This window comes from Lysinibacillus sp. GW823-FHT02G10 (assembly GCF_058797135.1).
This window is the reverse complement of record NZ_JBXAJI010000001.1, coordinates 922,745-976,055: the sequence shown is the minus strand read 5'-3', so window position 1 is coordinate 976,055 and position 53,311 is coordinate 922,745. Positions and strand designations below refer to the sequence as shown.

The following is a 53,311-nucleotide window of genomic DNA, read 5'->3' as shown; positions in this document are numbered from 1 at the left end:
GTGTTACCTGGAAAATCCATTACTACATGCGTACCAACACTTAAAATGTTTTGGACATGCTTTTTCAACATCGGCTTGAGCTGTGCTGATAATTTTAGATAGTCCTCAAATGATGTGATCTGATTGGGATAAAGAGAGGAAAGCCATTCATCCTCAGATAAAAGTACCGCATTTTTTTCTTTAGCCAATTGTTTTGATTTTGTTGATTTTCCCGCTCCCATTTTTCCACAGAAAAAGTATAGAGTCCCCACTTGTTTCATGTTTTTCTTCCCCCGAGCTTTTTTTATTGGTTTTAGTTGTTACCCTATCCTTGTAAAACGAACAACAAAAACGGATTCTACAAGCAAAATCCGTTCTTCGTCATTTCTTATAGTAACTCTAACACAATATTTGAGAATACATTAGCTGATATGTTATTGCTAAGATCCTATTCCAAGTGTTTTGGCGTCATCAAAAGCGTTCCATCGTTAAATCAGTATTTACTGAAACAGCAGCTTTATTACCTTTGGCAGCTGAAATCATTAAAGTGGAAGGTTTAGATCTTTCGGTTTCCCCTGCAATATATACATTTTTTTGAGTTGTTCTACCAACACCATCTGTTATGACTTTTCCATCTTCGTCAATATCACAGCCAAGCTTCTCAGCAAACTGATTGGGGCGATAATAAGAGGGGGCCACAAATCCACCCGACCTTATAATGGTGGCTCCGGATTCAAACTCTATTTTTTGCAAGTACCCATCATTACCTATGAAGTCTTTTACCTTTTCTGATATTATTTTGATATTGTGTTTTTGTAACTCCATTTCACCTTCTTTAGATAAGTGAGCTCCATTCGTTAAGACAACCAAATCCTGTGACCAATTATAAATCAACTTAGTCAAATGGAGTACATGCTCTTCTTTTTCTGCCATCACCACTAATGGCTTATCCTTTTGCTCCCAGCCATCACAATACGGACAACTAAATAGACTTTTTCCATAAAACTTTCTTATACTTGGTATAGTAAATATTTCTTGAACACCGGTGGCGAGTATTATTTTTTCTGAAACTAATTCCTGACTCGTAGATGTTTTGACAGTAAATCGCTCATTACCTATATCCTTTATAATTTCAGTAACTGTCGCATTAAGATAAGAGACGGACGGGTAATTCACCAACTCTTTTAAAGCTATTTCTTTAAATGCTTGTGGTTTTATTCCATCACGCGTAATAAATCCATGTGACGCCTGTGTCACTCTATTCCTATTTGTCCCATCATCCATTAATGCAATATTTCTCCTAGCTCTTCCTAAAGTTAAGCCAGCACTTAACCCAGAAGGACCTCCGCCTATAATGATACAATCAAGAACAGTCATTTTTACCTCCACAATGATTTGCTTTCTTTTGAATTGTAATTTGCATTCGAGAACTACATTATTTCCTACATCATGGATTTCCATTCTTTACACACTAATAACGCGCAGTTTTTGTTTATTTCGTATTAAAAAAGACGCATTCCTTTTTAAAGAAATGCGCACAATTGTGGAGGATTTTTTTAAGATAAATTTGATAATAGTTGTTCAATAGCTTCTGAGTCTTTCGGGTATGTATGAATAAATTTTGAAATTTCATTGGTATTCTTCCAAGCAATTTCTTCATCTGGATCTTGGTATTATCCCCACCTGTTATTTCACATAAAAAATATTGTGTTGTTAGTTTATGTTTTGATAATACGAGAGCTGTTCCTTATTGCAAAATCTCGCCCGAATCTTGAACAATTTAAAACCGTTGATTTCTGTTTCAGACGTACGCATTCTGGAGGGGTTGTGTCGCTCCTCCCATAGTCGCTGTTTTCCACTCCAATCAACTTTGAATCTGCTTCTTCATTTTATTGGATATTCATATTCTTTTGGTTGTCTGCAAGACTTCTTTAACATGGGCAATACTGCCCCAAAACTTTGATAATTTTTTCTTGCTTCAGTCAATGTTAAGCCATGGTTTTGGTCACTTGCCTCAACATTACTTTGAATAAACAAATCTATCTCCCAAAAACATACGGGGCAAATATAAGCAAGGGCATCGCCATTGTTCGGAATTGTAATAAACTCGCAGCAAGGGCATGGTGAATTTCCAACTACTATATCAGATTCAATGTCATGTTCGCAGTTAGTTGTATCATCGTAGTTTATGTTTGGCACGTATTGATTTGTCTTATTTTCTTCGTTTTTCATTTGTGAGAAACCTCCTGGTAAAGTCCTTCAAATTCTCTTTACCTAAGTTCTGGAACAACAATCTTTCTCTTTTCATTTTGATAAAATACTATGAGTTTAAAATTGTAATCTCCTTATTACTGAGCATTCAGTTAGCCATCAACGAAGGTCAAAATTAGCATGTCTCCATAGACAATGAAAGATGATTAAGTCCCTTCATGGGAGTTTAGTTTCGTTATTTGCGAGTTAAAGGTGTTTCTGGTCTATTTGAGCAATATTTGCAAGTAGGGTCACTACATTTTGATTCAGTCCAACTATTACAATTAGGACAAAAATAAGAATCAAAATCATCGTAATATACTAAATTATATTTGCATTTAGAACATTTATCTTGTTTAATTTCACCATAAAATTCAAAATCATCTATCATCACTTTGCCGTAGCCTTCGGTTATTTTCATAAACAACCTCCTTGAAACTATTTAATTGATAATTGTGTAATTAATAACCATTATAACATATATTATCCATACATTTTTTTAAGTATATTACATTTATTTCAACACTCTACTTCGTTATGTGAATAAAAAAATGTGCAAAAATTTTTGAATTATTGATAAAATTAAACCATTAATCTATTGGAGGACATAATGAACACGAAACAATTAAATGAGCAATTTTATGCGAAGAGAGAACTTGTTGGTACTGTCGATCATTGCCTATGTGAGGATTGTATTTTTTATGCAGAGCAAATTATGAAAAATAATACGCTTGTCGAGTTTTTACATACTAAAGGCCTTGATCCACGAAAAGCTAATGAAGTTTGGTGTTACATGGAGAAAGATGGATATAAACATTACACGATTGATTTTTTTGAAGTGTATGCAGATAAAGAAGAAACACATACTTTTGGCAACGCAAAAATCACATTTTATGTCAACATCTACGCTGAAAAAGAGCAGCTTCCATATGTATGCACAATAGATGCTGTTTTTAAAATGTAGTGTAACTTTAAAAATCTCCAAAGCATCGTTTTCGAACCTTTCGTTAAAGAATGTTATTCAGCAATCTGGCCCCGTTTGTTGAACGCAAGTCAAACAAAGCTCTTCAAACTAAACTACCTCGTTAGTATGATAAGAAAAAGAGCTAGATAAAAAGCTTATTGGTCTTCAAGTAAAGACTCTGTTAGTTGAAGCGTATTCAAGACATGGAATTACTTTATTAATTTTCTCCTGTTAAAATTTCATAGAGATTTTCTGAATCTTGCTTTGTTAATTTCACATATTTATCACTATCCGTAACAATTTCTAAATTTTCACCATTTTGGCTAACCCAAAGCGAATAAGAGGCTATTTTGTTTTCGCTACTGTTCTTAAATGGAAATTGAAATTGGTAGTCAGCATAGCGTACCATTTCTATTTTTTATTTATCCAATTAGCATTTTTCACTATATCAATCGCTTTTTCCACTTGTTTTTTTTGATTGACTTCTTTAAAGTTTTCAAAAATATTTTCTTCACCAGTTCGTTTCTGTACAGTTATTTTTTGCCCACCCATTTCATTCATTTTTTTCAACATGTGACCTCCTTATATATTACTTTCTTATAGTACTAAACTACTCCGTTAGTTTAATAAAGAAAAAAAGAGCTGCATTTGCAACTCAATAATTGTTAATTAATGCGCCCATTACATAATCGCTAGTAGCGATGTAAACTTTCTATAAAGGCCTCTGATTCCTCAGCTATTCGCTCATAGTCAATACTATGAATATAGTGAGATGAATCTAACTCTATCAATTTACCTTTATCAATCCTATTAATAAAGTCATTTTGAATTCCATTCCACTTTTGATTGTCAAAACCAGTCCCCTCACCATTCGATGAAAACAAAAGTATAGGCATGTTCGGGATTCCAGCTTTTTTGACTTTTTGCGCATTTACTTTTATATAATCTATTTCATTAACCATATCTTTAGTCAATGTTCTTCGATAAAAAATTACTTTATACAACTCTTTCTCTTCATCTGTTAAATTCCCATATTTTATTGCATCACTTTCCGATAGATTTGGAATCCATCTGGTCAAACCAGTCTTAGCAGTAAAAGCACCTAATCGAACGAGGAACATATTGATAGATAATTCTTCATATACAGCAGGAACAGCCATATCTAATCCAATAATAGCTTTTATTTCATCAGGGTAATCTTGCGCCCATTTCAAGGCTTCAATGCCAGACATCGAATGTGGGAGTAAAATATATGGACCTTCAATTTCTGATTTAAAAAGTGCCTCTTTTGTTTCAGCTAGAATTGTATCAATATCTCGGTTAATATCTGTGACTTCGCTAAATCCATAACCTGCCTTTTCAACAACAACAATTTTATATTTATCGCTTAACAAAGTATAAAGTGATTTAAAATCTAATGCAGGTGAGCTCGTACCACCCCCAGACATAAAAACAAGGGTATCTTCTCCTTTTCCTTCTGTATAAACGTGCATTTGATGACCATTAACTTCTACAAGTTGCCCAGTTGGAACAAATCGTACCTCTTCTTTTGATAATTGTATTTTATGATTAATAAAGCTCAAAGTAAGAATCAACACAAATAATGAAATAATTGTAAATATTATTAACATAATGCGTTTAAATCCTCTTTTCATATATCTCACCTATATCCTGCATTTTATACACAATCAAGTTTCGGTCATTTTACACACGTAATATTTCATAACTGCCTGAATGCTTAAAATGAAACTAATCAAAGTCGATAATAAAAGCTCCATTGCTTCATGTTGATTCCATATCAGCCCATATCGCATGAACAAATAAAAGCAGCTTGCCAATGCATGGCAGGTAAATAGACTTCCCCAGATCACTGCCTTTGACCTTTTATAAGCATTACTACCCCTTAAATATTTCATATAGTAGAAACAAACAGCACCTATTCCTATAATGAACATTGAGGTCTGAACAAAAGATGTTGTCACAATCATCGGTTCTTCGTGCGGCATATCCACATAGAGAAGGTTTCCAAGGTGAATTATGTTAAAGCTCAATAGACAAATTACCACATATAAAAACAATAGCCATTCGGCAGTTATCATGAACCATTTCATTATTGTCTCTACCATCCTCGTCTAATAACCTAGTATTTTCTTTATTTGCTAAATATCTACAAAAGGGACAATAATGATCTCTCGCTCTGAAGATCGCACGGTACATTTCGGACCAAGGAATGGTATCTTCACAGCTATCACATTCTACATAAAGATCAGGTAATAAACCCTTATCTAACAAAACATCCCACTGTGTGTTGGTTAATCAGGTCCATTTTTTATACTATCTATAATGATTGCCAATACTTCCCATCATAAATTCGATTTGACTTCACTAATTCTGTTAAATAAGCCATACATTCGGTTGGTTCACTTATGATTTTTTGCTTTAGTTTTTCCCGTAGCATGTAACGCCCGCTTTCTTTTCTAACTTTGCTTGCAAATCTAACATCACTCTCTAATTATGTAAAAAAATAAAAATTAAGTAAATGAAAAACCTTCTTCTATAAAAATAATTTACAAGTATGTTTTCAGCATTTTTTAGAACCATAGGGTAAATACCATTTCTCCTTTCTGCCAGCATACATATTATAGGTTGTAGAAAGGAGGGATTTTCAGTGGGATACAATGGAAACGTAGGTAACATGAACAACAGCTGCTATTACGGCGGCGACTCTGGCGGTGGCGGCTATTACGGTTCAACATTCGTATTAATCGTCGTTCTATTCATTCTTTTAATTATTGTTGGCGCTTCTTTCTTGTACTAATTATCCCAATTAGCACCTAACCCTTTTACAGACTTTAGGAGTCTGTAAGGTCAAGGGTCACTTTACCAGCCTAGTGACCCTTTTCCTTTTCAGATAATCGTGCGATAATCAAATTTGAAATGGTAAATTTGAGGTGAATTTTACATGTTGCGAGTAATTAAAGCATTGCTAGGCATCGCATTGATTATGGTTGGCCCTATGTTGATTGTCATTACGGTTGACGATACTGTATTTCTCAAAAATATATTATTAAGAATCATTGGTGGTCTGTGCGTTTTACTTGGCGTTCATTTATTACATAGACTGTTTCATCCGAATTCATACACAAGTAAACCCACGAGCTCCAATTAAAGAGCACTTGGGTTTACTTAAATATTTAGAAAAATATTATTCCTTGGCAAAATATTTTGGGTCTATTTGAAGAAGAATTGTATTCATATCATAAAAATTTCCTGATTTAAATTTTTCCTCATGAGTAAACCCTTGTTGTTGTTGAATAAATGCTAACCATTCCTTTTCTAACTCACTACTACTCTTTCCGTAAACTTCCTCTAATTTTTGCGCTAGTTCTTTCTCGTTATATATATGTTCAAACTTTTCGAGTCCGTAAGTATCAATTAAATATGTAACAAATGATGCCGCGTGCGTGTAGCTCATCTTCATCATGACTCGATTCTGTTCTTCACTTGAAAGTGCTGGGCGAAAATAGACATCATCTTGATTTGGATCAATTAACTTACTAATAGGAATTAACTTATCTGAATCCAAATAATGCTTCATGTATTTTTCAAAGTATAATTTATTTTTTCCATATTGATCCTCCATATAACTCGCAAAACCCTCTTGTGTAAAATAGCCATGATCTGATTCGAAATTGTTGCCATAGCCAAGTAAAGAATGGGTCATTTCATGGACTAGTGGATAGATATCTTCATTAACACCAGTTAGTTCGATTTTCGATGCAAACCCCCAGGATAGACCGTCTTCCTTAAACCATACGTTGATATGCTCAGATGGCGTGTAGGAAGTATGTATAGAATTCTTTATGTGGTCGTATACTGTCACAATTTCATCCTTTATAGCCTCTACTTTTTCTTGTGGAACACCAATCTCATTCTTAATTTCAAAGGTTATTTTGCCATCCTTTGTGACCACAATATTTTCATCGTTTTTCTCTTCCTGTATTTGTTCTTTAGGTTGAACGGTTTCTGCTGTACAGGCTGTTAATAGCAATGTGCAAAGAAGGATTGTGCCTCTCCATTTAGCCATAATTACCTCCTAAAAAAGTATTTTCCAGTTTATACGAAACTTAAAATCCAAAAGTTTCATTTTTAAAAGAAAAATAGGGAAAATTAGACAAAATTATTTATAATGTTAGTAGACATGGCAAAAAGGAGGTCGCAATGAACAAAAGTACATGTATTCATTACAATCCACGCTATGGCTGGGATTTAAATAGTGATGCAAATTTAGAAATGCGGTTATTTGCCAAAGCACAACGTAGACAAGTAACTATTCTCAGCTATGGATGTGACTTAGATCATCACACCATTAAAAAAATTGCTCGGCACTACCTCACTAGGAAAAAAACTGACGAAGCCGAAGAAACATTAGAAATAAGATATGATACATATGATGCTAATTCATGTAAACATGAAGAAAGTCAATACTATTGGAAAACCTCTTTCATTAGTGAAAGAACATTAGCTGCTTTCCTACAAGCGCTATATCGATTACCTGGTACACATATTCACTGTGAATTTAATGTGCGGGGACATTTTGAAGTAAGGATAAATGGTGTGGAATTTTCTACACGTGTATTAAAAGCCCTTGATTCTCCATCTATGTATAAGGAAGATTTAATCGGACGCTATCTTTTATTTATTGATACAGAATCACCTGACAATGAAATGATACGCCATAAAATTCACTTGCTCCCCAAAGAGCTGCAAAGTCTCTCTCTTCCCTTAGACAGTTCACAGCTCCAATGGCAACTATTAGTAAAGGACTGGATAACAGCTATTCTTCGCTACGATGTGTAAATTTCAGCATATTCAAGATGATGGTCTATAAAACCAAGTAATCTTATCATATAAATAGAAGTAGTGTTAAGCGAATTCGTTTAACATGGCACCTCCCGATTTGTTACTAAGGGGCACTTCCATCTGTGCCCCTTCTATTTTTTGCCTATTGCACACTTCATGCCATCCCATACATATAATACTTTCGTTATGATGGGACGTAGATTTATGTTAGAGGTTATTTTAAATTTTTTATCGAATACCTATGTTGGTCAAAATATAGCAAGGCTCCGTCAAAATGATTGGTTCCACACCATTTATTATGATGAACCGTATCGCAGCTTATTTTTTTCCAATCGTCATGTCAGAAAATATCTTCAATTATTTGTATAACCTATACTCGAACACCTTTACTTCGATCATACATACTTCATTCCATAAAGGTAACAATACAATGCATTAGGGAAAGATCACAAAGAGGTGTAGAAGAAAATGAAAAAGATGTTACTCGTCTTTATATTCCCCCTTGTACTAGTTCCTTCATTTCAAACAATATCCGCTTCAACAGCTGAACCAACACAGGATTCTAACGAACTGAGATTGCAGGATATGCTCATGCTTTTGCTTACTCCTTATATTGAAGAAGATTTGACCAATTATTATTCAAAGATTAGAAAGGATGTTTCCCCTCATATTACGCCTTGGAAAATTGAAGTAATTGATACAAAAAGAAATCATTTCCGAGGCTTTCAAATGCAAATTACATTTGAAATTGAACCTACGGATGGCGGACAATGGATTCCTATTGGAAAGGATCGAATGACCTATGAAATTTCTTCAGGACCTGATGTTAAATTGATTCATCACACACATCTCAAAACGTATAAATATCCGCCTGAATAATACCTTCCCATTAAAATTGTAAGCTTGTCCCTTTATTGAATGTCATGCGATTTTTTTATCTGTGAATCATAAAAGCACCCCATCAAAGCTTGTCTTACTTTGATGGGGTATTTCATCGTTATACTAAACTCCGCTGTTCGTAGACAACCTATTTATTTTCTATCTCTTATTTCTTCTAGTATTTCTATTATGCGATTGTTTTGCCTTTCAATCGATTTTAACTTTCTCTCTATTATGCTTGAAGAGAAAAACACAATTAGTACAATTGCTATTCCAATTAGTAAATCCATTTTACTTCCCCCACTGTTTATTTATGTAATTTCACTTCATCCTACATAGATTTCAAAAGAAAAAGATGGCTCTATACGGAGGCCATCTTTAAGTAAAGAATCCATGGTTGCGTACTAATTAATGCTAAACAACGATGAATTAACGAATTCGAGCCTTGCGGAAGCCGTCGAATATACTGATTGCCGCTGATACAACAAATATAATGATTATGCCGCCAATTAGCCATATTTCAAATTGATTAGTAGAGGTGGTAAATAAATTACTCATGTACGCGATACTTTCTTGGTTCATTAAATTCGGATTACTTACTATCACAATGAATACTCCGGTTGCGAAAAGCTCCACAATTGTATTAAAGATTGCCACCTTTTTCGTCCATTGCCCTTTTAGTAGTTTGTAGAGGGCTAACCCAATTTCGAGAGCAATGACAACGATCACAATGGGCCAATAATGAAGTAAAACATCCTGATTTAAAGCTGGCATTACGAATTCGAGACCCTCTCCACCATCTTCATATATACCTAAAAGATGATTTGCATAAAAATAAAAAGTTGCCCAAATGGCTGTCCACATTAAATAGCCAAATACTTCAAGCTTGGTAATTGCCTTTTTCTTAGGAATATAAATGACGGTTTTCAGATCTTCGGGAGTCCATTTTTTAAGACTTGCTGATAATGGATGCTGCTCTTTTCCTTTATCAGTACGTTCCAAAATGACGAATACGACCGTTAGCCAGAAAAAGACATGTATGCCTACTTCAATGATTCTCCATATTCCTTCACCCATCATATTGAGGACAGCATTCATAACCGCTTCTTCCCCACCAAAACTAATAAAATATTCAGCAATCATTGAGATTACCGCAATGACAGCGGCAATGGGAATAATCATTTTTAGTAACGAGAGGTATACATCAAAATAGCGAGGGCCGATTAAATGCATTGGTTGATCACGATAACCGCTCGCTAACGCCGCTGGATTCCCTAACTTTTCCAGCACTTCCTTTACATCATGCTCATGGTAATCATCAGGTAACATATCCTCAATGGTTGATCGTAACTCAAGTGCGATATCCTCACGATTTTTTTCAGGCAGCCTCCGCGTGACTTCTTGAATATAAATTTCAGTCAGATTCATCTTTATCCTCATCTCCTTTTAGTAGCTCATAAAGTTCTTTTGAATTATTAATCCATTCTCGTTTCAATTGCAAAAAGACGTCTAATCCAAATTCACTTAATACATAATACTTGCGGGGTCTACTCTCAGAGGTTTCCCAGCTACTTGTCACTAACTCTTGTTTTTCTAAACGGCGAAGCAATGGATATAAGGTACTTTGATCAATGTTAATGCCCGAATCTTCCAATAATTGAACAAGTGAATATCCATACTGCGGTGTTCGTAATTGACTTAAAACGGCTAATGTCAGTGTTCCTCTCCTAAGTTCTGTCATTAATGAATTCAGTAACGTACTCATTCACTCACCTCAATTTCACTTACTATATGACATACACTGTATAACTTATACTATGTATCGTACACTATTGTTGTTACAACAACAAGCAATTTTATTGTCCTTTATAGAAAAATTAGCTGTTTTCAGGAGTCTTAGTCCTTTTTCAGCTGCTTGGTTTCTACCAATTAAAACGGAATGGCAAAATTTATAGCAACAACCTTCTGCTAATTAAAGGTCCAATCACTGTATTATCGTCAAATTTCCAATACATAACATTTCAGACATTAGTCTGAAGACAATCATTGATGTTAGACGTTATATTGTATTTATACTTTTTAACGATAAAAGTATGAGGAAAAATCCTAGACAACCATTACGTATAGAAAAAAATTACTACTAAAACGTTCAAGTATCTTAATTTATAAAACTATACGTAATGTGTTTGTTAGATTTGTACTTGAAAAATTACCAACAGGTAGAACATCTTGTACAACGTAGCGTACAGTGATGTTTTTTTTATGCGTTTTGCTATGAGCAAAAACTGTATGTTCAGACCGATTAACTATTTATTAATAAGGAAATACAAATGTGTCGAGGTGACTTCTATGAAAGAGAAAATGCATTTTACAATTTTAAGTAACGATTCAACTGACGGAGATGGAGGTTACGGAGTAGGTACCCTTGATCTAAATAATGTAACGTCAATTATTATAGATTGTGAAAAAGAGCACGTGTTTATAGATTTAGAAGCCTTACACGGACGAAGTAAAATTGAAAAAAAAGTTCGTTTTTCACCTGATCTAGCTCATGCTAGTAGCGATTATTATCGTTATTGGATAGTTTGGGTAGCGATTCAGGTTAATCAAAATGGCCCCTATTATGCGGGATGTACCGCAAGTGAAGTACGGGTATCAAAAGAAGAACGTCGTATTAAGCTTGGCTATAAATCTTTGCCAGAGCAGGTAAATTATTTAGATAAGGCGCTGAAAGGGAAATTTCTCTTGCAGCATATGGATCGTCATTCTAAAAAGCTACTTTTTCAGTTTTTATCTGAATTTAATGAAGCGTATTGGAAACACTCACCCGAAGAATTAAAACACCAGTTGTCTGTATAGGAGGATTTATAATGGCATTTGTAATTACAGAATTATGCAGGGATGAAAAAGCGGCTGTCTGTTTGGATGTCTGTCCAGTAAATTGCATTGTTATGACAGATACCCAATATGTAATTGATCCAGATCTTTGCATTGATTGTGGAGCTTGTGAATTAGTTTGTCCAGTAGAAGCGATTTATTTTGAGGATGATTTGCCTTCTGAATATCAGTCAGCAACCCTTCTAGCACGAAATCATTTTCGAAATTAGCATTGTCTTTATCCATATAGATTGAATAGAAGCGAGAACAAGTCGATTTCCTATACAATAAGAAATCGACTTTTTCGTATGGCTTATTTGATAATGACGAATTTAGCCTAACTGGCGTTTAAATTGTTTAATGGCGAAAAAATATGCGATGACCATGATGCCGATGCACCACATAAGAGCGGGCCAGATATCATTACTAACAGAGCCTTCATATAAGAGGGTGCGAATTGCATTGACGATTGAGGTAACGGGCTGGTTCTCAGCAAACGCACGGATAATTTTAGGCATGGTTTCCGTGGGAACAAAGGCCGAACTGATAAAGGGTAGGAAAATCAGCGGGTACGAATAGGCTGTTGCCCCCTCCATAGACCCTGCTGCTAATCCAGGAATGACTGCCAACCATGTCAGTGCTAGCGTAAACAGCCCTAGTATGCCAGCTACCGCAAACCAATCCAAGAGATCCGTACTAGAACGGAAACCCATCAAGAACGCAACAAGGATAACGACTACAACAGTAAGCGCGTTGGAAATAAGCGAGGCCAACACGTGAGCCCACAATACAGCCGAGCGCTTGATGGGCATGGTGATAAAACGTGCCATCAGCCCACTCTTTCTATCTGTAAACAGCCGTGCGGAAGTGTAAGCGCAGCCCGATGCAATGGCCATCAATAAGATTCCTGGCAATAAATAATTAACGTAGTTGGCTGTACCTGTCTCTATTGCACCACCAAATACGTAGACAAATAGTAGCATCATCATAATTGGCGTAATCGCCACCGTAATTATTGTATCTGGGCTGCGCATAATGTTACGCATTAAACGCCCTAGCAATACCCATGTTTTACTCTTCATTTAAATCCTCCTTTTTACCAATGATGGCGAGGAAAATGTCCTCAAGTGTTGGCTGCTTCTCAATGTACTCTACTTTCGCAGGTGGGAACATCTCTTTAAGTTCTAGAAGTGTGCCTGTCGTTATAATTTTTCCTTCATGTAGGATGGCAATACGATCCGCCAGTTGTTCGGCTTCCTCCAGGTACTGGGTCGTTAGCAGGATGGTCGTGCCACCATCCGCAAGCTCCTTGACTGTTTCCCAGACTTCCATTCGTGCTTCAGGATCAAGCCCTGTCGTTGGTTCGTCTAGAAAAATAACCGCTGGCGACCCAATCATGCTCATGGCAATATCAAGTCGGCGCCGCATCCCGCCAGAAAAATTGTCTGCCCGACGATTGCCCGCATCTGTCAGGCTGAATCTTGCGAGTAGATTGTCTGCTGTTTGAGCGGGATTGGAAACCCCTCGCAACTTGGCAATCATGATCAGGTTTTCCCGCCCTGTTAGCATACCGTCTAAAGTGGCGAACTGCCCTGTTAGGCTGATGCTCTGACGAACATGATCTGGTTGGTGCTGGACATCAAAACCGCAAATCCCTACTTTGCCACAATCAGATCTCATCAATGTGGAGAGAATATTGATTATCGTCGTTTTCCCTGCTCCATTTGAGCCTAACAATGCGAAAATTTCGCCACGCCGCACCTCAAAATCCACGCCCTTTAAAACTTCCTTTTCTTTAAAAGATTTTTTTAACCCTTTTACAGAAATCGTATCTTTGCTCATCCTTTTTCCTCCCTTTTTAAAAATCTATTTGCAGAGTTAGATTACCCTTCCTTAACTACTTAGTCTGACTGATAATCTGTATAACTTAGTACCGTTTAAAATTAAAACTGAATAGCGAAGGCAACAATGAACAAGTAGCTATTCAGTCGGTATTACTGACCCATTTATTTTTTTCCTAATCGATTCAAAATGCTTTGATTTAAATCTTCACGATACTTGGCGATATAGGTTTTTGCGTTTGCCACTAGCTCATCAGCAAAAGACGCTACATCTTCGCCAGTGATTTCCAGCACTTTCCTGCCTTCTGCTGCCCCAGCCTCGAACAACTCGATCAATTCATATTGCATGTGCAGCATATCCATCCCATTACCCACTGTGAAATTCCACATGTAGTTTTGAATTTTTTTAAACACAAATTGGTAATCCTCTGGTAGTTGTTCGACCCGTGCCATCATCATCTTGTACTCTTTTTTATCACCCATCATTTTTTTGAACAATTCAATCACGTTATTTTCCTCCTTTGTATTATCAAGCTAAAGTTCAGACGCATTATCATATGAAACTAAAAAGACTTTAGAGCATTGATTTTTGACGAGATAAAATCCCACTTTTCCCAAAATAATTTTAGTTCGTCACGTCCAGCCTCATTAAGTGAGTAAAACTTGCGGGGCGGTCCCATATCTGATGGTTTCTTTTGAATATTCACCAGTTTTTTTTTCTCTAAACGCACGAGGATGGTGTAGACCGTCCCTTCCACGACCTCAGTGAACCCTAACTCGTTCAGGCGTCGGGTAATTTCGTATCCATAGGTTTCATGACGGCTAATGATTTCCAGTACGCAGCCTTCCAGAGACCCCTTCAGCATCTCCGTTAAATTTTCCATATGCAGAACCACCTCTATTTGCTTTACTATTCTGTACAACTTAGTACTTAGGTAAAATTTTTTCGCTTTCGAGAAGCTATTAAGTATTACTTATTACAACTACATAGTAACACCGAGTAGTTTGGGTGTCAATTACTTTTCTTATAAATTTTTTTGATGCCACTATTCAAGAAAGAAAAAAGAGCTGCCTACGCAACTCGCAACTCCATGTTCCTTCATTAAGTTTTCACATTCTTATGAAGCGACTGTACTTATCCATATCAGGTGAGCCATTTATTTACGTTCAATATCCTATCCCATGTGAGGGTAGATTTAAGGAATTTAACTGTCTTAACCTTTTTAACTATTTACCTTCCTCATAGGCAAAGATGGTGTGAAATCTAGGACACCATCTTCTGTTTTTCATGCTACTTAACGATTGCTAAAATATCCTTTGGGTCATAAAAAACGTAATCTGCCTCCTCAAAGCCAATGGTGGATTTAGCTCCCCAATGGGCAAGAGCAAATTTGGCGCCTGCTTGCTTTGCGCATTGGAAATCATAGATAGAATCACCAATATAGATGGCCTCTTCTGGTGCTACCTGTAATGCATCCAGACATTTTAACAGCGGCTCTGGGTGTGGTTTATGCTTTTCCGTATCACTGGCACTTACAATATGCTGGAAATACTCACTTAACCCAAACGGCTCAAACTCATCCACTACCTCTTGCGCTGTTTTAGAAGTGACAATCCCTAATTGTAGTGGCTTTGTTGCAAGGTGCTGAATAACTTCCTCTAGACTTTCGAAAACAGCCACTTCATGTGAAAAATCCAGCACAGCCGCAGACCATTTCTGATGCACAGCCTCTACGTCATCCACGTTAAGCCTCTGCAATGCATCTTTTCCTGGGATGCCTAAAGCAAATCGTAATGCCTCAAAGGGATAGTCCTGTTTTGTTTCTTCTCGTAAGGTTCTTTGCAAAGACTGTAAAATCGCTTGCTCCGTATCCAAAATCGTTCCATCTACATCAAATATAATCGCTCTTAACATGTATAACCCTCCTAGTTAAAGCACGTTATTTATATATGTGCATAATTGCTGATACAATTCCCCTTCATAATCCTTCTGACCTCTTATAAATTTCTCCTTTAAATTATAAAAACATATTTCAAGATATTCCTGATTATGATGCTGTTGAAAGGGTCTCCTATCCTTTACTGGGCCCAAACCCTTAAAGTAGTTATTCTTTTTTTCGTAGGTTCGAATTTGATAACCCCGCTTCTTCATTTCATCCATGACTTTTTCTGTATACAAATACAAATCTTCTTTTGGGTATTCGTATATATAATTAATCAGTATATGCTGATCCTCTTTCGCAAATATGCTATTTAGCTCTCTCCACTGCGACAGTAGTTGTCCTTTTGGTAGATACGCAATTAAATCTATATGCCATAACCTCATGTGCCTTCTCCTTTCTATTAATCAACCATTAATGTAAAATATTACTTACTATGATACTAAACTGACGGAGGGATAGTATGAAAATAAAAACTGCAACGCTCGATGAAATTCCACAAATTGAGCGTTTATACCAAGAGCTTTTTTTAGAGATGTCGATTCTTCAACCTAAATATATCAAACCTGCCAAACAAGATGCCAACTTTATCAGGTTTACGATCATTGAGGATGATTCAGATATTTTAATCGCAACATTCGAGAACGAAGTAGTAGGCTTTTTACTTATTAAAGAAACGACGACCCCACCCTATACTTGCTTGGTTGAACACAAATATGCTTTTATTGTGGATGTGATTGTTGGCAAGCATTACCAAAACAAAGGAATTGGGTCTGCTTTATTAGATGAAGCGAAAAAATGGGCAGCCTATCGTCACTTGGACTATCTGGAGTTAAATGTATTGACTGAAAATAAAGGTGGTAAATCCTTATATGAAAAACACGGGTTCAAGGATACGAACCAAACGATGCGCTTAGAATTTTAAGTATGTGATGGGAAAGAAGGGACTTCAATGGAAGAAATGAAAACCGTACACAAGAAAGCCAACCTCATAGTGCCTGTCTTTATTGGCATGGGGTTAGGTGCGTTTATCGGTTTACTTGCCTATGTAAAAGACTGGCTATAAAAAAAAGAGACAAAGCCCCTCAAACTGCTTTGTCTCTTTTTCAACACTATATTAGTTTACTTTCTTTCAGTAAATCATAAATGATTGTATCCTTTGTTTTATGAATACCCAATTTACCGATTTGCTTTAAGATAAATGGTGCATCAATATCTGTTAGTTTTTTACCATCCAGCAAACGAGCCGTTGATGCTAATAATGTGCGAACATCAAAGGCAGACGCAAACACCTCTGGCACACCTCGGTCAATCGTTAATAGTTGATAGACTGCCTCCATCGCCGTTCTTACGGAATATTCAGTAGTAAAGACTGTATCTCTTGCGGTTTCGCTGAAGTTGCCAATAAAGGCTAAATTAGCTGATCCTTCTGGCACAACAAGTGGACGATCACCCATTGCTCTTGGCATGAAATAAGAAGTGATGTAAGGCATATAGCATGGAATCGTATTGCAAGAATTTTGTGCAATGTCTGGAATTTCATCCACTGGTACACCCATATGGTATAACCACTCTTGTGCAATCTCAATACCTGTACATTCCGTAATACTTTTTTTAATAAAATCACCTGGCTTGTTTGATAGTAAGCCATAAATCCAAACAACTAATTGGTCCTTTGATTGATTTTTAAAGTGAGGTTGTCGGTTCAATGTATAGCTTAGCATCCAATTAGAATCGGTAGCTGTGACAATCCCTCCTGTTACGACCTTACCAGCGTATGGGTCCCTTTTACTGATTTTTTCAATATATGGAGCCACACGATCATCTAATGTTGTAAGGGTAGCTGAAACAAACCAGCTTTCCTCTGGCAGATTATCGCATAACTTTTCTGGTCGACCAAACTCTTCACCTTGGGCAGCGATATTTTTCCACAGGGACCAGCTGCCACCTAAATCTTTATTCATAGGGGCTGGCGTATTATTATCCCCGTATGTTGTACTTTCTGTAATACTACCATTTGTCACAAACACTAACTCATTTTCTGTTAGTTCAATATTCTTTTTCACACCATCTTTTCGTAACACCAATGTATGAGCTACTTTTTTGTCTCCTACCTTATCAACTAAAACATTTTCTACAACCGTATTATATTGGAAATCAACATCATGACTTTCTAAGTATTTAATCATTGGCAGCACGAGCGATTCATACTGATTATACTTTGTAAATTTTAAGGCCGATAAATCTGGTAATCCGCCAATATGATGAATGAAACGCATAATATAACGACGCATTTCCATCGCAGAATGCCATTTTTCAAACGCAAACATTGTAGACCAATAGAGCCAAAAATTCGATTCAAAAAATTCATCTGAGAAGACATCTGTGATTTTTTTATCCTCTAATTTTTCCTCAGGCGTAAAGAATAATTTAATCATTTCTTCTGAGGATTTGTCTGATAAAGTGAACTTGCCATCATCCTCAAGTCTTTGGCCTCTATCCTTCATTAATCGACATTTTGAATAATTAGGATCCTCTTTATTAAGCCAATAAAATTCATCTAAAACGGAAGCATTTTCTACTTCTAACGAAGGAATGGAACGGAATAAATCCCATAAGCATTCAAAATGATCTTCCATTTCTCGTCCACCGCGAATAATAAACCCTCTCGTCGGATTAAGTATGCCATCTAGACTTCCTCCTGAAATATCTAACTCTTCAAGAATATGAATGTTCTCACCTTTCATTTGGCCATCACGAATTAAAAAACATGCTGCTGACAGTGAGGCTAGTCCCGAGCCAATCAGATAAGCAGACTTTTTATCGACTCCCTCAGGTTTTTTAGGACGTGCGAAAGCTTCATAGTTACCATTGCTGTAATACATATTACCGCCTCCTAATTTATTATTCTAATATAGAATAACACAGGTTATCGACAAAATGGTAAAATGAGCTAATAATTAACAAAAAATTCAAATCCGCTAATTGTGCGTTAATTTATCTTCCCTTCTCATTGGACAAAGCAAGTGCTTGTATTTTTATAAAAGAGAACCATACAGTAAATAATCGTAATAACCCCCTTAACGCCTGCCTTAAAAAGGAAAAACCAATTCAATAAGTTAATATTAGCTTTGCATAATTATTATCTCAATAAATCTTTTTTAACCTTCATTCCCTTTTTGAGGTTTAGCCAATTTCTCGTTACCTCGTTTAAAATTACCCGTAATTTTAGCTAACAATAGCTGGACTTCCTTTATCTGCCCCTCCACCTGCTTAATTTTTGCTAGTAGACGCTCAGCCTCTTTCTCCTTGACGATTTTAATTTGCTTGCCTTCATAATAAATAACGACAGTCCCCTTTTTTGTCGTTTGATATGAGAATGGTTCCTTGTTTAGTCTATTACGTTTATCGATTTCACTCACAGCTTCATCCCCGATTTCTTAATAATTAGATTCAATAATAAATGAATCTTAGCTTACAACTTTTTCTAATATGTTATTATTAACATATATTATATAAATATGGTATTTCTAGTAACACTTCCAGCATAGTGATAAGGAGAGAGGTATTTATATGGAATGGACGAATGTTCAAACACTAATTTGGTTGTTTCCTATTTTATTTATTATTCATGATTTTGAAGAAATTATTATGGTAGAGAAATGGTTACATCATAATCGTCATAAGCTGTATGAAAGATTACCCCAAAAAATAGCCGATAAAGTGGTGAAACAATTTTCAATGAGCACCGCACAATTTGCGGTTGCTGTCTTATTTATCTTCTTGTTTGTCAGTCTCTCTACCATTCTGGCTAACTACTATTTTCTAAATGGAGTCACTTTTACTATCTATTTTTTCACAGCTGTTACACTTGTTTTCTTTATCCATGCTTTTACCCATATTGGACAATCGCTCTTATTTCGTTCTGTTACACCAGGAGCTATAACATCAGCCATCATCATTATTCCCTATAGCATTATTTTATTTAAATCTTTGTTTACTAGTGGCATCCTTACTTGGCATATCGTTTTGATAAGCCTGCCTTTTGGCATACTATTTTTTCCCATTGTCTTTACTGCGCATTGGATAGGTAAAAGAGTGATATAGATATATGTTCATGAAAAGATAGAAAGGAGGCAGGAGAATGGCAAAAACTCCGATTTATTTAAAATTAATGATTGGTATTGGGATGGTTATTATCCTAGCTTCGTTATACTTTTTAAAAGACCAGCCTTATTATTTATGGGTTAGGTGGACAGGTAATATTTTATTGATCGTAGGCATTGTATGGATGCCGTTCACTAAAGAAACCAATAAAAAACATGTAAATTCTTAGCAGGAGTAAATCTTCTGCTTTTTTTGCGGTAAATTTACCTACGATTATAATAAAAGTGATAAAATCAGATAAAAAAAGAAGGTCTTTGTATGTTAGAAAAACTAAATGTATTTCTCCAAAAATACATTGCGATCCTGACACCATTAAGTTTAATTGTAGGTGTATTCTTAGAAAGTATTGGACATCATTTATTATTCCTCGTCTCCTGGCTATTTGCCTTCATGACATTCTCAGGAAGCTTACATATGAAATTTAAAGATGTAAAAATTTTCATGAAGCATCCAGTTCTCATTTTATTCTCCATCCTTTTTCTTCATCTCTTGATGCCTTTATGGGCTTATTTCTTATCCACTGTTTTGTTTGATGACCATTTGTTGACTGTTGGTTTTGTCTTAGCAGTTGCACTTCCAACAGGTGTAACGAGTGTTATTTGGATCAATATTTGCAAAGGGAACTTACCGTTAGGCTTATCAATTATTTTAATTGATACGCTCCTTTCACCCATCATCCTCCCCTTCATCCTCTATATCGTTTCGGGTGAAAAAATTGAGTTGGATGTGGCATCCCTGATTCTGAATTTACTATGGATGATTGTCTTACCCACGATTTTAGGTATCTTAGTGAATGAACTTTCGAAAGGAGCCATCCCCCAAAAAATCGGTAAGAAACTTGCTCCTTTTTCAAAGCTATGTTTATTTGCTGTCATACTGATTAATAGCAGTGCCATTGCTCCCTACTTAAAGGATATCAACATGCATCTCTTCTTCGTGGTGCTTTTAGTGTTCTTGCTTGCAGTATCAGGCTACCTATTTGCTTACCTCATTGGTCGATATCTGTTAAAAGACGGTCCACAAATGGCAACCTTTGTTTTTACTAGTGGCATGAGAAATATTGCAGTCGGTGTCATCGTGGCCACAACGTACTTTCCAGGTAAAGTCGCCATGCCTGTTGTGTTCGGTATGCTGTTTCAACAGGTACTAGCCTCCGTTTTTAGTAAGATGGTGAATCCTTTGTATAAACCAGATAAGAGCACCGTATAGACGGTGTTCTTATTTTAGGTTTGCACTTATACTAAATAGGAGAAGCTTTTATTTATATTTGAAGGGTGTGCTAATATGTCATACAATTTCCAACTTATATCACCAAAAATATCCCCGAATCTTGACAAAGCAAATTTTCAGGATATTTTTTATGAGGAGGAACCCTATTTAACAAATTGCAAGATTACGGATACGGTCATTGCTCACGAGGATATTGAACGATTAATCGTCTCTAATGTTATCTTTAAAAATGTCACATTCATCGATTGTACCTTTCAAAAAATTGATTTAACGGACGTCATTTTTGAAAACTGTGATTTATCTAACACTAACTTAAGTGAAGGCATCATTCATAGAGTGGCCTTCAAAAACTGTAAATTATTAGGGTTGAATTTATCTGAAGCAAACCTCGGCAATGTTTCATTTGAAAATTGCCTTGCAAACTTATGTAATTTCCCCGAAGTGCGCTTTAAACAAGTGCTATTTGATAGCACCTCCCTGCAAGGTGCGAATTTTTATGATTGTTTACTTAATAAGGTGGCGTTTCAAGAAAGTGATCTAAATGATGTTGATTTCTCCCAAACTTCCTTAAAAGGAATAGACATCAGTACATGTAAATTTAAAAGACTTCAAGTAACTCCAGAAAGTTTAAATGGGTGTGAAGTCTCTACTGAACAAGCCATAGGTTTTGCTTCATTACTAGGGTTGAAGGTTAAATACTAGTTTAAGGGCTTAAAAGTTCAAGAAAAAAATAAAGCGCTTATCCTTATGCTCGGATAGCGCTCAATTTTTACAATTTGTTAATCTGCTATTTTATCATCTTATAGTATTTTATCCGCTCTTTACAGGCTATCCTCCTAATTTGCGGGGCTATCCCTCACTTTAAGCGTTCTATCCGCTACTTTTTCAGTTTTATCCTCCACTTTTAGAATTCTATCCTGCTATTTGAGGGTTATCCTCCACTTTAAGCGTTCTATCCGCTACTTTTTTAGTTTTATCCTCCACTTTTAGAATTCTATCCTGCTATTTGAGGGTTATCCTCCACTTTAAGCGTTCTATCCGCTACTTTTTCAGTTTTATCCTCCACTTTTAGAATTCTATCCTGCTATTTGAGGGCTATCCTCCACTTTAAGCGTTCTATCCGCTACTTTTTCAGTTTTATCCTCCACTTTTAGAATTCTATCCTGCTATTTGAAGGCTATCTCTCATTTTAAACGCAAGGTGTCTGATAATTACAGCCTTTTATATAGCATTTCTATATGTTCTATTCCATCTTCTAAATAAACTTCTGATGTCTTTTCAAATCCGAAGCCCTCATAGAATTTTAGCAAATATGCCTGCGCAGAAATGCGGATTGCGTCTTCTCCAATATCATCTAGAATATAATCAATTGCTCTTTTAACCATTTCCAGAGACAATCCCTTTTTCCTGTAGGTTTGCTTTGTTAACACTCTTCCGATTGCTGCTTCTTGATATGCTATTCCTTTGGGTAGAATTCTTAAATACCCAACTACCTCTCCTTGGTCTTCACAAAATAAATGATAAGCATTTTCGTCTTTTGAATCTAGATCCTGATAGACACATTCTTGCTCTACAACAAAAACTTCCGCACGAACCTTCAGTATCTCATATAGTTCTTTTACTGTTAATTCATCAAATTTTTTTATCTTCCAATCCACTTTTATAGCCTCCTATACTATTCAATTTCATAAAGTATAGCAAAAGTAGAATAAAAGTGGATCAGCCCCCTTAAAAGATTAAACTACATATCTATCTAGAAATTTACTTACTTCACTATTAAACTTCCATAGGATTCCGAATTCTAAATGATATGTTCTACATCTCTTCTATGAGCAGTTTTCGTTTGGCTAATATCACCATATCATCCATCTCAGACCGTTAAATCATTTTCTAATTTTATATTCGTCACTTCTTGTAGAAGCCGCTGGAGGACAGCCGCAAAAATGGCGATAACTAGTGAAACAAAAATGATGAGGAGTCCCACTATTCCAAAAGGAGGATCCATTTTGTTTGTTATAAAATGAAAAAGTGGTGAAGCTAATAGGTGCAAGCCACTGATTATTATCGCACACCACTTTATGTACTTTAATGCTTTTACAGATAATTCCGAGAAAGCTGTATTCGCTTCAATGTACCGTAAAAGATTAAAAGCCTGATAGAGAGCAATGTAAAAAGGTACAGCCGATCCATACATCACAATGAAAATGAGATCGTTCATTGGGTAAAAATTCGGATACAAACTCGATGCGAAATGAGCCATAGGAGGTACAAAAAATATACATAGGGCAAGAATGGCCATCCCAGCCAGAAGAATTATTACCTTTAAAAAAGATGTTAAACCTGGTTTAACATTCATTGAAAGCACCTCACTTATTTAATGACACCATAAATTTAACACAAAATTTATTGATTAACAATAAATAATAATTGTTTTTAATTATAATATTATTGTTATTTATATATTTAACATTCATTGAAATATTCACAAGAGCCTTACTACATTAGATTGTAGTAAGGTTATTTAAAAAGCATTTGACTTTCCCCTGCACAGGAAACTGTATACTTGCATTAAGTTATTAGATTGGAGGTGATATTTTGTTTAAAATCAGTGAATTTTCTAGGCTAAGCAAAGTATCCTTAAAAACATTGCGCTATTATGATCAGATTGGCATATTAAAGCCGAGAAAGGTGGACCATGATACTTGCTACCGATACTATTCAGCAGACCAGCTACTAGAGCTCAATCGGATCTTTCTCTATAAGGAATTGGGGTTTACCTTGCCACAAATTATACGTTTGCTCCAAGAAGATATTTCGTTAAAAGATATACAAGGGATGTTTAAGCTGAAAAAAAGTGAGATTCAACATATTATCCAGACGGAACAGGCCAAGCTTGCACGAATTGAAGAACGTATGCAACTTTTAGAACGAGAGGGTCAGGTGGAATCAGATCAAGAAATCCGCATCAAGGCAGTGGATGCTCAGCAATTTCTTTCTTTGAAAGCACGCGGGAGAGAAGAAGATATTCCAGATCTGTTTTGTACATTTAATCAATTACTAACAAAGGAAATGCGCCAATTAGCTCAAAGTCCTCAGGTTGTTTTATGGAAAGAAATAGAGGAGAAAGAAGACGAGTTTGAATTTGAAGTCGGTTATTTTTTAACCAAGGAGCTTTCATCACTCCCTGATACATTTCAACTACGGACTCTTCCTCCTGAGCCAATGATGGCCACAATGACCTTTCGTTCAGATTCTAACTTTGCTTGTACAGCCTGTGTTGATTTAGCTAACTGGATTGTAGAAAATAACTATCAAGTCAAGGAAAACGAACCAGGTAGAGAAATCTATTTACCATTATCTACAACCCAAAACGTCCAATTAATGGAGATACAAATACCTATTATAAATAGCTGAAAGAAGCGTGAATTGAGTTGAAAAATAAGCTGATTATCTATGTTTTATCACTCATTGTTTTCCTAATCGGAACCGTTGAGTACATTATTACAGGCGTTATTGAAATGATTGCCGTCGACTTTGGAGTAACGATTTCAGAAGCTGGGTTATTAGTGACTTTATTTGCCCTAGCAGCAGCCATTTTCGCTCCAATTCTCATTGCGCTCACGATCAATGTGGATCGCAAAAAGTTGCTTATGGCTACCGTTAGTGTGTTCATTATTAGTAACGGATTCATGTTTATCAGCTCTTCTTTTGAGTACGCACTAGGGATACGAATTATTCAAGGGGTTAGCGGAGGAATTGCTACAGTGGTAGCCATGGCAGTAGCTACTCGATTAGTTGAAAAAGAACGAAGAGGCCGTGCTATCGGCATCATTTTGATGGGACTAAGTAGTTCGCTCGTGCTGGGTGTTCCAATTGGCACATTTTTTAGCGAAATATTTGGATGGAGAGTTTTATTTATGTTGATCGGTTTATTAACCATTCTTCCACTGCTTATCATCTATAAAAAAATTCCAGTTATCAAGGAGGAAGAAGCTGTTACACTCAGGTCGCAGCTTTCGATTTTAAAAGATTCAAAAATTCTAACTGCCCTGGCGATTACTTTATTTTATGTCGGTGGCTACGCTACCCTATTTACTTATATTACGCCTTTCTTGCAAGCCACATCCCCTCTTTCTATGACTGAAATTAGTGGCATTCTATTTTTAGCTGGCATCTGTAGCTTTCTTGGCTCAAGAGTGGGCGGGCAATTGGCTGATGCAAAGGGTTCGCGTTTTACCATTTGTTTTGGATTGCTGTTACAAGCAGTAACGCTCCTCTTATTCGCACTAGCTGGTATCAATCTCTTTGTATTGATCTTGATTTTAATGATTTTTATGGTAGCAACTTGGAGTATTTCTCCTGCCCAGCAGCTCCTTCTTGTTACACTAGTACCTCGAAATCCAGACATTGCCCTAAGCATAAATACCTCCTTTATCCAATTCGGTTTTGCACTGGGGTCTGCATTAGGTGGGTTTGTCATCAGTCATACCTCTGTCCTAAATTTGAATTGGGTCGGTTTTGGTACTGTAAGCATGGCTTTATTCCTTGCTATCTGGCTATTCCAAAAATTGAATAGTAGAGTTGAAACCCCTATTATTACTAAAGTCAAATATTAATTTTTTTATCCTACCTTTATATTGAAAATGGCATATTCAATATAAAGGTAGCTTTTCTAAATATGTACTCTTGATTAAAAACATTTATATTTAAAAAATAACAGGTAAAAGCCCCGTTGGATATACCTGTGGCAGCTTCCACATCAATGCCATAGAGTGAGCAAAAGTTTCGGCTCTCTGCTATTCCTTCCTTTGTATCAGGCATAAACGCATGAAATCCGCCTTTATTATGCAGCCTAGCATACTCCGTTATGGCATCAAAATCAGGCTTTAAAGCATACAGATTATTGTAGGGTTCCATCCCAAAGACCTGCGTAGTAGTTTTTGAAGAGGCTTGATAAACGTGCATAATCATCAAATGTTTTTCCTAGCTTAGGTTGATCGTTTAAACAATAAAAATCATTTAATATTCCTTTCTATAACGAAAAGGACTCGCACTTTTACTGACACAAAAGTACGAATCCTTTTTGATGAAAGCTAATACCAGCCTCTATTTTGTATTGATTAAGATTGTTGCGTGAGCACGCCATCTTCCATACGATATACATGGTCACAGAACTGTAGCATTCGTTCATCATGGGTTACCATTATGGCAGCTTTGTTACGTTCTTTTGCTTCTTTGGCAAGAAGCTTTACGACTTCAAGTGCCCGTTTAGAGTCAAGGCTAGCAGTTGGTTCATCGGCTAAAATCACTTTTGAGTTATTCATGAATGCGCGCGCAATCGCAACACGTTGACGCTCACCACCTGATAATTCATTCGGCATTTTTTTACATTTATCACTTAAGCCAAGCTCTGTAAGTAGTTGCTTTGCAAACTCTTTATCATCTTTTGTCACTTTACCACCCATTTTTTTCACCAGTAGTAATTGATCAAGTACATTTAAGTAAGGTACTAAGTTAGATGTTTGTAAAATGAAACCAAGCTCTTTTAAACGGAAACTTGCTAATTGTTTTGCTGAAAGATGAACAATATTCCTGCCGTTAATTTCTACAGTACCCTCTGACATCTGTAATAGAGCGCCTGCAATTGAAAGTAGTGTACTTTTACCCGAACCTGATGGACCGATAATGGCTACTAGCTCCCCAGCTTCTACTTCAAGTGTTGCTTGCTTTAATGCTTGGACAGTGCTAGCGCCTTCTTTATAGCTTTTAGAAACATTTTGTAATGATAATAGCGCCATTTATTCCACTCTCCCTAATGCTGTTAATGGATCGATTTTAACGATTTGACGTACAGAAACAATTGAACTTAATAATGCAATAATTAATAAAACAATCGCATAGGTAATGATTAAGGTCGGTTCTAAGTCAAATGGCATACCCTCTGGTAAAATTTTAGCCGTTAAGTATGTGAAGACGATACCAATAACGATACCTAATACTGATAGAATCGCTACTTGTGCAACAATTGCTTTACCGATGAAACCATTGCTAGCGCCAATTGCTTTCATGACACCAAATTGTTGTGTCTTTTGCATTGTAATGACGTAGAAGAATACAGCAATAATAAATGCAGAGATAACGATACAAAAAGCAAGCATCATCATAATAGTGCCGTTTTCTTCTTTATAACCAGGCATACCGTTGATTGCTGTTTTCTTTGTAACCGTTTCAACATCTTTTACGGCTTTATCGATAGTAGATGGATCTTCTAAGTTAGGAGCCTTTAGGAAGAAAGCTTGTACAGCCTTGTCCGTATCATTATCAGAGCCAGGAGCTGCATATTGATAATCACGCCAGTTTTCCAGTACTGTGAAAATAGCAGGTAAGTGATTATAGGTTTCTCCTTTCACATAACCTACCACTTCTAATTTCATGTCAGAGTTTGCTACTAGTAAAATATCACCAATCTTGTAGCCTGCTTCTTTTAACGTATCGTTAATAACAACACCTTTTTTGTTGTCGTATGATAATTTTTCACCCTCGATTACCTCTGGCATAAAAAATGCGTCTGGCTCAACGCCTAAAAATGCGACATCTTCCTTCGAATCGGCATCTTTTGACTTTGTTTTGCCGACTGCTATTGTAGAAGCGCCAAACGCAGCGACTTTATCTACATTTTTTTGTTTTTCTAAATCATCTTGCAGATTTTCTGACAGGATCGATTTTGCGAATGTAGCCCCTGCTGTTTCTTCATAGACAACGTATTCTGCGTCGATATTTTTCAGTGTAGCGGCACTCAAAGTCGCTAAACCGTTGCCAAGTCCCGATAAAATGAACACGAGCCATGCGATTAAAATGATAATTGTGGTCATCATTACATAGCGGAACTTCGCATATTTTAATTCTTTTAGTGCTAAAAACATGATGTAGCCTCCATATTAGAAATAGAATTTATATGAGCAAAGATTGAATCCTGCTAAATATGAATTCTTTTTCATTATACACAAAAGTTACACATGTGTAACTAAAATAAGTGACATACTTGTTACTTATTTTGAAATACCATGTAAAATAAGCAATTTGATCTCCTTTAAAAAGCTTTCTATAGGCATATTGAGATGGTTTGGCATGTCAATCAATTGAAAAATGAAGCTAAGCAAAATAAAGTTGTTACGATCTTCTGCAATTATCCCCTCTTCCTTACCCTGCTTAATTACTTGTTGAAGTGGTATGTAAAGTCCACCATGCATGTTATTTAATACTTCCTTTTTTTGCTTCACAACTAGCGATACGTCATTAATTTGTGAGGCGAATCCTAAAATTTGATGTAGGTCGCGCATATCAAACATACGAACAAGTAAGTCCTCAAGCTGTTGTTCAAATGATTGCGAAAAATTAACATTTGAAAGGTTCTCGATGCTTTTTTCCATTTGCCAAACCATAAATTGAATAATAAGTTCTTCTTTATTTGGATATTGTTTATAAATTGCGGCCCTTGATACGCCAATACTTTGTGCAAGCAAGCTCATTGTAAACCCTTGATATCCAACAGATAGCAAAAGCTGATGCGTATGATGCCAAAGGTCTTGTTCAGAAAATTTTTTATCTCGTCCCATATGATACCTCCAATATTCTACAATGCTAACATTGAGACAAAAAAAAAGCGAGTAACCTTTAAACATGCATGATGTTTGAGTAAATTGCGTTTTTGTTAGAGGTAATAACCATTCTATAGAAGGTGACGACTATTTCATTTTCCAATCCCAAAATTCTCCTTAGGTACTTATAACGTAAGAAAGATAAAAGGAATGACTTTCTTTCACTAATCAACAATTTTAATAATAATCTTGGTCTTCAAGAATTTTTTAGGCAATGGATCGCAAACTTTTCTAAAAAATTCCATTCAAAATCATCTGTGGTAAAAATAGAAATATACTGGTATATTATAGGTTATATTCTATTTATTTCATGAAGGATGGTGCGTTGATGGATAAAACACTGGAAGATTTACAAAAGGAAATGATCGTTGAAGTAAAAAAGGGATTTCCCATTTTACTTTCTGGTGCGGTTGTCTTTTTACTTTTTACTCTAATGCCCTTAGTTTTGCCAATCGAAGCAGTTCGTTTAAGTTGGATATTTGGCTTAGGTGCCATTTTCCCTATCGGTTTAGGTATTAGTAAAATTCTTGGGATTAATTTAAACGCTACTGGCAATCCTTTAGGGACGTTAGGAGGAATCGTTGCCGCTCCTCAAGCTTTTTACATACCTGTATTTATCATTGTGTATATGAACATACCTGAATATCTTCCCTTTACAATTGGTTTACTTGCAGGCTCTCATTTTCTGCCATACATATGGATTTATAAAAGTAAGGCTTATTTATTTGTGACTCTAGGCGTCTGCTTTTCTGCTCTGATTTTAGGTGGCTTCTTTGTCGATCAAGCCTTCACACTTGTACCTTTAGCCATTTCTATTGTGTATGGAATGGGCGTTCTTTTAATTCTAAGAGAACTTAAAGTCAATCCGATTTAATCACCTTCCTCTAGGTGATTTTTTTAATATTCCAGACCTCTTTTAATCTGAGAAAAAAGGATTCATTTCCTATCCCGTGCTTGTTCCTATACAATAAACCTATTAATAAATGAAAGGATGTATAGATGTGCTATTTCCATATCGTAATGATCTTAGAAAAACGTTAATACCTTACCTAAGCACACTTGATGAGACGTTTTGGTTTAAGACATCTGAGTTTTATCCAAATAATGTAGCATGGATTATTTCTCATTTATCAAGTAGCGAAGACTATTGGGTGAATGAAATTGGACTTAAAAATCCTTGTATATTAAACCTTCACGATGATTGTTCGCCTAAGGAAATACTAGATAGCTATATTCAAATTAGAAATTATACGGATGACATTCTACATACATTAGACGAATCGCAGCTCAATGAAATAGTCGAGGTGCCGAAGTTTTCCGATGGTTGGACGCCACCTTCCGTCCCTACACTTAACTGGTTGTTTCATCATGTTTACTCACATGAAGCTTACCATATTGGGCAAATCTCTGTTATCGCGCATCTTAGTGGATTGCCAAAGCCTTTATTTTAATAAAAGGCAACGCAATGAAAGGAACAGCTTTTTAAATGGAGGAACAGTAATTTGAAAAAATTTCGTGGGAAAAGGCGTTATTTCCGTAACTTATGGCGACAAACAACCACAGAGCTATCTATTGTAGACTTTGACGAAGAAGGTTGGTTTAATTTGTGGCACACTCACCTTGATTTTTACGGGTACGGCAATGATGGTTTAAAGATAAGAAGAGAGCACATCAAAGCACATATAGCCCTATATAACCGCTTATCAGAAAGGCTCTCGACATTCGGAAAACCTTATCAAATATGGATGGAGTTTGTAGAGGAGGATGCTGGTTTGGATTCAGTTAATATCCATACACCTAATCCCGCTGAGGATAATTTCCCACTAACAATAGCAAATGTAGATTGGAATTGCCCTGTCCCCAAATTCCTTAAGGATTTAATCAACTTGAATGAGTGGAATGTAGGGCACTATAAGCAGGTGTCCACTAACAGCTATTTCATCCAGTCTAATTATAATGAAATAAAATTGTAAGGTCGGAAACCATTTGTGGGTTTCCGACCATTTCCTTTAATCCAGATATTCTTGAGCTAGTTGCTGATTTTTATAGATGGCCATACCCGTTTTCAATTTTCTAAAGCCCATTTTTGCATAAAACGGTTCATTCCCTGTTGTGGCGATTAACTGAATGCAGGATACCTCCCTTAACTGTGCGATCATATCCTCCAGAAGTAAACGTGCAATCCCTGTGCCTTGATAGGCTTGATGCACAACCACATCGTAAATGGCGGCATTAAATACGCCATCTGACAAAGCTCTAGCAAAGCCCACTATTTTTCCATCTACCACGGCGAAAACTTGATGTGTGCTTGCATCGAAAACTTGTTTGATAATCTGTTCATCATGTTTCATCCACCCTACAGATTGATAGACCTCCTTTATGGTTGGCAAATCCTTCTCTTCCATCTCGTATTGAAGTATTACCATTTTCATCCCCCTCTTTTTGCTTTCATGAAATCTCCCTATGAAAACGATGTGTATTCTATTATACTATTAAAAAATGACTTGAGGATGGTGGGATTATTATGATGTTTGCTCCATTATTTGAACAGGACGTACCAGCACTTCTTCTTCCTTAACGGTAGAAGCGCTTTTTCTCCGTTAAGGGCATAGGTATCTATGAAAACGGAGGAAAAAAACATGAGAAATCTAATAATCGGTGCCATCTTTTTATCGCTTGCTGCGAGTATTTGGGGTGCCATGTATGTAGTTGTTAAAGTAGTGGTGGAGGTTGTGCCACCATTAGAGCTTGTTTGGATGCGCTATTTGATCGCAGTGATTGCACTCGGGATCATTGGGATCATGATGAGGCAATCATGGAAAATAGCTAAAAAAGATTGGCTGATCATTTTTCTTGTTGGCCTTATTGGGAACACGATTTCAATTGTGACACAGGAAATGGGCACAATGCTATCCACCGCGCAGATGGGGGCAATTATTACTGCTACAACCCCTGCTTTTATGGTTGTCTTCGCCCGTTTGATTTTAAAAGAAAGCATTACGCTGAAAAAATGCTTCTCTATCACTCTTGCCACGATTGGTGTCGGGATCGTTGTAGGCAATGGTCAAATCGATGTGACACAGCAATTAGGTGGACTCTATTTACTGTTTGCTGCCTTAACGTGGGCATTGATGTCGGTATTCGTCAAAAAGGTACCAAGCCATTACTCACAAATTGTTGTCACAACCTATACATCTATGATTGCCGTGATGTTATTGACCCCTTTTGTCCTTCCAAGGCTAAAGAATTTAGATCTGGCAAGTGTTTTACAACCGACCATTTCAGGGGGCTTGCTTTACTTAGGCATTATCTCAACAGCCGGTGGTTTTTTATTGTGGAATAAAGGGCTTCAACTAATGAATGCGTCTAGTGGCGGCTTATTTTTCTTCTTTCAACCAATTGTTGGCACATTTTTAGGCTGGCTCTTATTGGGAGAGACGATTGGGCTTTCCTTTTGGATAGGCTCCCTATTAATTTTTAGTGGCGTTTTTATTGTCATTCGAGACGAATAAATCGAAGTGCGTTTCTATGTTAGATAGAGACGCACTTTTTATGTTGGCTCAGCTTATGGTCATTGAACGTCTTGTTGACACATATATTGCAAATGCCTAAAGGAGTTGATATTCTGAACATCTTTTTAGATAACTTAAAGGATTTTACTTTATTAATTTTTTTACTTGCTAGTATGATCTATTGTCGACAGCTAAAATTAACAAGGTGGCAACGAAAATTATCGATAGGTGAATGGAGCATGTACATCCTGCTCTCTATTGCCCTTCCCCTTTATGCAGTGCTTTATCTTGCTTTTCTTTTAGGAGCATAGGAAAATAAGACATCATAGGCTATTTTTGGAGGGATTTCATGTTTCAAACAATCGATCATTTTTTACAGTCTTGGGCATTTGAAGCCGCTGCTACGCAAAAATTACTTAATCACCTTACAGATGAATCGCTACATCAGGCAATCACTCCCGAAAACTGGACTTTAGGACGGGTTGCTTGGCACACGGTTACTGCAATTCGAATTATTACCTCGAATTCGAATTTAGCGTTTGAAGCCCCAGCAAAGGATTTTCCAGTTCCTACTTCTGCTCAGTTCATTGCAGATGGCTATCACCAAGCGAGTGAAGCCTTTGTGGAAGCGATACAATCGCAATGGACTGACAAGACAATGACTGAAACGATTGAATTTATTGGTCAACAAATGCCCAATGGTTCCCTGTTATTATTTTTACTACAGCATCAAAGTCATCATCGCGGTCAAATGACGGTTCTGATGCGTCAGGCTGGTTTAACTGTTCCAGGTATTTATGGTCCAGCGAAAGAGGAATGGGCTCAGTTTGGGTTGGAAGCTCCTCAAATGTAGCTAAGCTTGTGCCAAATAATAAAGAGGTTGTCTATTTTAAGACAACCTCTTTTATTTATTAACTATAAAGATGCTAGCCAGTTATTAGTATCAGCTATGGTTGGGTTAGCGAGGTAATGTCCGCCTTCAATTTGCAGTGTTTGGCCCGTCATAAATTTTGATTCGTCAGAGGCTAAAAATACAACTGCATGACCAATATCATCCGCTTCCCCATGATATGGTAGCGCATTAAATTTCGCATAAATGGCCAGCATTTCTTCTGGCATATTGTTTTTCGCGGCAGGTGTTAATATAAGACCTGGTGCAACCGCATTACAACGGATATGATCCTTCCCAAATTGTGTGGCAATGTTTCTCGTCATATTCACCACACCTGCTTTTGTTGCACCATAGGCTGTACGTATTTGGTCACTGGCGAATGCAGCCATAGAAGCCGTATTAATAATTGAGCCCCCGCCCGCTTTTTGCATATGTGGAATGGCAAAACGACTTCCTAGTAATATGGATTTTAAATTCACATTGACTAAGCGGTCCCACTCATCTAAATCAATATTTAATATATCTAAATCTTTCTTCAGGTTAGTTAGACCAACATTATTAAAGAGCACCGTTAATGAGCCGTATCGTTCTACAGTGAAGTTCACGGCCGCTTCAATGGAGGAAGCATCCCCTGCATCAAGGAAAACGGCTGCTGCCTCATACCCATTATTGACTAAAGTTGCTGCTGCTTCTTTAGCACCCTCTACATTAAAATCAGCAATGACTACTTTTGCGCCCTCTTTTGCTAACAAGCTAGCTGCTGATAAACCAATACCAGAAGCTCCACCTGTCACTAATGCCACTTTATTTTTTACTCGATTCATCTTCAATTCCTCCTTCAAATTACACGAAAAAGAGCAAATCAGCTCTCCTGACGTAAAATAGTTTAACATTAAACTATTTATTTTTAAACTAATATCCACTTAGCATTTTTATAGCTCTACTGTAAACTTGCTAATTTTACAAAGATCATGAAGAGGGCATACATGATTCATTAAACATTCTCTATGTTCATAACGAAATGAAACAGCATATTTTTAAAATTGATATTCGACCTATTCAACCGAAAGTGAGATTTTCAGGAAAAGCATATACACTGCAAGATGGTCGTCAGGGAATTTATTTTGAGCACCTGCTTTTTAACTTCTTTGTTTTTGAAGAAAGCAATTTACAATATCTTCTTGGCATTTATAAAGATAGCACGAATCAGGAAACACCCAATCTTTTCGTTCAAATAGCCAATTCGATAAAGTCAAATGAAGTCGCAACATTTATATATTTTCCTTCATCTATACAATGAATAAGTTGTTATGCTATAATACTTTAGAAAACCTCAAGGGGTATCAACCAATTCTGAGCTACAGTGATGCATATCGCTGTAGTTTTTTCTATGCTATAATTTCCTTAAACTTACATTACGAGGTGAGAATATGGAAACAAATACATATAGTTGTAAAGCCTGTGGCAGTCAATCTTTTTCTGAAGGGAAATTAGATGGCTATGCTGCTTTAAGACCCGTGAATACCATCTTTTCCTCAGGTTCACCCCTTATTTTCACTGTCTGTACCCAATGTGGAGAAATTGCCTCTATTAAAGCCACAAAACCTGAAAAGTTTAAGTAAAAAAAAGAGAGCATCATTTCAATAATGAAATTTGCTCTCTTGCTTTATGTTTCTTTATTATTCTTTTTTCTCCATTGATACGGCTTTTTGGACCAATTCCACATCCAAACAAAGAAATAGATGATGACCATTGTGATGACCATCATCGTCACATTTTCTCCCCATGCAATCGGCTCATGCTTCCTCCATTGATTCATTGTTCTAACAATGAAGTACAAAAAAGGATAAATAAAATAACCTACTTGATCCCGTCGCATTCAAACACGCCTCCTTATAGAAAAGATGAGTTTCCCTACTCACCAATCATTGTCGCAAGCTTCATCATCGTTTTCCAATTGCGAGCTGTAGCGGGCACCTCTAGCTTAGTTAGTTGTTGACTAAGCTTGGCATTGCGAATGCTATCGTGAAATAACAGATAGACATCTCTCCCCTTGATAATGCAGCGCTCTTTTTCACTTACATATTGTAATAACTTAGCTCCGTTCTCTTCAGTTGGAACTGTTGAAAGTAGTGCAACATGGAGACTTTCCCCTGTAGCTGTAGCACTTGCATCTGCTAAGTCTTGTTCTGAGAAAGGACAATTGTTCACAATAGAGCGGAATTCTTCAGCTGTACGGATAATTACTGTACTAGTGATAGTGAAGGTACTTTGGATGGTCTCTTGAATTTGCTGTTGCAAAAATTCTTCTGATTCACTCGATTCAAACAGGATATTGCCACTTTGAATATATGTCCGAATGTTTTGGAGCCCCAGTGGTTGCAGCGCGTCTCTCAATTCAGCCATTTTTAATTTATTGTGCCCACCTACATTAATACCTCTTAAAAGTGCTACGTATTTAGTCATTCGCTTCCACCTTTCCTGTTATCTATAGTATAGCAAGAGTTAGGGAATAATAGGAAAAAACTGCACCCTTTGACGGAAGGTGCAGCTTGATTGATTATATTAAACGGTAGATGTCGTCTATTAAACGATCCACATTTTCTTTGGTCGTAGCCCAGCTTGTGCAAAAGCGCACAACCGTATGGGTATCATCGTATGCTTCCCAAATGGAGAAGGAATATTTTTCTTCTAACGTTGGAAGTAGATGGTTTGGTAAAATTGGAAATTGCTGATTCGTTTTTGAATCATAGCGCATTGCGAAGCCTTTATCGAGAAATGCCTGTCGTATAAGCATTGCCATATCTACCGCATGATGCGAAATATCCATATAGAGCGTATCTTCAAATAGCGTTTCGAACTGAATGCCTAATAATCGACCTTTGGCAAGTAGCCCTCCTCTTTGCTTAATCATGTAGCGGAAATCCTTTTGGTACGCAGGATTCACGATGATGACTGCTTCTCCAAACAATGCACCCATTTTAGTACCACCAATATAAAATACATCACAAAGCTGAGCCATGTCAGCGAGAGATAAATCACTGTCTTGTGCCACTAGACCATAGCCTAAACGAGCACCATCTATAAACAGTGGTAAGTCACAGTCTCGGCAAACTTCACGTAAGGCTGTTAATTCTGCCTTACTATAGGTCGTGCCATTTTCTGTAGGGTGTGATATGTACACTAAGCCTGGCTGCACCATATGCTCATGAGTGCTATCCAGCCAGTGCGCATCATAGCAGGCTTTCACCTGTGCCGCAGTTAGTTTGCCATCATCGCTAGGTAATGTCAGTACCTTATGACCCGTTGCCTCAATAGCTCCTGTTTCATGCACCGCAATATGCCCTGTACTCGCAGCAATGACGCCCTGATGAGGACGCAAAATAGATGCTATCACGGTTGTATTCGTTTGTGTACCACCAACTAAAAAGTGAATGTCTGCCTGCTCCGCTGCAATCGCTTTTTTTATATAGGCTCTTGCTTTTTCGGAATGCTCATCCATACCATACCCTGGAGATTGTTCTTCATTTGTAGCCACTAACCGCTGCAAAATTTGTGGATGGGCACCTTCTGCATAATCATTTTCGAATCGAATCATATCAACTACTACCTCCAAATTCTCTCTATCTATTCCTCTATCTTACGCCTGTTGCTTCATTTTCGCTATATCTTAAAGAACAGTTCACAACTTCTCTAGTAACAATAGTTACTAGTGGTGAGGTAATGAAATTTTACATATGTACTTCGGAAAAGATCGGTGCAAAACAGACCTCCTCCGCTTTTTATCACGTTATAAAAAATTTGCTCTTAGTTCGATTACTTTGAATCCTCGTAAGCCAATTTACTAGCAATATCTCCATAATTCAGAATGGGCCACCTTCATTCCCCACCGGAGCCACAGGATGAGTCACTCGTAGTAGCACTAGAATCAGCACACTGTTGGCTGTCCTGGGAGGAAAGATATGCATCATTTGTTGAAAATTCGTTAGTGGAATGGATATGGTGATTGTGCTCATTTGATTTGCTGTGATTTTTATTTGCATTACTGACGATGCCTATAACAACGACAACTCCAACAAATACGATAAATAAAATCATTTATTCCAGCTCCTTTCATTCATTCTATAAATTGTAACATTAAATCAACGCTCGGTAGTACAGTTCTATGTAAAAGTGGCAAATAGATAAAATAACACCACAATCGGAAATGATTGTGGTGTTTACGTTATGATTGCGATTTGCGTGTGGCAGATTTTTTTGAACGATTTCCTTCGCTCGAATTTTTCTTTTGCTCTTGTGTTAAAGCATTTTCTTCGCGCACATCTAAATCATCTGGACTTAAATCTGTCGCTAATTCCGCCAATTCTGACTGACGTTTATATTGCTTGCCCTTTGTCAAAATGATCACCTCCAAGTAGTATTACATTGCCCTATTTGGTTTGATCTATTCCCGCGACGGTATGAAATGATTATTTCTAGCTAAACTAATTGCACCATCTGCTGGTTCAAAAGATGGTGATAAGCTTGTAAATCTTGCTCATATAAACGCTGATAGGTCGCTAGGCTATGCTGTTTGATATAGTCAAAGTCCTTTTCAGGAACTAAGTGATGTGTATGGTTAAGCATCCATGCATTTTCCCAAGCCGTTTGCTCAAATTGAATATTCATTTCATGTTCTTCAATCAGCATGGCTAGTAGTTGTTCCTGACGATATATTTCTTTTAAGGCATGTTGCTTTTTCATCGTAAAGATTTCAATTGTACGTGGAAGTGACGCCTGTAATGCTTGTCGATCCACTGCATGACCTAGCTCATGTAGGGTCATTGTTTTGACATAAATTTCAAGTGAAGTTGGAAGCATTAGTTCATTTCTTGCCTCTACTAATCGTTTCGCATCAAATCCTACATAATCCCCAATAAAGTTATAGCTCATATTAATACCTGAATCATCTTGTTTTATCTTGACCGTCATGTTCACAGCCTGCACGACGGATTGAATTACCTGAAATAGTTCTTTATCTATAAGTTGTGTCATTCTCTCTATCCTCATTTCCTCTAAAAACAAATAGAAGCGGATTAAATATATACTACAATTAGGAGAAATTCAACAAATTTATCCTGTGGATTGAGAGGAACTTAACAACAAAAAAGGCGCCTGTAGTTTAAAACTACAAACGCCCTGTGTGTGAAGGGTTTCAAGCTATTTAAAAGTGATTAGTTATTATTGTTATTTCGACGATTTTGATTGCTGTTGGAGTTGTTACTACGCTGTTTATTGCGTGCTTCTCCACCTTTACGTCCTATTTCTTCATAAAAATCGTCGTCGTGCTTTTCAGAGGTAGCTTCTCCGCCTTTGCGGCCAATTTCTTCATAAAATTCTTCGCCGTGGTTTTCAGCCGTAGCTTCTCCACCTTTGCGACCAATTTCTTGATAAAATTCATGTCCATGATTTTTAGACGTAGCCTCTCCGCCTTTACGTCCAATTTCTTCATAAAAATCACGGTCATGATTTCTGGAGGTAGCTTCTCCGCCTTTACGTCCCGCTTCTTCGACAGTCATGTTTTCATTGTTGTTTCTGTTGCGATTGTTTTGCTTGTTAGCCATTTCTATTCCTCCTAAATATTTTTTTGAGCTTTTTACTAGCTCGCTATTTATATTCCCAGTCAAAACACATCTAAACATATTTTTTTAAAAAATTGATTTTCTTATTGTAATAGAACACTGTTAGGAGCTGATTGTTAACAAGCCCATCAATCATATACATGTACCCTTTCCAATATAATACTAATCTATAGTATGTCATCGATGATGAAAGAAGGGTGATGGAAAAATGACGACGCTCACAAAGCCATCTATTGGTTTAACACAATTTACAGACTTCACAATGAAGGGAAGTGCAGCAAAGACAAAATTTGTGAAGGATATAAAATATCAGGGAGAGTACCATCCAATAAAAGATTATTGGAAAGCCTTGCGTGATGGATTAAAAAAATACCATGAGCATCGTTTTAATGATACCTATTTACTCGACATCGTGGATAACGCCCTTCCTGCACGCCAGAAAAATTACCAAGAAGCCGTCAAAGCCTATATAAGATTCTTAAAAAATAAAAACGTACAGTGGTTTGAACCAGGTAAGGCGAATTGGTATTGTGACGATTTAATTGTGCGTTCCAATCCTGAGCTCGGTTTAATCATTGACGATGTGCCCTATTTAATTAAGCTGTATTTTAAAGGAAAAAATGAGCGCATCGATAAACATAAATGTCGATCTGCCCTCACTCTTCTAAAAGACTCCCACTATGCGATTGTACATCCAGACTCTGTTAAACATGCCATTTTAAACGTGCAAAAAGGTCGCTTGATTACAGATGATGATTCAACAGACTATCATCAAATTGCCCTCGAATCGGATGCAGCTCAATTTATGTTTATATGGAATAGGCTCTAGCTAATTGGAAATAGGTACTTCCTTCAATATAAAATGACTGACAAAAATATATTCAGATATGATATTTTATATTCTAATATGATATGCTTTTATTCCATTACAAAAAGACATTCTTTATAGGATAATAAAAATAATCTAGAAAACAGAAAAAAAGGAAGTGCTATTATGAATGCTGAATTGGTGATGCAGGAGCTAGAGGCTCATGGCAAGGAACGGACGAAAAAAATGTATATTTCAAATGGCGCCCATGAGCCGTTATTTGGTGTGGCAACAGGTGCTATGAAGCCTATTGCGAAGAAAATTAAAATCGATCAGGCTCTAGCAGAAGAGCTTTATGCTACGGGCAACTATGATGCGATGTACTTTGCTGGCATCATAGCAGATCCAAAAGCCATGACTGTGGAAGATTTTAATCGATGGATGGAGGCAGCTTATTTTTATATGCTGTCGGATTATGTAGTAGCGGTTACTTTAGCAGAGGCACCGATTGCTCAGGAGGTGGCGGATGCGTGGATTGCCAGTGGTGAGGAACTGAAAATGTCTGCGGGCTGGAGCTGCTATTGCTGGCTATTAGGGAATCGCAAGGATAGCGAATTTTCCGAGAGCAAGCTGGCTAACATGCTGGATGTCGTGAAAAATACCATCCACGACGTACCCGAACGTACAAAATCGGCCATGAATAATTTTTTATATACAGTGGCTATTTCCTATGTGCCGCTCCACGAACAAGCAGTAGCAACCGCACAAGCGATTGGTCCTGTAGAAATGAAGCGAGACAACAAGAAAAGCACACAGCTAAATGCTTATGAAACAATTCAAAAGGAAATAGAGCGAGGCAGAATTGGCTTTAAACGTAAATATGTAAGATGTTAATCATCCCATTTAAAAGGCATCTATCCTATAAGGATGGATGTCTTTTAAAACGAAAAAAATCAATGAATAATAATATATTTTTATTGAAAATCGATAAATTTTATTTTAAAATCAATATATCATTACCAGTGAGGTGTTTTGTATGAAACATAAAAAGGGGTCAACCATTTTCCTAAAGAGTGTGATTATGCTGCTAGGTATCCCTGTATTAGCTTTAGGACTATTTTGGCTACCTGGGATAGCCAGTAGAGATGCAGCGGCACATCCCGAATCCTCCTATTTGTCTTATCTTTTTTTACTCTATGTGTATGCACTATGCATTCCCTATTACACGGCGTTGTATCAGGCCTATCGCCTCTTAACGAACATCGACCAGCATAAAGCGTTCTCCAAATCATCTGTACGGGCTTTGAGAACGATCAAAAATTGTGCTCTCACTATTGTAGCCGGCCTTGTGCTAGGTATTACATCAATTATGATAATGTTTACTGGCAAGGAAGATATTACAGGAATTATTACGCTGACACTTATCAGCATCTTTGTAACCAGTACGATTGCAACCTTTGCAGCCGTTCTGCATCGACTGCTCCAAAAAGCCATTGATCTCCAAAACGAAAATCAATTAACCGTATAACAAAATGGCACTACCAATCTTGACTGGTAGTGCCTTTTAATGGGTTAAAACTAATTTCCTATAAAAACATATCAAAATTCTCTTTTCAATAGTATAATAATTACATATTTTGAGAATTGGAGGATTTATATGAAGAAATTGGTTTTGTTGATGGCGATGCTTACATTATTTTTCACCACAGCCTCTATTGCGAGCGCACATCCAGGGCGTTTAGATAGCAATGGCGGTCACAACTGTTCTGACAAATCAAAGGCTAAAGGGCTTTGTTCTGGCTATCATTATCATAATGGCAATGGTGGCAATAATGCAGGGTCTTCTTCAGGCGGTCAAAGTTATGCTACGCCAGCACCTAAAGCAACGGTAGCACCTGTATTAACGAAGGTTGCTGTCTATTTAAATGACGTGAAGCAAAATTATACGCCTAGCGCTTATATGAAAAATGGCACAACCTTAGTGCCAATGAAGGCAATCTTTGAATCTCTTGGGGCAACGGTTAGCTATGATAATGCAACGAAAAAAGTAACGGCAACAAAGGACAGTAAAAAAATTGTGATTGGTGTGGGGAATAAAACGGCTTATGTTGATACAAATGGTTCTGCATCAACAATCACACTCAGCCATCCTGCTGAAATATATCAAGGTACAACAATGGTGCCTTTACGCTTTGTCAGTCAAGCACTTGGCGCAAATGTAACATTTGATGAGGCAGCACTTGTTGTTTATATCTCAACTAAATAATGGACAAGTCTTAAGCAGTATGCTCCTACAAGGTGCTGCTTTTTTTATTGTTTCTTAAAGTTAAAATCATACTTCTTGTTGATTTTACCAGCAATCGTTTCTAGAAATAAAGCCACTGTCATATTCTCGACTTCATTTGTATACCATGCTAGCTTTGCACCATAGTTCTTTTTATTATAATTCACTTCTAATGGCCAGAAATTTTTTGTTTTATACGTATAATCAAATTTTACATAGAGTTGCTTACCATCGGGACATTCCATCACCACCTGGTATAATGGATTTTTTCTTTCTTGTTCAAATTTTACTTTTCTTATTTTGGTTAACATCAAAACCCCTCCTCTCTTCTACTACATTCGACAAAATTTTAAAAAAACCTTTATTCAATGAAAAAGGATAAAGCTCGTGATGACATAGGAGCTTTATCCTGCACAATTAGTTGGCTATAAATTTGTCGTAATAGCGTTTCAGCATGGTCGCCATTTGCTCTCTTGTTAAGGCGCCTGCTGGATTCATGTTCTTACTTCCATCGCCTCGGATAATGCCTTCGCTAATAGCCCACTCCCAAGCCTCTTTATGGGCTGCTCCCACTTCTCTGCTTGTTTGTAAACTAGCTTTTTCAGCTAGTAAGCTTTTCAACGTTTCTATTTCTTGTTTTAGCTCATTATATTGTGACACTGTTAATCCCTCCTCAAGCCCATTTTTAATATCTTGCTGGAACTGTGCTTCTGTAATCCCCATACTTTTTAAATAATCAAAAGGATCTTTGTGCGTAGTGCCTCCTAGATTTTCCGCAATCCATCGATGTGACTTAATGCCGTTGCCGCTACCATCTAAAACAGTGGGAATCCCTGCCTCTATCGCAAGCTTACGTAACAGCCAAATATAAGCCGCATAGTCCTTTTTAAATTGTTCCTTATCAGCAGTCCGTGCCAATTCCACCTGGGCATAGCTATACGGATTTCCCTTTGGGCCACAGCCATATTGCACGAGATTGACTGGGGCTACTTGTACGATTCTTCCACCACCGCCTACCCAGTGAGAAACAAAGGCATTGGCTTTATTTCGATTCATATAGGCAATTTCGTTTTCCAATGCATTTGGACCTGTATTGCTGCCATTACCTGATTCATGCGCCACAACGTATTTGACTGCCGTTAGCGCTTGATTCGGTAGCCCTGACATCATCTGTTTTTCAATAACATAACTCATGTTGCACCGTCCTTTCCTATTATTTTTAGCGACTGACGCTATGTTATTCTTTTCTTCTTTTTGGGTTTTTTAAGGTAAACAACAGATAATTAGAGGTTCCTTTTGAGGCTTATTAGCTTCTTTTCGCGCTTAAGGCTACTGCGATCGTTTCACCTCTCTTTCCTCGAAGCTATGAAGTGTGAATGTCACAAGGACATCCACTTACTATTAGTAAATGCGCGCACAAAAGTGTTTTCTAGTTAGTTGTGCTCTTTTACTATTTTTTCATTATGATTTTATAACCTCTTTTCTCGCTTCCAAGCATTGACAAAGTATTGTTTTCTGTAGTATTTTAGTTCTTCTAAAATATTGAAAGCGAGGAAAGAAAGTGTGCAGGCAGTAGAGATTATTCGTCAATTACCAAGCTTACACGGCTTTACACAGCTAGTGAAAATTAACAAAGGCTATTCACCTGATAGCAAGTATCTGGTAACAGTTGGTGAAACGCGCTATTTGGTGCGCTTGTCAGATCTAGCACATCATGACAAACGTGCAGTAGAGTTTTCCTTGCTCCAAGAGTTAGCAAAGCAGGGTGTAAGAACACATAAAGCCGTTGACTATACCTTGTTTCAGGAAGCCAATATATCCGCAATGGTCGTTAGCTTTTTAGAAGAAACACCAGCAGATGAAATTATTCAGGAACTTTCTGACTCTGAGCAATTCCACCTTGGGCTTGCGGCGGGGAAAGAATTAAGAAAAATACATCAAGTGAGCCCTCCGCAAATAATTCATTGGGAGACAACACAGCCCAAAAAGTTTTCTACCTATTTGAAGGCATACCAACAAGATGCCTATCAACTTCCACAAGAAGCTAAACTATTGCGCTTTATTGAAACGCACTTACCACTGTTAAAGCAACGCCCCATCACCCTGCTTCATGATGATTTTCATCTCGGTCACATTATTTGTAAAGGACATACTTACAATGGGGTGATAGATTTTAATGGCTATGATGTGGGTGATCCTTATCATGACTTTTATAATCTTGCCTTGTTTAGTAGACGACAAAGTATCCCCTATTGTATTGGGCAGATTGATGGCTATTTTTCATCTTCACCAGACGATATGTTTTGGCGGTTATATGCTCTCTATGCAGCCATGACTGTCTTTTCAACCATTGTTTGGACTCGTCACTATGACCCACGCTCCTTTGACGATGCGTTGGAAAGAATTCACATGATTTTACAGGATCATGATAACTTTTCATCGATTAAGCCTTTATGGTATGCGGAGAATTTATTCACTCCGTAAGAGGGCTAAAATTTTTTGTCGTTCTGCTGCAAAATCAATTGTTGGCTGAAATTCTTGTTCCTGATCACCACGCTGCTGAAACCACTGCGGAATGATTTCCCGTCGTCTGGCTTTAGAATGTGATGACACTTGCTGCTTGCGGGCTTGAAAACGCTGCTGGTCGATAGCAATATCTGCAAGACTCTTTATGTTCTGATGGCACCAATTTTGTAAGATGCTCTCTACATACCGCCAGCGTAAAACATTATGCTCCACCGCTAGCTTCATCGCATAGATGACCATGTCCTCTGAAAAAATAGTGAGCCAGTGACGAATTTTACTAGCAATATAGGCTGTTTGTTTGCCAAAGCCTTGTTGCACATAAAAGTGGTAGGCAGTGTTAGTAGACTCCTTATCATCTTTATCTTTTAGTAATTGATTATTTAGTAAATTATTATTTAGTAGTGTGGGCTTTTCCGTTGATGGTACGACCGTTGACGAATTTCCCGTTGACGGTATAGCAGTACGTTTTGATGCTTCATAGACGAAAAATTCTACCCTACCGAACTTGCCGTCTTTTCCTCGTTCCTGTACTTTTTGAAGATAGCCCGCCTCTATGAGTTCGTCCAAAATTTTGGCAGTCGCTTCCCGCCCACATTTACTACGTATTGCTAAATCTGCAAGACTAAATGACCAATCATCTGGCAAAGACAGCATATAGGCAAGCAGACCCTTTGCTTTCCAGCTTAATTGCTCATCATTTAAAAATGCTTTATCCAAAACCACATAATTCTCCTTTTTGGCTACTCGATAAATCATGACGATCCCTCTTTCCATCTAAATGTCCTTTCTAACTATATAAAGAAAATTTTTAAAAATGGGACATAAAAAAGAACATGCCATGAAGCATGCTCTTTTAAGCAGGTGAAAAAATTTTTTTTAGCTAATTCCTATAATAACAAGCGAAAGGTGGTAGAAAGAATGAATTTTGTAACGTCCCCTCTTACCAAGAAGGTGAATAATGTTTTTATTCATGTCCGAGATTTACGTCAATCAGCAGAATGGTATAGCCAACTTCTTGGTCTGCCCTTTTGTGAAGAGAAGGTAGTTTCGCCTGTCTACAATTTACCCATTTCCTCTGAGACGGGAATTACCTTAGACGATCACACATTTGATCCTGGCTTTCAGTTACAGCCGTCCAAGCATGTGTTGTTTAATTTCTACACAAACAATATTGACGATGCCTATCAGTCTATGCAAGACAAGGGCATTCCGATTGTTCGGCCTATAGAACGTTTTGATGACTTTGCTTACTTCAACATTCAAGATTTAGATGGAAATATAATCATGATCTGTAATGGGTAATGCAAGCAGCAGAAGCAAACAATTGCTTCTGCTGTTTGTTATTCATAAAGCTCTTTATAGACAATGACTTTTAAAGCTGCAATCTCTTCATCGGATAATTTGCCTTCCACCATTTGTAGAGCTTCTTCCTGCGTCATCGAGCCGTCCTGCAATTTTACACGCATGTCGTTCAAATCGGTAATGCCCACTTTTTGAATTAAGACTTTCGTTGCCTCTTCTTTTGTCGTAAACGGTAATGTACTGCTATCGACCGTTTTCGCCTCTTCCATATAGGCTTTTAATTGTGGGTCATTTTCAATGGTATTTTTGATTTCTTCCTTTTGTCCGCTATTTTCTAATTCTGTCGACAAGGTATCTACAATTTTTTCAGAGGCAAATTTTGTGCCGAAATGTAGTACACCATACCCCACTACACCAACAAATATAGCAATTACCACTAGAAATTTAATCAATCTCAACTACGCTCACTCCTTTATACACGTTCATCATACTATATGGAGCGGTTGTTGAGAAACAATTCTCCCTAGAAATTATGTAAAAAAACCCCATCTTTGTAGATGAGGCTTATTTAACGTATTTCAAATACTTCCGCACAAATTCAACAATGTAGAGAACTTCCTCTTCCGTCATCGTTAGCAGCTTGCAAACACGTTGTAGTCTAGCAGGTAATGCTAATTGCTGACGTACCTGATGAATATACATATATTTGCATTTCCGCGGATTTACTTTGTCTCGTATTTGCTTATATCGTAGGTATGCATAGCGGGCAAAGGCGTTGAGCATCTCCCGCTCCTGCTCATCACGCTCCCTCTTTTTAGCAGCTTCATCAATGATGTCCGTGTCAAATATCTGTGTACCATCTGTTAATTGCATAGTACCACCTCTCTATTGCAAATGTACTCCTCTCTATTAAATGCAACAAAAAAAGCCACACCTAGGGTAGATGTGACACTTTTTATGATTTTTATATGTAATGATTGGTGGATAGAATTCTAAATGTGACGGATATACTGTCTAATTTGACGGATACAATGCTCATTTTGATCGATAGAAATGCTTAGATTGGATTGCTCATTTCAAATCGGTGGATAGAATGCTAAATGTGACGGATACAATGTCTAATCTGGCGGATACAATGTCTAATCTGGCGGATACAATGCTTATTTTGATGGATAGAAATGCTTAGATTGGATTGCTCATGCAATTCGGTGGATAGAATGCTATATTTGACGGATACAATGTCTAATCTGGCGGATACAATGCTCATTTTGATGGATAGAAATGCTTAGAATGGATTGCTCATTCAAATCGGTGGATAGAATTCTATTTTTGACGGATACAATGTCTAATCTGACGGATACATCGCTCATTTTGATGGATAGAAATGCGTAGAATGGATTGCTCATGCAAATCGGTGGATAGAATTCTATATTTGACGGATAAAATATCTAATCTGACGGATACAATGCTTATTTTGATGGATAGAAATGCTTAGAATGGATTGCTCATGCAAATCGGTGGATAGAATGCTAAATGTGACGGATATAATGTCTAATCTGACGGATACATCGCTCATTTTGATAGATAGAAATGCTTAGAATGGATTGCTCATTCAAATCGGTGGATAGAATGCTAAATGTGTTGAATACAATGCTTATTCTAAATTGATGGCTGCTATTAGCTTCATAGATAATACACAAAGATTGCTACGATAATGTTTGGTATTGCTAATAGTAACGCATTATTCATGAGAAGATTGCGTTCGTTTCTGTCTTCATTGGTTTCTGTTGCGAAATTGGCGCGCATTCTATCTCCGCTTGCGATGGCTCCTGACAATAACATGGCAGAAACGATGAAAATTCCACCGAGTAGCCCTGAAAGCAAATGGGCTTTCTCTGTACCCCATATGAGAATGGAGCATATCACACCTAGAATGGACAAGATGGTGCCAATGCCTATATACTTCATTTTCAGCCCCCCTTCGTTTATTATACGGCTAACCGCTCTTTTTCGTTTCAATAAATCCCTATGTACCTATACAAAATTTTTCCTTTTCCAGTAAAATAACTATAAGGAGGGAGGCTATGCAAATGAAAGACAAAATAAGAGTATTAACGAAAATGACCTTAGATGATTTAGTACATAATAGATATGAGAAACTTCAACAGGAGAAGATATTAACAGAGGATACTGCTATATTTCTGCAGGAGGTTTTCGCCTTGCAAGGTACCTTAACATGGCCGCTGGATGAAGCTTCCTTAGCTATTGATGTGTATGAAATGAATGACCAAAGTTGCTTTACAACAGAAATTCGCTATTTATGGTTTGATGATGAAGAAAGTGCTGTGGTTCTTTTTTGCAAGGCCTATACAAATGCAGATCAAACGGAGATCACTGCTTTCATGATTGATACGGTTGATGCCTAGTATAGTATCCGCGCCAAACGTTCATAGTAAGTATGGTGTGAAACTCACGCCGAATCATACGACGGAGGGATCAATTTATGAATGGAATTCGTGAAGGTTTAATCCCCACTATACTCGGGTCAGCTGTTACGGCGGCAGGCTATGCAATGAAGCAAAAACATGGCTCTAACAAAATGGTGGCCAATACGATTTTTGGCTTTGGCTTAGCACATATTGTGTTAGGTGCGATTGACCTGGTAGAGCATCGTCGTTAACGAGAGAAGGGCACGCAATGTGCTCTTCTTTTTTTGTATTTTTTTCTATTAAATGCTAACATTGTCATAAAAGCTTAAGGAGTACAGTGATGGCGACAATAGAAGATTTTATAGCACTTGATATACGAATTGGCACGGTTTTAGAGGCGGAGGAACTGCCAAAGGCTCGGGTTCCTGCGATTAAAATGAAAATTGATTTTGGTGAAGAATTGGGCATTAAACAGTCTTCCGCACAAATTACGAAGCGTTATACACCCGAAGTCATTATTGGGAAGCAAGTAGTGGCGATTGTTAATTTCCCGCCACGTCGCGTTGCGGGTTTTAAGTCAGAGGTATTAGTCATTGGTGGTGTACCTGTGGAGGGAGATGTAATCCTGTTAACGCCCGATCAGCAGCTGCCCAATGGAACGAAAATACAGTAAAAGCCTCTCGCATTATGCAAGAGGCTTCTTTTTCTGAAGTGGTATCCAGATTTCACTTGTAAAGGTTGGTGAGGAAAAATCCGTGCTTGTATGGCGCACGATTTCTGGACCAGCAACCTGTTCATAGCCAGATGATGGGAACCACTCCGCATAAATGCGCCCCCATGTTTCCTGCAGTGTTTGTGGGAATGGTCCAACCGCTTCAAAGACAACCCACGTACAAGCTGGTACATCCAACTGTGAAAAATGGTGAGACGTTTCGGTTGTGGCTACGCCGATATAATGATCAAGCTCGCCCTTTTCCTCCATTCTGCCCTCAGAAAAGTTTGTGGAGGCTTGGATGATTCCTGTTGGTTCTAGATTCGACAGCTTTTTTAGTTGCCCAATATCCTCCATTGTTAATGCACGTGCCATTTCAGTTATCGCTTGATTTTCTCCTTGAAAGACGATAGGTACTCTTTTCATAAGACCCACGATGTGAAACGCTTCTTTTTGTTCGAGTCGGTAATTCATTTCACAACCTCCTTGTATGGTAAGTTGGAAGGTCATTCGTGGAAACGCTTTTAGGTGCTGACCATTTTGCCTCGCCTCCGATGGTGTGATGCCATGCATTTGCTGAAAGGCTCTTGTAAATGCATCTGCAGAGCGATAGCCATAACGAATCGCGATATCGAGAATTCTCATAGATGAATCTGATAGTTCCAGTGCGGCAAGCGTCAGACGCCTACGACGAATATACTCTGATAGCGAGATGCCTGCTAGAAAGGAAAACATACGTTTAAAATGGTATTCCGAGCAATAAGCTAATCTCGCAGCTTCTTGCACATCAATTTCCTCTGTTAGATTGGTCTCGATATACGTAATCGCCTTATTCAACCTTGTTAAAGAATCCACTTCTATCACCTTCCTTATCTTTACTTTAGCAGGAATAGTAGCCCTTCATCCGACAATTGGTGCCCCATTTAGTCGCCTTCCAAAAAATAATCTATCGAGCAGGCAGATAACTAGCTTTTGAAGCTACTTTCACATACATATAATAGTGTAAAGCTAATTTTAGCCTTACACCTCCTGACTTGATACTTAGGGTCACTGCTCGCACAGTGGCCCTATGAAAATAAAAGATCATTGTGTCGGATCATAATTTTCGTTACAATATTTGTAAAAATAGTCTATTGAGCTGGAGGCAGCAACATGGATCGTCTTTTCCAGTGGTACAAGTATTTAAAATACATACTCATTCCTATAATTATTTTAAAATACTTTCATAATGAGGATATACCGAATGCGCATCCTCTAATCATTCTTGAATATACTCTCCTATTTGGGGTGAGCTTTTTACTCATTATTCTACAGGATTTTTTCGCCATTCGTAAAAAAACAAAATTCCTACTACGTCTCATCATACTGATTATTTTACTGTTTTTGGCTATAACTGCCATTGTCTATCAAGCGACAATGTCTATTATTTTTTCAATCCTACTACTAGGCGTGTTAGGTACGGTACTTTATTTACATAGAAATGATGAAGGAGAACAATAAATGGTTAATAGTAAGCGATTACTTTTAATCATCGGTTGGGTCAATGTGGTAGCTGCCCTTCTCCTATTCCAAGCTTTTTGTGGGCTCATGGCTATCTGTATGGGGATTATACTTAAAAAGGATTATCAAGCACCAACCCATGGGCTGGTCTTGATAGTAGTTGGTATCTTGAGTACTGTTATAGGTTGGTTGCTCAATCACTTCTATATGTAAAAATGACCAAGAACCTTGATTCTTGGTCATTTTACAATTAACGATAACTATTATGTGTGGGTTCAAATAATGCTTCGTCGGCGTTTCGTACAAGTGAGAAATGATCCACATTGTAATGGCCATGTAGGATGTCGTTATGGTGTGCAACCGTATCTTCTGGTGATAAGTAGTCGGAACCATTTGTTGAATGGCCATCTCCCACTAAAGTGACATCAAAGCCCTGTATAGTTGCTGCTCTAACTGCTGTATCCACGCAATGCTCGGTTTTGCAGCCCATCATCACCAAATGCTCTACCTCATTGGCCTGTAAGTAATCGAGTAATCCCGTCCTATAAAAAGCGTTTGTAGCCAGTTTATCAAAATAAACAGCGGTAGTAGGTACTTGGATCGCTTGATGTACTTGAAAGCCTTCCCCTTCTCCACCCGCTACATCCTGATCACGTACAAAGATAATATATGCCTCTGCCTCAATAGCTTTTTGAATAACGGCATTGATTGTTTTAAGCAATTCATCCTTGCGATAGACGGCTTGTTCATCCTGATTTCCCTCGATTAATTCTTGCTGTGCATCAATGACCACTAGTGCTTGCTTCAAAAGCATCTCTCCCTTATCGTTTGCTAACAATATTTTACCATTAATAGTTAATTTCTGATATGCATTATTTTATAACTTTTGAAACCGTCATTCCATCCCCAATGGGTAAAAGAATCGAATCCAGCTGCGGATGATTAGCCACTGTGACATTGAACTTTTTCATGATGGCTGTATAGCGCTTGGGTGTCGCCATAGGGTCTGCTACACTGCCTCCTGCTAGGACATTATCTGTCACAATGAATGCACCAGGGCTTGCTAGCTGTATGCAATAGGCTAAATAATTTTCATAGTTATCCTTATCAGCATCAATGAAGAAAAAATCAAAACACTGTCCCGTTGCCACAAGCTTTTCAAGGCTATCCAATGCAGGACCTGTCATATACGTTACCTGCTCGGCAAAGCCTGCCTTGGCAAGATTTTTGGCGGCTAGCTGTGCATATTTATCCTCTAACTCTAGGGATGTCAGTTTGCCTTTCCCTTCCATTCCTCTCGCCAGACAAATACCACTATAGCCGCCAAGAGCACCAATTTCTAAAATAGCCTTTGACCTAGTAATCGATACAAGCATCGTCAACAGCTTTCCTGATGATCGAGAGACAGAAATAGCAGGCATACCATTTTCGGCAATAGAGGACAGGACATCCTCTAATAGGGCATCGTCCTGATAAAATACCTCATCTATATAGTTATTCATTTGTTTCATGTGCGTTATCTTCCTCTTGTAGACTGTCGTTGGTTTCATTTTCTTGAATATCAAACAACTGGCAAAATTCTTGGATAACCAGATCGATGGCTTTTAATTCACCGACTAAAATTTGCTGAATCGATTGAAATTCTGGCTGTTCTAATTGCTGTTTAATGGTAGCTCGCTTCACATGCAGCATCTCTAAAAATGAAATCGCTTTGCCGCGTCGGAACGTTTTTGCTCCTCGCTGTGGCGCGCCTTCCATGCCTCTGTGGCGTCCTCCACGGTGATGTCCCTCTCTCATATGCTCTCTAAATCCAGATCCTCTCATTTCTAAAACACTCCTTTTGTATACGTTTGTATACATTAATTTAAACTGATTGTATACATATGTATACAAATTGTCAATTAAACATAATGCTTTCATGCTTCAACATATGTTAGACAATAGGGTAAACGTATCGAAATGGAGGTTAGATGAGTGAAAAGGGTTATAAAATATGTGTTGGGCATCGGTACATTATTGATACTGTCAGGCATATTTTTGATTGGAGCACAATCTCACTATAATCAGAAGGAAATTAAAATTGCCAGTAAGCTATGTCTTGAAAATGGCGGAAAGCCTACTATCATCCGCGATTATTTGGCTTTGAATTACTCCTTTTCATGTCAGAAGAACTGAGGTAGTACATATATGGATAGTGAACTGAGTTGCTAGAAAATCGAGTAATTTCATCTATCTTTCAGGCAAATGGCTAGCTAACAAGATTACTTTTACATACAAATAGTAGGGTAAAGCAAATCTAGCCTTTCCACAGCTCTCCTGTTTTGAGGTCACTTTCCTTGGAAGGTGGCCTTTTTTGGCATGAAAAAAGACGTCATGTCGACGTCTTTAATGTTTGATCGATATCCTCAATCAACCTATCCACTTGTTCCTTTGTTATCTTGATGACATATAATTCTGTCGTTTCGATTCCATCAAGGCTTGTTAGGTGTTTAGGATATTGATAGTTATTTGATATCTCCTTGTCCATACAATCACCTCTTCAATAGATATATTCGACATAAAGTATAGCAAACCTTCTATAAAAAGGAAAATAACAGTATATTTTTTCACTAAAATAGCTATCATTTAGACGATTTAGGATAAAGAAAGGTTAAAGGGATAAGTCCATTTAGACTATCCTTATGTAAAAGTGCTTATTGCTTACCAAATTTCGCAATTTTTTTGAGGTAGAAAGAGCCGATGGACACAATAATAGCTCCATAGACTTTCAGCATCTCATTTCTAACAGGCGCCTCCTCTATGGTTGTACTGAGAAAGGCACATCCAACCACAATGATTACCATCCCGAAGATGGCATGAATATATTTCACTATATTTCCCCTTTTCTAGTAGGCAAGTCCGACGCGTGTTTTCAAAAATTCCTCACTGAAGATTTGTTGGTAGGCAAAATCTGCTGTATCCGCTACTGAAATTTCGCTACCTCCCTCTGGCAAGAAGTTACGTTCAACGCGGTAGTTTCCTGTCCAGGCCCCATCAGGTAAATAGGTAGGACAAACAATTGTCCAATCCATTGCAGA

Annotated in this window: 78 protein-coding genes (2 of these 78 cut by a window edge); 32 read left to right on the top strand and 46 right to left on the bottom strand. The window is 37.4% G+C overall.

Annotated elements, in window-relative coordinates; all coding sequences use genetic code 11:
• The 4 genes from AC1RFD_RS05080 to AC1RFD_RS05065 all read right to left on the bottom strand — a co-directional run.
• Nucleotides 1-260, bottom strand: the 5' portion of a protein-coding gene (locus AC1RFD_RS05080; RefSeq protein ID WP_066037845.1) for a P-loop nucleotide/nucleoside kinase family protein. The gene continues 238 nt to the left of window position 1, outside the view; 260 of the gene's 498 nt are visible here — the first part of the coding sequence; the start codon lies at nt 258-260; its stop codon lies off the left edge, out of view.
• Nucleotides 261-450: 190 nt separating this feature from the next.
• Nucleotides 451-1,356 carry an NAD(P)/FAD-dependent oxidoreductase gene (locus AC1RFD_RS05075; RefSeq protein WP_281216533.1) on the bottom strand — a complete coding sequence of 302 codons (906 nt, stop codon included), beginning with the start codon at nt 1,354-1,356 and terminating at the stop codon, nt 451-453.
• Nucleotides 1,357-1,863: 507 nt separating this feature from the next.
• Complete coding sequence (locus AC1RFD_RS05070) at nt 1,864-2,211, bottom strand: CPCC family cysteine-rich protein (RefSeq protein WP_269898570.1); 348 nt, start codon at nt 2,209-2,211, stop codon at nt 1,864-1,866.
• 214 nt (nt 2,212-2,425) lie between these two features.
• Entirely contained in the window at nt 2,426-2,650 is a 225-nt protein-coding gene (locus AC1RFD_RS05065; RefSeq protein ID WP_048393782.1) for a hypothetical protein, read from the bottom strand.
• A 189-nt stretch (nt 2,651-2,839) separates the two neighbouring features.
• On the opposite strand from AC1RFD_RS05065, the gene AC1RFD_RS05060 reads away from it, so the two are divergent.
• A complete protein-coding gene (locus AC1RFD_RS05060; RefSeq protein WP_112117981.1) occupies nt 2,840-3,193 on the top strand; it encodes a hypothetical protein in 354 nt (117 codons plus the stop codon).
• A 411-nt stretch (nt 3,194-3,604) separates the two neighbouring features.
• Here the strand turns inward: AC1RFD_RS05060 and AC1RFD_RS05055 are convergent, their stop codons facing one another.
• On the bottom strand, nt 3,605-3,763 hold the full coding sequence (locus AC1RFD_RS05055; protein WP_492474567.1) for a hypothetical protein: 159 nt from the start codon (nt 3,761-3,763) through the stop codon (nt 3,605-3,607).
• A 122-nt stretch (nt 3,764-3,885) separates the two neighbouring features.
• Nucleotides 3,886-4,848 (bottom strand): alpha/beta hydrolase, encoded by a 963-nt coding sequence (locus tag AC1RFD_RS05050; RefSeq protein WP_492474566.1) that lies wholly within the window; start codon nt 4,846-4,848, stop codon nt 3,886-3,888.
• Nucleotides 4,849-5,888: 1,040 nt separating this feature from the next.
• Here AC1RFD_RS05050 and AC1RFD_RS05045 point away from each other — a divergent pair.
• The gene (locus tag AC1RFD_RS05045) at nt 5,889-6,011 is read left to right on the top strand and encodes a YjcZ family sporulation protein (RefSeq protein WP_081010967.1); all 123 of its coding nucleotides are present in this window, start codon (nt 5,889-5,891) and stop codon (nt 6,009-6,011) included.
• 144 nt (nt 6,012-6,155) lie between these two features.
• On the top strand, nt 6,156-6,362 hold the full coding sequence (locus tag AC1RFD_RS05040) for a hypothetical protein (protein WP_326141616.1): 207 nt from the start codon (nt 6,156-6,158) through the stop codon (nt 6,360-6,362).
• 36 nt (nt 6,363-6,398) lie between these two features.
• Here the strand turns inward: AC1RFD_RS05040 and AC1RFD_RS05035 are convergent, their stop codons facing one another.
• Nucleotides 6,399-7,280 carry a gluzincin family metallopeptidase gene (locus AC1RFD_RS05035; RefSeq protein ID WP_333880757.1) on the bottom strand — a complete coding sequence of 294 codons (882 nt, stop codon included), beginning with the start codon at nt 7,278-7,280 and terminating at the stop codon, nt 6,399-6,401.
• A gap of 134 nt (nt 7,281-7,414) precedes the next feature.
• On the opposite strand from AC1RFD_RS05035, the gene AC1RFD_RS05030 reads away from it, so the two are divergent.
• Together AC1RFD_RS05030 and AC1RFD_RS05025 are read left to right on the top strand one after the other, a co-directional pair.
• A complete protein-coding gene (locus AC1RFD_RS05030) occupies nt 7,415-8,053 on the top strand; it encodes a hypothetical protein (RefSeq protein ID WP_492474564.1) in 639 nt (212 codons plus the stop codon).
• Between the two features lie 471 nt (nt 8,054-8,524).
• Nucleotides 8,525-8,935: a DUF3888 domain-containing protein gene (locus tag AC1RFD_RS05025; protein WP_103117988.1), complete on the top strand. Its 411-nt coding sequence runs from the start codon at nt 8,525-8,527 to the stop codon at nt 8,933-8,935.
• Nucleotides 8,936-9,087: 152 nt separating this feature from the next.
• Here AC1RFD_RS05025 and AC1RFD_RS05020 read toward each other — a convergent pair whose 3' ends face one another.
• The 3 genes from AC1RFD_RS05020 to AC1RFD_RS05010 all read right to left on the bottom strand — a co-directional run bounded on the left by AC1RFD_RS05020 (nt 9,088) and on the right by AC1RFD_RS05010 (nt 10,700).
• Nucleotides 9,088-9,225: a hypothetical protein gene (locus AC1RFD_RS05020; protein ID WP_004228528.1), complete on the bottom strand. Its 138-nt coding sequence runs from the start codon at nt 9,223-9,225 to the stop codon at nt 9,088-9,090.
• Between the two features lie 139 nt (nt 9,226-9,364).
• The gene (locus tag AC1RFD_RS05015; RefSeq protein WP_485599148.1) at nt 9,365-10,363 is read right to left on the bottom strand and encodes an HAAS signaling domain-containing protein; all 999 of its coding nucleotides are present in this window, start codon (nt 10,361-10,363) and stop codon (nt 9,365-9,367) included.
• Entirely contained in the window at nt 10,350-10,700 is a 351-nt protein-coding gene (locus AC1RFD_RS05010) for a PadR family transcriptional regulator (protein WP_048393791.1), read from the bottom strand. Before AC1RFD_RS05010 ends, AC1RFD_RS05015 begins: the two co-directional genes overlap by 14 nt.
• Before the next feature lie 584 nt (nt 10,701-11,284).
• Between AC1RFD_RS05010 and AC1RFD_RS05005 the strand changes: the two genes are divergently transcribed.
• A complete protein-coding gene (locus tag AC1RFD_RS05005) occupies nt 11,285-11,794 on the top strand; it encodes a YwhD family protein (protein ID WP_492474563.1) in 510 nt (169 codons plus the stop codon).
• Between the two features lie 11 nt (nt 11,795-11,805).
• Entirely contained in the window at nt 11,806-12,042 is a 237-nt protein-coding gene (locus tag AC1RFD_RS05000; RefSeq protein WP_004228537.1) for a DUF362 domain-containing protein, read from the top strand.
• 102 nt (nt 12,043-12,144) lie between these two features.
• On the opposite strand, the gene AC1RFD_RS04995 is transcribed toward AC1RFD_RS05000, so the two are convergent.
• The 6 genes from AC1RFD_RS04995 to AC1RFD_RS04970 form a co-directional block, all read right to left on the bottom strand.
• Entirely contained in the window at nt 12,145-12,894 is a 750-nt protein-coding gene (locus AC1RFD_RS04995) for an ABC transporter permease (RefSeq protein ID WP_492474562.1), read from the bottom strand.
• Nucleotides 12,884-13,654, bottom strand: coding sequence for an ATP-binding cassette domain-containing protein (locus AC1RFD_RS04990; RefSeq protein WP_054549386.1), 771 nt, complete (start codon nt 13,652-13,654; stop codon nt 12,884-12,886). The genes AC1RFD_RS04995 and AC1RFD_RS04990 overlap by 11 nt, the downstream gene beginning before the upstream one ends.
• Before the next feature lie 164 nt (nt 13,655-13,818).
• Entirely contained in the window at nt 13,819-14,160 is a 342-nt protein-coding gene (locus AC1RFD_RS04985; RefSeq protein ID WP_036080890.1) for a DUF1048 domain-containing protein, read from the bottom strand.
• 56 nt (nt 14,161-14,216) lie between these two features.
• Complete coding sequence (locus tag AC1RFD_RS04980; RefSeq protein WP_004228545.1) at nt 14,217-14,537, bottom strand: PadR family transcriptional regulator; 321 nt, start codon at nt 14,535-14,537, stop codon at nt 14,217-14,219.
• 407 nt (nt 14,538-14,944) lie between these two features.
• A complete protein-coding gene (locus AC1RFD_RS04975; protein ID WP_492474561.1) occupies nt 14,945-15,568 on the bottom strand; it encodes an HAD family hydrolase in 624 nt (207 codons plus the stop codon).
• Between the two features lie 15 nt (nt 15,569-15,583).
• Complete coding sequence (locus AC1RFD_RS04970) at nt 15,584-15,979, bottom strand: pyrimidine dimer DNA glycosylase/endonuclease V (RefSeq protein ID WP_492474560.1); 396 nt, start codon at nt 15,977-15,979, stop codon at nt 15,584-15,586.
• Nucleotides 15,980-16,056: 77 nt separating this feature from the next.
• Here AC1RFD_RS04970 and AC1RFD_RS04965 point away from each other — a divergent pair, with 77 nt between their 5' ends.
• Entirely contained in the window at nt 16,057-16,518 is a 462-nt protein-coding gene (locus AC1RFD_RS04965) for a GNAT family N-acetyltransferase (RefSeq protein ID WP_416141604.1), read from the top strand.
• A gap of 187 nt (nt 16,519-16,705) precedes the next feature.
• On the opposite strand, the gene AC1RFD_RS04960 is transcribed toward AC1RFD_RS04965, so the two are convergent.
• Nucleotides 16,706-18,478, bottom strand: a complete 1,773-nt coding sequence (locus AC1RFD_RS04960) for an oleate hydratase (protein ID WP_492474559.1) — start codon at nt 18,476-18,478, stop codon at nt 16,706-16,708.
• Between the two features lie 276 nt (nt 18,479-18,754).
• Entirely contained in the window at nt 18,755-19,015 is a 261-nt protein-coding gene (locus AC1RFD_RS04955) for a hypothetical protein (RefSeq protein ID WP_103117981.1), read from the bottom strand.
• A 151-nt stretch (nt 19,016-19,166) separates the two neighbouring features.
• Between AC1RFD_RS04955 and AC1RFD_RS04950 the strand changes: the two genes are divergently transcribed.
• From AC1RFD_RS04950 to AC1RFD_RS04935, 4 genes are all read left to right on the top strand, one after another.
• Entirely contained in the window at nt 19,167-19,700 is a 534-nt protein-coding gene (locus AC1RFD_RS04950; protein ID WP_066038263.1) for an HXXEE domain-containing protein, read from the top strand.
• A gap of 37 nt (nt 19,701-19,737) precedes the next feature.
• Nucleotides 19,738-19,929, top strand: a complete 192-nt coding sequence (locus tag AC1RFD_RS04945; protein ID WP_054549391.1) for a hypothetical protein — start codon at nt 19,738-19,740, stop codon at nt 19,927-19,929.
• A gap of 89 nt (nt 19,930-20,018) precedes the next feature.
• Nucleotides 20,019-20,969 carry a bile acid:sodium symporter family protein gene (locus tag AC1RFD_RS04940; protein WP_066038262.1) on the top strand — a complete coding sequence of 317 codons (951 nt, stop codon included), beginning with the start codon at nt 20,019-20,021 and terminating at the stop codon, nt 20,967-20,969.
• A 75-nt stretch (nt 20,970-21,044) separates the two neighbouring features.
• A complete protein-coding gene (locus tag AC1RFD_RS04935) occupies nt 21,045-21,692 on the top strand; it encodes a pentapeptide repeat-containing protein (protein ID WP_066038261.1) in 648 nt (215 codons plus the stop codon).
• A gap of 509 nt (nt 21,693-22,201) precedes the next feature.
• On the opposite strand, the gene AC1RFD_RS04930 is transcribed toward AC1RFD_RS04935, so the two are convergent.
• On the bottom strand, nt 22,202-22,648 hold the full coding sequence (locus AC1RFD_RS04930) for a GNAT family N-acetyltransferase (protein WP_416141600.1): 447 nt from the start codon (nt 22,646-22,648) through the stop codon (nt 22,202-22,204).
• Between the two features lie 212 nt (nt 22,649-22,860).
• On the bottom strand, nt 22,861-23,346 hold the full coding sequence (locus tag AC1RFD_RS04925) for a DUF2975 domain-containing protein (protein WP_328025267.1): 486 nt from the start codon (nt 23,344-23,346) through the stop codon (nt 22,861-22,863).
• Between the two features lie 239 nt (nt 23,347-23,585).
• On the opposite strand from AC1RFD_RS04925, the gene AC1RFD_RS04920 reads away from it, so the two are divergent.
• Both AC1RFD_RS04920 and AC1RFD_RS04915 read left to right on the top strand, forming a co-directional pair.
• A complete protein-coding gene (locus tag AC1RFD_RS04920; RefSeq protein WP_281216551.1) occupies nt 23,586-24,404 on the top strand; it encodes a MerR family transcriptional regulator in 819 nt (272 codons plus the stop codon).
• Nucleotides 24,405-24,421: 17 nt separating this feature from the next.
• Entirely contained in the window at nt 24,422-25,606 is a 1,185-nt protein-coding gene (locus AC1RFD_RS04915; protein WP_115673753.1) for an MFS transporter, read from the top strand.
• Between the two features lie 16 nt (nt 25,607-25,622).
• Here the strand turns inward: AC1RFD_RS04915 and AC1RFD_RS04910 are convergent, their stop codons facing one another.
• The 4 genes from AC1RFD_RS04910 to AC1RFD_RS04895 form a co-directional block, all read right to left on the bottom strand.
• Complete coding sequence (locus AC1RFD_RS04910; protein WP_281216552.1) at nt 25,623-25,961, bottom strand: hypothetical protein; 339 nt, start codon at nt 25,959-25,961, stop codon at nt 25,623-25,625.
• Nucleotides 25,962-26,110: 149 nt separating this feature from the next.
• Entirely contained in the window at nt 26,111-26,788 is a 678-nt protein-coding gene (locus AC1RFD_RS04905) for an ABC transporter ATP-binding protein (RefSeq protein WP_112117959.1), read from the bottom strand.
• Nucleotides 26,789-27,913 carry an ABC transporter permease gene (locus AC1RFD_RS04900; RefSeq protein WP_048393820.1) on the bottom strand — a complete coding sequence of 375 codons (1,125 nt, stop codon included), beginning with the start codon at nt 27,911-27,913 and terminating at the stop codon, nt 26,789-26,791. It abuts the gene before it with no gap.
• A gap of 126 nt (nt 27,914-28,039) precedes the next feature.
• Entirely contained in the window at nt 28,040-28,606 is a 567-nt protein-coding gene (locus tag AC1RFD_RS04895; RefSeq protein ID WP_048393822.1) for a TetR/AcrR family transcriptional regulator, read from the bottom strand.
• Between the two features lie 370 nt (nt 28,607-28,976).
• Between AC1RFD_RS04895 and AC1RFD_RS04890 the strand changes: the two genes are divergently transcribed.
• The 3 genes from AC1RFD_RS04890 to AC1RFD_RS04880 all read left to right on the top strand — a co-directional run bounded on the left by AC1RFD_RS04890 (nt 28,977) and on the right by AC1RFD_RS04880 (nt 30,621).
• Nucleotides 28,977-29,522: a DUF7010 family protein gene (locus tag AC1RFD_RS04890; protein ID WP_048393824.1), complete on the top strand. Its 546-nt coding sequence runs from the start codon at nt 28,977-28,979 to the stop codon at nt 29,520-29,522.
• Nucleotides 29,523-29,649: 127 nt separating this feature from the next.
• A complete protein-coding gene (locus AC1RFD_RS04885) occupies nt 29,650-30,099 on the top strand; it encodes a DinB family protein (RefSeq protein WP_054549402.1) in 450 nt (149 codons plus the stop codon).
• 51 nt (nt 30,100-30,150) lie between these two features.
• Nucleotides 30,151-30,621: a hypothetical protein gene (locus tag AC1RFD_RS04880; RefSeq protein ID WP_054549403.1), complete on the top strand. Its 471-nt coding sequence runs from the start codon at nt 30,151-30,153 to the stop codon at nt 30,619-30,621.
• Nucleotides 30,622-30,657: 36 nt separating this feature from the next.
• On the opposite strand, the gene AC1RFD_RS04875 is transcribed toward AC1RFD_RS04880, so the two are convergent.
• A complete protein-coding gene (locus AC1RFD_RS04875; RefSeq protein ID WP_048393829.1) occupies nt 30,658-31,074 on the bottom strand; it encodes a GNAT family N-acetyltransferase in 417 nt (138 codons plus the stop codon).
• A gap of 213 nt (nt 31,075-31,287) precedes the next feature.
• On the opposite strand from AC1RFD_RS04875, the gene AC1RFD_RS04870 reads away from it, so the two are divergent.
• Nucleotides 31,288-32,160 carry a DMT family transporter gene (locus tag AC1RFD_RS04870; protein ID WP_054549404.1) on the top strand — a complete coding sequence of 291 codons (873 nt, stop codon included), beginning with the start codon at nt 31,288-31,290 and terminating at the stop codon, nt 32,158-32,160.
• Between the two features lie 349 nt (nt 32,161-32,509).
• On the top strand, nt 32,510-33,013 hold the full coding sequence (locus AC1RFD_RS04865) for a DinB family protein (protein ID WP_048393832.1): 504 nt from the start codon (nt 32,510-32,512) through the stop codon (nt 33,011-33,013).
• 62 nt (nt 33,014-33,075) lie between these two features.
• On the opposite strand, the gene AC1RFD_RS04860 is transcribed toward AC1RFD_RS04865, so the two are convergent.
• Nucleotides 33,076-33,876, bottom strand: a complete 801-nt coding sequence (locus AC1RFD_RS04860) for an SDR family NAD(P)-dependent oxidoreductase (RefSeq protein WP_048393834.1) — start codon at nt 33,874-33,876, stop codon at nt 33,076-33,078.
• Between the two features lie 606 nt (nt 33,877-34,482).
• Here AC1RFD_RS04860 and AC1RFD_RS04855 point away from each other — a divergent pair.
• Nucleotides 34,483-34,674 (top strand): hypothetical protein, encoded by a 192-nt coding sequence (locus tag AC1RFD_RS04855; RefSeq protein WP_048393836.1) that lies wholly within the window; start codon nt 34,483-34,485, stop codon nt 34,672-34,674.
• 44 nt (nt 34,675-34,718) lie between these two features.
• Here AC1RFD_RS04855 and AC1RFD_RS04850 read toward each other — a convergent pair whose 3' ends face one another.
• The 7 genes from AC1RFD_RS04850 to AC1RFD_RS04820 form a co-directional block, all read right to left on the bottom strand.
• Entirely contained in the window at nt 34,719-34,931 is a 213-nt protein-coding gene (locus tag AC1RFD_RS04850; RefSeq protein ID WP_048393837.1) for a hypothetical protein, read from the bottom strand.
• Between the two features lie 35 nt (nt 34,932-34,966).
• Nucleotides 34,967-35,518 carry a DUF1697 domain-containing protein gene (locus AC1RFD_RS04845; RefSeq protein WP_054549406.1) on the bottom strand — a complete coding sequence of 184 codons (552 nt, stop codon included), beginning with the start codon at nt 35,516-35,518 and terminating at the stop codon, nt 34,967-34,969.
• Nucleotides 35,519-35,612: 94 nt separating this feature from the next.
• Nucleotides 35,613-36,650, bottom strand: coding sequence for a threonine aldolase family protein (locus AC1RFD_RS04840; RefSeq protein ID WP_048393840.1), 1,038 nt, complete (start codon nt 36,648-36,650; stop codon nt 35,613-35,615).
• A 281-nt stretch (nt 36,651-36,931) separates the two neighbouring features.
• Complete coding sequence (locus AC1RFD_RS04835; RefSeq protein ID WP_054549407.1) at nt 36,932-37,150, bottom strand: hypothetical protein; 219 nt, start codon at nt 37,148-37,150, stop codon at nt 36,932-36,934.
• A gap of 127 nt (nt 37,151-37,277) precedes the next feature.
• The gene (locus AC1RFD_RS04830) at nt 37,278-37,460 is read right to left on the bottom strand and encodes a hypothetical protein (protein ID WP_227744851.1); all 183 of its coding nucleotides are present in this window, start codon (nt 37,458-37,460) and stop codon (nt 37,278-37,280) included.
• 71 nt (nt 37,461-37,531) lie between these two features.
• The gene (locus tag AC1RFD_RS04825) at nt 37,532-38,086 is read right to left on the bottom strand and encodes a hypothetical protein (RefSeq protein WP_054549408.1); all 555 of its coding nucleotides are present in this window, start codon (nt 38,084-38,086) and stop codon (nt 37,532-37,534) included.
• Between the two features lie 179 nt (nt 38,087-38,265).
• Nucleotides 38,266-38,655 carry a KGG domain-containing protein gene (locus tag AC1RFD_RS04820; protein ID WP_048393844.1) on the bottom strand — a complete coding sequence of 130 codons (390 nt, stop codon included), beginning with the start codon at nt 38,653-38,655 and terminating at the stop codon, nt 38,266-38,268.
• A gap of 226 nt (nt 38,656-38,881) precedes the next feature.
• Between AC1RFD_RS04820 and AC1RFD_RS04815 the strand changes: the two genes are divergently transcribed.
• The 4 genes from AC1RFD_RS04815 to AC1RFD_RS04800 all read left to right on the top strand — a co-directional run bounded on the left by AC1RFD_RS04815 (nt 38,882) and on the right by AC1RFD_RS04800 (nt 41,747).
• A complete protein-coding gene (locus AC1RFD_RS04815) occupies nt 38,882-39,502 on the top strand; it encodes a hypothetical protein (RefSeq protein ID WP_054549409.1) in 621 nt (206 codons plus the stop codon).
• Nucleotides 39,503-39,667: 165 nt separating this feature from the next.
• On the top strand, nt 39,668-40,375 hold the full coding sequence (locus AC1RFD_RS04810) for a DNA alkylation repair protein (protein ID WP_054549410.1): 708 nt from the start codon (nt 39,668-39,670) through the stop codon (nt 40,373-40,375).
• A gap of 142 nt (nt 40,376-40,517) precedes the next feature.
• Entirely contained in the window at nt 40,518-41,009 is a 492-nt protein-coding gene (locus tag AC1RFD_RS04805) for a DUF2975 domain-containing protein (RefSeq protein WP_333880772.1), read from the top strand.
• Nucleotides 41,010-41,138: 129 nt separating this feature from the next.
• A complete protein-coding gene (locus tag AC1RFD_RS04800; RefSeq protein ID WP_054549412.1) occupies nt 41,139-41,747 on the top strand; it encodes a copper amine oxidase N-terminal domain-containing protein in 609 nt (202 codons plus the stop codon).
• Between the two features lie 44 nt (nt 41,748-41,791).
• On the opposite strand, the gene AC1RFD_RS04795 is transcribed toward AC1RFD_RS04800, so the two are convergent.
• The gene (locus AC1RFD_RS04795) at nt 41,792-42,076 is read right to left on the bottom strand and encodes a hypothetical protein (protein ID WP_048393855.1); all 285 of its coding nucleotides are present in this window, start codon (nt 42,074-42,076) and stop codon (nt 41,792-41,794) included.
• A gap of 106 nt (nt 42,077-42,182) precedes the next feature.
• Entirely contained in the window at nt 42,183-42,959 is a 777-nt protein-coding gene (locus AC1RFD_RS04790; RefSeq protein ID WP_103117966.1) for an N-acetylmuramoyl-L-alanine amidase, read from the bottom strand.
• 369 nt (nt 42,960-43,328) lie between these two features.
• Here AC1RFD_RS04790 and AC1RFD_RS04785 point away from each other — a divergent pair, with 369 nt between their 5' ends.
• Nucleotides 43,329-44,249, top strand: a complete 921-nt coding sequence (locus AC1RFD_RS04785) for a phosphotransferase family protein (RefSeq protein ID WP_492474556.1) — start codon at nt 43,329-43,331, stop codon at nt 44,247-44,249.
• Here the strand turns inward: AC1RFD_RS04785 and AC1RFD_RS04780 are convergent.
• Nucleotides 44,235-45,047, bottom strand: coding sequence for a DnaD domain protein (locus AC1RFD_RS04780; RefSeq protein ID WP_492474555.1), 813 nt, complete (start codon nt 45,045-45,047; stop codon nt 44,235-44,237). The two genes, AC1RFD_RS04785 and AC1RFD_RS04780, sit on opposite strands and share 15 nt — an antisense overlap.
• A 162-nt stretch (nt 45,048-45,209) precedes the next feature.
• Here AC1RFD_RS04780 and AC1RFD_RS04775 point away from each other — a divergent pair, with 162 nt between their 5' ends.
• Nucleotides 45,210-45,593: a VOC family protein gene (locus tag AC1RFD_RS04775; RefSeq protein ID WP_066038485.1), complete on the top strand. Its 384-nt coding sequence runs from the start codon at nt 45,210-45,212 to the stop codon at nt 45,591-45,593.
• 38 nt (nt 45,594-45,631) lie between these two features.
• Here AC1RFD_RS04775 and AC1RFD_RS04770 read toward each other — a convergent pair whose 3' ends face one another.
• From AC1RFD_RS04770 to AC1RFD_RS04760, 3 genes are all read right to left on the bottom strand, one after another.
• Nucleotides 45,632-46,051 carry a hypothetical protein gene (locus tag AC1RFD_RS04770; protein WP_048393864.1) on the bottom strand — a complete coding sequence of 140 codons (420 nt, stop codon included), beginning with the start codon at nt 46,049-46,051 and terminating at the stop codon, nt 45,632-45,634.
• A 106-nt stretch (nt 46,052-46,157) separates the two neighbouring features.
• Nucleotides 46,158-46,466, bottom strand: coding sequence for a hypothetical protein (locus AC1RFD_RS04765; RefSeq protein WP_004228634.1), 309 nt, complete (start codon nt 46,464-46,466; stop codon nt 46,158-46,160).
• An 810-nt stretch (nt 46,467-47,276) separates the two neighbouring features.
• A complete protein-coding gene (locus tag AC1RFD_RS04760) occupies nt 47,277-47,561 on the bottom strand; it encodes a DUF5316 domain-containing protein (protein WP_048393866.1) in 285 nt (94 codons plus the stop codon).
• 116 nt (nt 47,562-47,677) lie between these two features.
• On the opposite strand from AC1RFD_RS04760, the gene AC1RFD_RS04755 reads away from it, so the two are divergent.
• The 3 genes from AC1RFD_RS04755 to csaA all read left to right on the top strand — a co-directional run bounded on the left by AC1RFD_RS04755 (nt 47,678) and on the right by csaA (nt 48,695).
• On the top strand, nt 47,678-48,019 hold the full coding sequence (locus AC1RFD_RS04755) for a DUF7668 domain-containing protein (protein ID WP_054548736.1): 342 nt from the start codon (nt 47,678-47,680) through the stop codon (nt 48,017-48,019).
• A gap of 77 nt (nt 48,020-48,096) precedes the next feature.
• On the top strand, nt 48,097-48,273 hold the full coding sequence (locus AC1RFD_RS04750) for a hypothetical protein (protein WP_004228639.1): 177 nt from the start codon (nt 48,097-48,099) through the stop codon (nt 48,271-48,273).
• A gap of 89 nt (nt 48,274-48,362) precedes the next feature.
• Nucleotides 48,363-48,695 carry a chaperone CsaA gene (gene csaA / locus AC1RFD_RS04745; protein ID WP_004228641.1) on the top strand — a complete coding sequence of 111 codons (333 nt, stop codon included), beginning with the start codon at nt 48,363-48,365 and terminating at the stop codon, nt 48,693-48,695.
• A gap of 12 nt (nt 48,696-48,707) precedes the next feature.
• Here csaA and AC1RFD_RS04740 read toward each other — a convergent pair whose 3' ends face one another.
• Nucleotides 48,708-49,589 carry an AraC family transcriptional regulator gene (locus tag AC1RFD_RS04740; protein WP_054548737.1) on the bottom strand — a complete coding sequence of 294 codons (882 nt, stop codon included), beginning with the start codon at nt 49,587-49,589 and terminating at the stop codon, nt 48,708-48,710.
• A gap of 297 nt (nt 49,590-49,886) precedes the next feature.
• Here AC1RFD_RS04740 and AC1RFD_RS04735 point away from each other — a divergent pair, with 297 nt between their 5' ends.
• On the top strand, nt 49,887-50,234 hold the full coding sequence (locus AC1RFD_RS04735) for a hypothetical protein (protein WP_054548738.1): 348 nt from the start codon (nt 49,887-49,889) through the stop codon (nt 50,232-50,234).
• Nucleotides 50,235-50,447, top strand: a complete 213-nt coding sequence (locus tag AC1RFD_RS04730; protein ID WP_054548739.1) for a hypothetical protein — start codon at nt 50,235-50,237, stop codon at nt 50,445-50,447.
• Between the two features lie 37 nt (nt 50,448-50,484).
• Here AC1RFD_RS04730 and AC1RFD_RS04725 read toward each other — a convergent pair whose 3' ends face one another.
• From AC1RFD_RS04725 to AC1RFD_RS04715, 3 genes are all read right to left on the bottom strand, one after another.
• Complete coding sequence (locus tag AC1RFD_RS04725) at nt 50,485-51,042, bottom strand: isochorismatase family protein (RefSeq protein ID WP_048393872.1); 558 nt, start codon at nt 51,040-51,042, stop codon at nt 50,485-50,487.
• A gap of 64 nt (nt 51,043-51,106) precedes the next feature.
• Nucleotides 51,107-51,745, bottom strand: a complete 639-nt coding sequence (locus tag AC1RFD_RS04720; protein ID WP_048393874.1) for an O-methyltransferase — start codon at nt 51,743-51,745, stop codon at nt 51,107-51,109.
• Complete coding sequence (locus tag AC1RFD_RS04715; RefSeq protein WP_048393875.1) at nt 51,729-52,058, bottom strand: hypothetical protein; 330 nt, start codon at nt 52,056-52,058, stop codon at nt 51,729-51,731. Before AC1RFD_RS04715 ends, AC1RFD_RS04720 begins: the two co-directional genes overlap by 17 nt.
• 150 nt (nt 52,059-52,208) lie before the next feature.
• Here AC1RFD_RS04715 and AC1RFD_RS04710 point away from each other — a divergent pair, with 150 nt between their 5' ends.
• The gene (locus AC1RFD_RS04710) at nt 52,209-52,409 is read left to right on the top strand and encodes a hypothetical protein (protein ID WP_054548740.1); all 201 of its coding nucleotides are present in this window, start codon (nt 52,209-52,211) and stop codon (nt 52,407-52,409) included.
• Nucleotides 52,410-52,605: 196 nt separating this feature from the next.
• On the opposite strand, the gene AC1RFD_RS04705 is transcribed toward AC1RFD_RS04710, so the two are convergent.
• From AC1RFD_RS04705 to AC1RFD_RS04695, 3 genes are all read right to left on the bottom strand, one after another.
• Nucleotides 52,606-52,761, bottom strand: a complete 156-nt coding sequence (locus AC1RFD_RS04705) for a hypothetical protein (RefSeq protein ID WP_016993988.1) — start codon at nt 52,759-52,761, stop codon at nt 52,606-52,608.
• 166 nt (nt 52,762-52,927) lie between these two features.
• Nucleotides 52,928-53,104, bottom strand: a complete 177-nt coding sequence (locus tag AC1RFD_RS04700) for a hypothetical protein (RefSeq protein WP_196333025.1) — start codon at nt 53,102-53,104, stop codon at nt 52,928-52,930.
• A gap of 15 nt (nt 53,105-53,119) precedes the next feature.
• A protein-coding gene (locus AC1RFD_RS04695; protein WP_054548741.1) for an SDR family oxidoreductase crosses the window boundary here: on the bottom strand, nt 53,120-53,311 show its end. Its footprint extends 429 nt past the window's final position; the window shows 192 of its 621 coding nt (coding positions 430-621); the start codon falls outside the window, past its right edge; it ends in the stop codon at nt 53,120-53,122.

Coding starts and splice junctions, on each gene's coding strand:
- AC1RFD_RS04775 (WP_066038485.1), top strand. CDS start 45,210: ATGAATTTTGTAACGTCCCCTCTTACCAAGAAGGTGAATAATGTTTTT.
- AC1RFD_RS04780 (WP_492474555.1), bottom strand. CDS start 45,047: ATGATTTATCGAGTAGCCAAAAAGGAGAATTATGTGGTTTTGGATAAA.
- AC1RFD_RS05040 (WP_326141616.1), top strand. CDS start 6,156: ATGTTGCGAGTAATTAAAGCATTGCTAGGCATCGCATTGATTATGGTT.
- AC1RFD_RS04825 (WP_054549408.1), bottom strand. CDS start 38,086: ATGACACAACTTATAGATAAAGAACTATTTCAGGTAATTCAATCCGTC.
- AC1RFD_RS04815 (WP_054549409.1), top strand. CDS start 38,882: ATGACGACGCTCACAAAGCCATCTATTGGTTTAACACAATTTACAGAC.
- AC1RFD_RS05045 (WP_081010967.1), top strand. CDS start 5,889: ATGAACAACAGCTGCTATTACGGCGGCGACTCTGGCGGTGGCGGCTAT.
- AC1RFD_RS04990 (WP_054549386.1), bottom strand. CDS start 13,654: ATGAGCAAAGATACGATTTCTGTAAAAGGGTTAAAAAAATCTTTTAAA.
- AC1RFD_RS04940 (WP_066038262.1), top strand. CDS start 20,019: ATGTTAGAAAAACTAAATGTATTTCTCCAAAAATACATTGCGATCCTG.
- AC1RFD_RS04715 (WP_048393875.1), bottom strand. CDS start 52,058: ATGAGAGGATCTGGATTTAGAGAGCATATGAGAGAGGGACATCACCGT.
- AC1RFD_RS04750 (WP_004228639.1), top strand. CDS start 48,097: ATGAATGGAATTCGTGAAGGTTTAATCCCCACTATACTCGGGTCAGCT.
- AC1RFD_RS04840 (WP_048393840.1), bottom strand. CDS start 36,650: ATGATTCGATTCGAAAATGATTATGCAGAAGGTGCCCATCCACAAATT.
- AC1RFD_RS04860 (WP_048393834.1), bottom strand. CDS start 33,876: ATGAATCGAGTAAAAAATAAAGTGGCATTAGTGACAGGTGGAGCTTCT.
- AC1RFD_RS04790 (WP_103117966.1), bottom strand. CDS start 42,959: ATGAGTTATGTTATTGAAAAACAGATGATGTCAGGGCTACCGAATCAA.
- AC1RFD_RS04805 (WP_333880772.1), top strand. CDS start 40,518: ATGAAACATAAAAAGGGGTCAACCATTTTCCTAAAGAGTGTGATTATG.
- AC1RFD_RS04900 (WP_048393820.1), bottom strand. CDS start 27,913: ATGTTTTTAGCACTAAAAGAATTAAAATATGCGAAGTTCCGCTATGTA.
- AC1RFD_RS05005 (WP_492474563.1), top strand. CDS start 11,285: ATGAAAGAGAAAATGCATTTTACAATTTTAAGTAACGATTCAACTGAC.
- AC1RFD_RS04865 (WP_048393832.1), top strand. CDS start 32,510: ATGTTTCAAACAATCGATCATTTTTTACAGTCTTGGGCATTTGAAGCC.
- AC1RFD_RS04735 (WP_054548738.1), top strand. CDS start 49,887: ATGGATCGTCTTTTCCAGTGGTACAAGTATTTAAAATACATACTCATT.
- AC1RFD_RS04810 (WP_054549410.1), top strand. CDS start 39,668: ATGAATGCTGAATTGGTGATGCAGGAGCTAGAGGCTCATGGCAAGGAA.
- AC1RFD_RS05075 (WP_281216533.1), bottom strand. CDS start 1,356: ATGACTGTTCTTGATTGTATCATTATAGGCGGAGGTCCTTCTGGGTTA.
- AC1RFD_RS04965 (WP_416141604.1), top strand. CDS start 16,057: ATGAAAATAAAAACTGCAACGCTCGATGAAATTCCACAAATTGAGCGT.
- AC1RFD_RS04760 (WP_048393866.1), bottom strand. CDS start 47,561: ATGAAGTATATAGGCATTGGCACCATCTTGTCCATTCTAGGTGTGATA.
- AC1RFD_RS04755 (WP_054548736.1), top strand. CDS start 47,678: ATGCAAATGAAAGACAAAATAAGAGTATTAACGAAAATGACCTTAGAT.
- AC1RFD_RS04910 (WP_281216552.1), bottom strand. CDS start 25,961: ATGATTATGCACGTTTATCAAGCCTCTTCAAAAACTACTACGCAGGTC.
- AC1RFD_RS04765 (WP_004228634.1), bottom strand. CDS start 46,466: ATGCAATTAACAGATGGTACACAGATATTTGACACGGACATCATTGAT.
- AC1RFD_RS04870 (WP_054549404.1), top strand. CDS start 31,288: ATGAGAAATCTAATAATCGGTGCCATCTTTTTATCGCTTGCTGCGAGT.
- AC1RFD_RS05050 (WP_492474566.1), bottom strand. CDS start 4,848: ATGAAAAGAGGATTTAAACGCATTATGTTAATAATATTTACAATTATT.
- AC1RFD_RS04945 (WP_054549391.1), top strand. CDS start 19,738: ATGGCAAAAACTCCGATTTATTTAAAATTAATGATTGGTATTGGGATG.
- AC1RFD_RS05060 (WP_112117981.1), top strand. CDS start 2,840: ATGAACACGAAACAATTAAATGAGCAATTTTATGCGAAGAGAGAACTT.
- AC1RFD_RS04705 (WP_016993988.1), bottom strand. CDS start 52,761: ATGGACAAGGAGATATCAAATAACTATCAATATCCTAAACACCTAACA.
- AC1RFD_RS04960 (WP_492474559.1), bottom strand. CDS start 18,478: ATGTATTACAGCAATGGTAACTATGAAGCTTTCGCACGTCCTAAAAAA.
- AC1RFD_RS05020 (WP_004228528.1), bottom strand. CDS start 9,225: ATGGATTTACTAATTGGAATAGCAATTGTACTAATTGTGTTTTTCTCT.
- AC1RFD_RS04980 (WP_004228545.1), bottom strand. CDS start 14,537: ATGGAAAATTTAACGGAGATGCTGAAGGGGTCTCTGGAAGGCTGCGTA.
- AC1RFD_RS04875 (WP_048393829.1), bottom strand. CDS start 31,074: ATGGTAATACTTCAATACGAGATGGAAGAGAAGGATTTGCCAACCATA.
- AC1RFD_RS04835 (WP_054549407.1), bottom strand. CDS start 37,150: ATGATTTTATTTATCGTATTTGTTGGAGTTGTCGTTGTTATAGGCATC.
- AC1RFD_RS04950 (WP_066038263.1), top strand. CDS start 19,167: ATGGAATGGACGAATGTTCAAACACTAATTTGGTTGTTTCCTATTTTA.
- AC1RFD_RS05000 (WP_004228537.1), top strand. CDS start 11,806: ATGGCATTTGTAATTACAGAATTATGCAGGGATGAAAAAGCGGCTGTC.
- AC1RFD_RS05025 (WP_103117988.1), top strand. CDS start 8,525: ATGAAAAAGATGTTACTCGTCTTTATATTCCCCCTTGTACTAGTTCCT.
- AC1RFD_RS05035 (WP_333880757.1), bottom strand. CDS start 7,280: ATGGCTAAATGGAGAGGCACAATCCTTCTTTGCACATTGCTATTAACA.
- AC1RFD_RS04935 (WP_066038261.1), top strand. CDS start 21,045: ATGTCATACAATTTCCAACTTATATCACCAAAAATATCCCCGAATCTT.
- AC1RFD_RS04975 (WP_492474561.1), bottom strand. CDS start 15,568: ATGTTAAGAGCGATTATATTTGATGTAGATGGAACGATTTTGGATACG.
- AC1RFD_RS05010 (WP_048393791.1), bottom strand. CDS start 10,700: ATGAGTACGTTACTGAATTCATTAATGACAGAACTTAGGAGAGGAACA.
- AC1RFD_RS04795 (WP_048393855.1), bottom strand. CDS start 42,076: ATGTTAACCAAAATAAGAAAAGTAAAATTTGAACAAGAAAGAAAAAAT.
- AC1RFD_RS04890 (WP_048393824.1), top strand. CDS start 28,977: ATGGATAAAACACTGGAAGATTTACAAAAGGAAATGATCGTTGAAGTA.
- AC1RFD_RS05030 (WP_492474564.1), top strand. CDS start 7,415: ATGAACAAAAGTACATGTATTCATTACAATCCACGCTATGGCTGGGAT.
- csaA (WP_004228641.1), top strand. CDS start 48,363: ATGGCGACAATAGAAGATTTTATAGCACTTGATATACGAATTGGCACG.
- AC1RFD_RS04720 (WP_048393874.1), bottom strand. CDS start 51,745: ATGAAACAAATGAATAACTATATAGATGAGGTATTTTATCAGGACGAT.
- AC1RFD_RS04925 (WP_328025267.1), bottom strand. CDS start 23,346: ATGAATGTTAAACCAGGTTTAACATCTTTTTTAAAGGTAATAATTCTT.
- AC1RFD_RS04995 (WP_492474562.1), bottom strand. CDS start 12,894: ATGAAGAGTAAAACATGGGTATTGCTAGGGCGTTTAATGCGTAACATT.
- AC1RFD_RS05065 (WP_048393782.1), bottom strand. CDS start 2,650: ATGAAAATAACCGAAGGCTACGGCAAAGTGATGATAGATGATTTTGAA.
- AC1RFD_RS04895 (WP_048393822.1), bottom strand. CDS start 28,606: ATGGGACGAGATAAAAAATTTTCTGAACAAGACCTTTGGCATCATACG.
- AC1RFD_RS04730 (WP_054548739.1), top strand. CDS start 50,235: ATGGTTAATAGTAAGCGATTACTTTTAATCATCGGTTGGGTCAATGTG.
- AC1RFD_RS04970 (WP_492474560.1), bottom strand. CDS start 15,979: ATGAGGTTATGGCATATAGATTTAATTGCGTATCTACCAAAAGGACAA.
- AC1RFD_RS04845 (WP_054549406.1), bottom strand. CDS start 35,518: ATGACTAAATACGTAGCACTTTTAAGAGGTATTAATGTAGGTGGGCAC.
- AC1RFD_RS04855 (WP_048393836.1), top strand. CDS start 34,483: ATGGAAACAAATACATATAGTTGTAAAGCCTGTGGCAGTCAATCTTTT.
- AC1RFD_RS05070 (WP_269898570.1), bottom strand. CDS start 2,211: ATGAAAAACGAAGAAAATAAGACAAATCAATACGTGCCAAACATAAAC.
- AC1RFD_RS04800 (WP_054549412.1), top strand. CDS start 41,139: ATGAAGAAATTGGTTTTGTTGATGGCGATGCTTACATTATTTTTCACC.
- AC1RFD_RS04820 (WP_048393844.1), bottom strand. CDS start 38,655: ATGGCTAACAAGCAAAACAATCGCAACAGAAACAACAATGAAAACATG.
- AC1RFD_RS05015 (WP_485599148.1), bottom strand. CDS start 10,363: ATGAATCTGACTGAAATTTATATTCAAGAAGTCACGCGGAGGCTGCCT.
- AC1RFD_RS04850 (WP_048393837.1), bottom strand. CDS start 34,931: ATGCGACGGGATCAAGTAGGTTATTTTATTTATCCTTTTTTGTACTTC.
- AC1RFD_RS04905 (WP_112117959.1), bottom strand. CDS start 26,788: ATGGCGCTATTATCATTACAAAATGTTTCTAAAAGCTATAAAGAAGGC.